This window comes from Acidimicrobiales bacterium, assembly GCA_040219085.1.
In the GTDB taxonomy this organism is placed as follows: Bacteria; Actinomycetota; Acidimicrobiia; order Acidimicrobiales; family JAVJTC01; genus JAVJTC01.
In genome coordinates, this window is sequence record JAVJTC010000034.1 from 1 (window position 1) to 56334 (window position 56334).

General features: G+C 69.2%; 62 protein-coding genes and 2 tRNA genes (1 of these 64 only partly in view). 29 read left to right on the plus strand and 35 right to left on the minus strand.

Going from position 1 to position 56334, the window contains the following annotated elements; all coding sequences use genetic code 11:
* The 3 genes from RIE08_14650 to RIE08_14660 form a co-directional block, all read right to left on the minus strand.
* A partial coding sequence (locus RIE08_14650; protein MEQ8718847.1) for a hypothetical protein occupies window positions 1-313 on the minus strand: 313 nt, incomplete at its 3' end.
* Window positions 306-770 carry a cyclic nucleotide-binding domain-containing protein gene (locus RIE08_14655; GenBank protein MEQ8718848.1) on the minus strand — a complete coding sequence of 155 codons (465 nt, stop codon included), beginning with the start codon at window positions 768-770 and terminating at the stop codon, window positions 306-308. The genes RIE08_14650 and RIE08_14655, both read right to left, overlap by 8 nt.
* 2 nt (window positions 771-772) lie before the next feature.
* Window positions 773-1912, minus strand: a complete 1140-nt coding sequence (locus RIE08_14660) for a 4Fe-4S dicluster domain-containing protein (protein ID MEQ8718849.1) — start codon at window positions 1910-1912, stop codon at window positions 773-775.
* Window positions 1913-2050: 138 nt separating this feature from the next.
* Here RIE08_14660 and RIE08_14665 point away from each other — a divergent pair, with 138 nt between their 5' ends.
* The 4 genes from RIE08_14665 to RIE08_14680 all read left to right on the plus strand — a co-directional run bounded on the left by RIE08_14665 (window position 2051) and on the right by RIE08_14680 (window position 5757).
* Window positions 2051-2545, plus strand: coding sequence for a general stress protein (locus tag RIE08_14665; GenBank protein ID MEQ8718850.1), 495 nt, complete (start codon window positions 2051-2053; stop codon window positions 2543-2545).
* Window positions 2542-3441 (plus strand): alpha/beta hydrolase, encoded by a 900-nt coding sequence (locus RIE08_14670; GenBank protein ID MEQ8718851.1) that lies wholly within the window; start codon window positions 2542-2544, stop codon window positions 3439-3441. Before RIE08_14665 ends, RIE08_14670 begins: the two co-directional genes overlap by 4 nt.
* 124 nt (window positions 3442-3565) lie before the next feature.
* Window positions 3566-4702, plus strand: a complete 1137-nt coding sequence (locus RIE08_14675) for an acyl-CoA dehydrogenase family protein (protein ID MEQ8718852.1) — start codon at window positions 3566-3568, stop codon at window positions 4700-4702.
* A complete protein-coding gene (locus tag RIE08_14680; protein ID MEQ8718853.1) occupies window positions 4699-5757 on the plus strand; it encodes an acyl-CoA dehydrogenase family protein in 1059 nt (352 codons plus the stop codon). Before RIE08_14675 ends, RIE08_14680 begins: the two co-directional genes overlap by 4 nt.
* Window positions 5758-5771: 14 nt before the next feature.
* Here RIE08_14680 and ribA read toward each other — a convergent pair whose 3' ends face one another.
* From ribA to RIE08_14700, 4 genes are read right to left on the minus strand one after another with little or no spacing between them, the layout of a single operon-like run.
* Window positions 5772-6956 (minus strand): GTP cyclohydrolase II, encoded by a 1185-nt coding sequence (gene ribA / locus RIE08_14685; protein ID MEQ8718854.1) that lies wholly within the window; start codon window positions 6954-6956, stop codon window positions 5772-5774.
* 36 nt (window positions 6957-6992) lie between these two features.
* Complete coding sequence (locus tag RIE08_14690; protein MEQ8718855.1) at window positions 6993-8225, minus strand: NAD(P)/FAD-dependent oxidoreductase; 1233 nt, start codon at window positions 8223-8225, stop codon at window positions 6993-6995.
* Window positions 8222-8845 carry an anti-sigma factor gene (locus RIE08_14695; protein MEQ8718856.1) on the minus strand — a complete coding sequence of 208 codons (624 nt, stop codon included), beginning with the start codon at window positions 8843-8845 and terminating at the stop codon, window positions 8222-8224. Before RIE08_14695 ends, RIE08_14690 begins: the two co-directional genes overlap by 4 nt.
* Window positions 8832-9386: a sigma-70 family RNA polymerase sigma factor gene (locus tag RIE08_14700; GenBank protein ID MEQ8718857.1), complete on the minus strand. Its 555-nt coding sequence runs from the start codon at window positions 9384-9386 to the stop codon at window positions 8832-8834. Before RIE08_14700 ends, RIE08_14695 begins: the two co-directional genes overlap by 14 nt.
* A gap of 219 nt (window positions 9387-9605) precedes the next feature.
* On the opposite strand from RIE08_14700, the gene RIE08_14705 reads away from it, so the two are divergent.
* Both RIE08_14705 and RIE08_14710 read left to right on the plus strand, forming a co-directional pair.
* Window positions 9606-10409, plus strand: coding sequence for a DUF4397 domain-containing protein (locus tag RIE08_14705; protein MEQ8718858.1), 804 nt, complete (start codon window positions 9606-9608; stop codon window positions 10407-10409).
* A gap of 211 nt (window positions 10410-10620) precedes the next feature.
* Window positions 10621-11232: a class F sortase gene (locus tag RIE08_14710; protein MEQ8718859.1), complete on the plus strand. Its 612-nt coding sequence runs from the start codon at window positions 10621-10623 to the stop codon at window positions 11230-11232.
* Between the two features lie 30 nt (window positions 11233-11262).
* On the opposite strand, the gene RIE08_14715 is transcribed toward RIE08_14710, so the two are convergent.
* Complete coding sequence (locus tag RIE08_14715; protein ID MEQ8718860.1) at window positions 11263-11589, minus strand: WhiB family transcriptional regulator; 327 nt, start codon at window positions 11587-11589, stop codon at window positions 11263-11265.
* 84 nt (window positions 11590-11673) lie between these two features.
* Between RIE08_14715 and RIE08_14720 the strand changes: the two genes are divergently transcribed.
* The 7 genes from RIE08_14720 (at window position 11674) to RIE08_14750 (ending at window position 17344) form a co-directional block, all read left to right on the plus strand.
* A complete protein-coding gene (locus RIE08_14720) occupies window positions 11674-12657 on the plus strand; it encodes an NAD(P)H-quinone oxidoreductase (protein ID MEQ8718861.1) in 984 nt (327 codons plus the stop codon).
* Window positions 12658-12711: 54 nt separating this feature from the next.
* Entirely contained in the window at window positions 12712-12942 is a 231-nt protein-coding gene (locus RIE08_14725; protein MEQ8718862.1) for a helix-turn-helix domain-containing protein, read from the plus strand.
* A gap of 81 nt (window positions 12943-13023) precedes the next feature.
* Window positions 13024-13986: a PhoH family protein gene (locus tag RIE08_14730; protein ID MEQ8718863.1), complete on the plus strand. Its 963-nt coding sequence runs from the start codon at window positions 13024-13026 to the stop codon at window positions 13984-13986.
* A complete protein-coding gene (ybeY, locus tag RIE08_14735; GenBank protein ID MEQ8718864.1) occupies window positions 13983-14528 on the plus strand; it encodes an rRNA maturation RNase YbeY in 546 nt (181 codons plus the stop codon). Before RIE08_14730 ends, ybeY begins: the two co-directional genes overlap by 4 nt.
* The gene (locus RIE08_14740) at window positions 14525-15817 is read left to right on the plus strand and encodes a hemolysin family protein (GenBank protein ID MEQ8718865.1); all 1293 of its coding nucleotides are present in this window, start codon (window positions 14525-14527) and stop codon (window positions 15815-15817) included. The genes ybeY and RIE08_14740 overlap by 4 nt, the downstream gene beginning before the upstream one ends.
* Window positions 15814-16680, plus strand: coding sequence for a GTPase Era (gene era / locus RIE08_14745; protein ID MEQ8718866.1), 867 nt, complete (start codon window positions 15814-15816; stop codon window positions 16678-16680). Before RIE08_14740 ends, era begins: the two co-directional genes overlap by 4 nt.
* Before the next feature lie 100 nt (window positions 16681-16780).
* Window positions 16781-17344, plus strand: a complete 564-nt coding sequence (locus RIE08_14750) for a hypothetical protein (protein MEQ8718867.1) — start codon at window positions 16781-16783, stop codon at window positions 17342-17344.
* A 21-nt stretch (window positions 17345-17365) separates the two neighbouring features.
* On the opposite strand, the gene RIE08_14755 is transcribed toward RIE08_14750, so the two are convergent.
* From RIE08_14755 to RIE08_14770, 4 genes are all read right to left on the minus strand, one after another.
* On the minus strand, window positions 17366-18007 hold the full coding sequence (locus RIE08_14755) for a hypothetical protein (GenBank protein ID MEQ8718868.1): 642 nt from the start codon (window positions 18005-18007) through the stop codon (window positions 17366-17368).
* The gene (locus RIE08_14760) at window positions 18000-18557 is read right to left on the minus strand and encodes a sigma-70 family RNA polymerase sigma factor (GenBank protein ID MEQ8718869.1); all 558 of its coding nucleotides are present in this window, start codon (window positions 18555-18557) and stop codon (window positions 18000-18002) included. The genes RIE08_14755 and RIE08_14760 overlap by 8 nt, the downstream gene beginning before the upstream one ends.
* Before the next feature lie 131 nt (window positions 18558-18688).
* Window positions 18689-20593, minus strand: a complete 1905-nt coding sequence (locus RIE08_14765; protein MEQ8718870.1) for an ATP-dependent DNA helicase — start codon at window positions 20591-20593, stop codon at window positions 18689-18691.
* A 28-nt stretch (window positions 20594-20621) separates the two neighbouring features.
* Window positions 20622-20795, minus strand: coding sequence for a hypothetical protein (locus RIE08_14770; GenBank protein ID MEQ8718871.1), 174 nt, complete (start codon window positions 20793-20795; stop codon window positions 20622-20624).
* Between the two features lie 109 nt (window positions 20796-20904).
* Here RIE08_14770 and uppS point away from each other — a divergent pair, with 109 nt between their 5' ends.
* A complete protein-coding gene (gene uppS / locus RIE08_14775; GenBank protein ID MEQ8718872.1) occupies window positions 20905-21651 on the plus strand; it encodes a polyprenyl diphosphate synthase in 747 nt (248 codons plus the stop codon).
* Entirely contained in the window at window positions 21648-22373 is a 726-nt protein-coding gene (gene recO, locus RIE08_14780; GenBank protein ID MEQ8718873.1) for a DNA repair protein RecO, read from the plus strand. The genes uppS and recO overlap by 4 nt, the downstream gene beginning before the upstream one ends.
* A gap of 13 nt (window positions 22374-22386) precedes the next feature.
* Here the strand turns inward: recO and RIE08_14785 are convergent, their stop codons facing one another.
* The gene (locus RIE08_14785; GenBank protein ID MEQ8718874.1) at window positions 22387-23202 is read right to left on the minus strand and encodes an RDD family protein; all 816 of its coding nucleotides are present in this window, start codon (window positions 23200-23202) and stop codon (window positions 22387-22389) included.
* A gap of 77 nt (window positions 23203-23279) precedes the next feature.
* On the opposite strand from RIE08_14785, the gene RIE08_14790 reads away from it, so the two are divergent.
* From RIE08_14790 to RIE08_14820, 7 genes are all read left to right on the plus strand, one after another.
* Complete coding sequence (locus tag RIE08_14790; GenBank protein ID MEQ8718875.1) at window positions 23280-24632, plus strand: glycine--tRNA ligase; 1353 nt, start codon at window positions 23280-23282, stop codon at window positions 24630-24632.
* A gap of 145 nt (window positions 24633-24777) precedes the next feature.
* Window positions 24778-26613: a DNA primase gene (dnaG, locus tag RIE08_14795; GenBank protein MEQ8718876.1), complete on the plus strand. Its 1836-nt coding sequence runs from the start codon at window positions 24778-24780 to the stop codon at window positions 26611-26613.
* The gene (rpoD, locus tag RIE08_14800; GenBank protein ID MEQ8718877.1) at window positions 26606-27940 is read left to right on the plus strand and encodes an RNA polymerase sigma factor RpoD; all 1335 of its coding nucleotides are present in this window, start codon (window positions 26606-26608) and stop codon (window positions 27938-27940) included. The genes dnaG and rpoD overlap by 8 nt, the downstream gene beginning before the upstream one ends.
* Before the next feature lie 57 nt (window positions 27941-27997).
* A tRNA-Asn gene (locus RIE08_14805) sits at window positions 27998-28070 on the plus strand.
* Window positions 28071-28163: 93 nt separating this feature from the next.
* Window positions 28164-28236, plus strand: a tRNA-Ile gene (locus tag RIE08_14810).
* Window positions 28237-28297: 61 nt separating this feature from the next.
* Entirely contained in the window at window positions 28298-29089 is a 792-nt protein-coding gene (locus RIE08_14815) for a TIGR01458 family HAD-type hydrolase (protein MEQ8718878.1), read from the plus strand.
* An 82-nt stretch (window positions 29090-29171) separates the two neighbouring features.
* Window positions 29172-29558, plus strand: coding sequence for an Hsp20/alpha crystallin family protein (locus tag RIE08_14820; protein ID MEQ8718879.1), 387 nt, complete (start codon window positions 29172-29174; stop codon window positions 29556-29558).
* On the opposite strand, the gene RIE08_14825 is transcribed toward RIE08_14820, so the two are convergent.
* The gene (locus RIE08_14825; protein MEQ8718880.1) at window positions 29559-30500 is read right to left on the minus strand and encodes a DMT family transporter; all 942 of its coding nucleotides are present in this window, start codon (window positions 30498-30500) and stop codon (window positions 29559-29561) included.
* Between RIE08_14825 and RIE08_14830 the strand changes: the two genes are divergently transcribed.
* Both RIE08_14830 and RIE08_14835 read left to right on the plus strand, forming a co-directional pair.
* Window positions 30480-32366, plus strand: a complete 1887-nt coding sequence (locus tag RIE08_14830) for a molybdopterin-dependent oxidoreductase (protein MEQ8718881.1) — start codon at window positions 30480-30482, stop codon at window positions 32364-32366. The genes RIE08_14825 and RIE08_14830 overlap by 21 nt on opposite strands.
* Window positions 32363-32917 (plus strand): molybdopterin dinucleotide binding domain-containing protein, encoded by a 555-nt coding sequence (locus RIE08_14835; GenBank protein ID MEQ8718882.1) that lies wholly within the window; start codon window positions 32363-32365, stop codon window positions 32915-32917. Before RIE08_14830 ends, RIE08_14835 begins: the two co-directional genes overlap by 4 nt.
* A gap of 43 nt (window positions 32918-32960) precedes the next feature.
* Here RIE08_14835 and RIE08_14840 read toward each other — a convergent pair whose 3' ends face one another.
* Together RIE08_14840 and RIE08_14845 are read right to left on the minus strand one after the other, a co-directional pair.
* Window positions 32961-36398 (minus strand): hypothetical protein, encoded by a 3438-nt coding sequence (locus tag RIE08_14840; protein ID MEQ8718883.1) that lies wholly within the window; start codon window positions 36396-36398, stop codon window positions 32961-32963.
* Window positions 36399-36489: 91 nt separating this feature from the next.
* Window positions 36490-37671, minus strand: coding sequence for an epoxide hydrolase (locus RIE08_14845; GenBank protein MEQ8718884.1), 1182 nt, complete (start codon window positions 37669-37671; stop codon window positions 36490-36492).
* A gap of 107 nt (window positions 37672-37778) precedes the next feature.
* On the opposite strand from RIE08_14845, the gene RIE08_14850 reads away from it, so the two are divergent.
* Complete coding sequence (locus RIE08_14850; GenBank protein MEQ8718885.1) at window positions 37779-39305, plus strand: alkaline phosphatase family protein; 1527 nt, start codon at window positions 37779-37781, stop codon at window positions 39303-39305.
* Between the two features lie 292 nt (window positions 39306-39597).
* On the opposite strand, the gene RIE08_14855 is transcribed toward RIE08_14850, so the two are convergent.
* The 10 genes from RIE08_14855 to RIE08_14900 all read right to left on the minus strand — a co-directional run bounded on the left by RIE08_14855 (window position 39598) and on the right by RIE08_14900 (window position 46139).
* Window positions 39598-40605: a DUF4349 domain-containing protein gene (locus RIE08_14855; GenBank protein ID MEQ8718886.1), complete on the minus strand. Its 1008-nt coding sequence runs from the start codon at window positions 40603-40605 to the stop codon at window positions 39598-39600.
* Between the two features lie 81 nt (window positions 40606-40686).
* Window positions 40687-40971, minus strand: coding sequence for a EutN/CcmL family microcompartment protein (locus RIE08_14860; protein ID MEQ8718887.1), 285 nt, complete (start codon window positions 40969-40971; stop codon window positions 40687-40689).
* On the minus strand, window positions 40968-41282 hold the full coding sequence (locus tag RIE08_14865) for a EutN/CcmL family microcompartment protein (protein MEQ8718888.1): 315 nt from the start codon (window positions 41280-41282) through the stop codon (window positions 40968-40970). The genes RIE08_14860 and RIE08_14865 overlap by 4 nt, the downstream gene beginning before the upstream one ends.
* Window positions 41282-41893 (minus strand): BMC domain-containing protein, encoded by a 612-nt coding sequence (locus tag RIE08_14870; protein MEQ8718889.1) that lies wholly within the window; start codon window positions 41891-41893, stop codon window positions 41282-41284. Before RIE08_14870 ends, RIE08_14865 begins: the two co-directional genes overlap by 1 nt.
* A gap of 2 nt (window positions 41894-41895) precedes the next feature.
* On the minus strand, window positions 41896-43353 hold the full coding sequence (locus RIE08_14875) for an aldehyde dehydrogenase EutE (protein ID MEQ8718890.1): 1458 nt from the start codon (window positions 43351-43353) through the stop codon (window positions 41896-41898).
* Window positions 43354-43369: 16 nt separating this feature from the next.
* The gene (locus tag RIE08_14880) at window positions 43370-43657 is read right to left on the minus strand and encodes a EutN/CcmL family microcompartment protein (protein ID MEQ8718891.1); all 288 of its coding nucleotides are present in this window, start codon (window positions 43655-43657) and stop codon (window positions 43370-43372) included.
* A gap of 1 nt (window position 43658) precedes the next feature.
* Complete coding sequence (locus tag RIE08_14885) at window positions 43659-43961, minus strand: BMC domain-containing protein (protein ID MEQ8718892.1); 303 nt, start codon at window positions 43959-43961, stop codon at window positions 43659-43661.
* Between the two features lie 69 nt (window positions 43962-44030).
* On the minus strand, window positions 44031-44657 hold the full coding sequence (locus tag RIE08_14890; GenBank protein MEQ8718893.1) for a hypothetical protein: 627 nt from the start codon (window positions 44655-44657) through the stop codon (window positions 44031-44033).
* Window positions 44641-45489, minus strand: a complete 849-nt coding sequence (gene deoC, locus RIE08_14895; GenBank protein ID MEQ8718894.1) for a deoxyribose-phosphate aldolase — start codon at window positions 45487-45489, stop codon at window positions 44641-44643. The genes RIE08_14890 and deoC overlap by 17 nt, the downstream gene beginning before the upstream one ends.
* On the minus strand, window positions 45486-46139 hold the full coding sequence (locus RIE08_14900; GenBank protein MEQ8718895.1) for an RpiB/LacA/LacB family sugar-phosphate isomerase: 654 nt from the start codon (window positions 46137-46139) through the stop codon (window positions 45486-45488). The genes deoC and RIE08_14900 overlap by 4 nt, the downstream gene beginning before the upstream one ends.
* Before the next feature lie 76 nt (window positions 46140-46215).
* On the opposite strand from RIE08_14900, the gene RIE08_14905 reads away from it, so the two are divergent.
* Window positions 46216-46713: a hypothetical protein gene (locus RIE08_14905; protein MEQ8718896.1), complete on the plus strand. Its 498-nt coding sequence runs from the start codon at window positions 46216-46218 to the stop codon at window positions 46711-46713.
* Window positions 46714-46734: 21 nt separating this feature from the next.
* Here RIE08_14905 and RIE08_14910 read toward each other — a convergent pair whose 3' ends face one another.
* From RIE08_14910 to RIE08_14930, 5 genes are all read right to left on the minus strand, one after another.
* Window positions 46735-47148: a hypothetical protein gene (locus RIE08_14910; GenBank protein MEQ8718897.1), complete on the minus strand. Its 414-nt coding sequence runs from the start codon at window positions 47146-47148 to the stop codon at window positions 46735-46737.
* An 82-nt stretch (window positions 47149-47230) separates the two neighbouring features.
* Window positions 47231-48568: a L,D-transpeptidase family protein gene (locus RIE08_14915; GenBank protein MEQ8718898.1), complete on the minus strand. Its 1338-nt coding sequence runs from the start codon at window positions 48566-48568 to the stop codon at window positions 47231-47233.
* A gap of 97 nt (window positions 48569-48665) precedes the next feature.
* A complete protein-coding gene (locus RIE08_14920; GenBank protein MEQ8718899.1) occupies window positions 48666-49301 on the minus strand; it encodes a DsbA family oxidoreductase in 636 nt (211 codons plus the stop codon).
* 68 nt (window positions 49302-49369) lie between these two features.
* The gene (locus tag RIE08_14925; GenBank protein ID MEQ8718900.1) at window positions 49370-49840 is read right to left on the minus strand and encodes a hemerythrin domain-containing protein; all 471 of its coding nucleotides are present in this window, start codon (window positions 49838-49840) and stop codon (window positions 49370-49372) included.
* 146 nt (window positions 49841-49986) lie between these two features.
* The gene (locus RIE08_14930; GenBank protein ID MEQ8718901.1) at window positions 49987-51027 is read right to left on the minus strand and encodes a hypothetical protein; all 1041 of its coding nucleotides are present in this window, start codon (window positions 51025-51027) and stop codon (window positions 49987-49989) included.
* Between the two features lie 112 nt (window positions 51028-51139).
* Between RIE08_14930 and RIE08_14935 the strand changes: the two genes are divergently transcribed.
* Window positions 51140-51910, plus strand: a complete 771-nt coding sequence (locus RIE08_14935; GenBank protein ID MEQ8718902.1) for a helix-turn-helix transcriptional regulator — start codon at window positions 51140-51142, stop codon at window positions 51908-51910.
* Between the two features lie 70 nt (window positions 51911-51980).
* Complete coding sequence (locus RIE08_14940) at window positions 51981-53312, plus strand: zinc ribbon domain-containing protein (GenBank protein MEQ8718903.1); 1332 nt, start codon at window positions 51981-51983, stop codon at window positions 53310-53312.
* 39 nt (window positions 53313-53351) lie between these two features.
* On the opposite strand, the gene RIE08_14945 is transcribed toward RIE08_14940, so the two are convergent.
* Complete coding sequence (locus tag RIE08_14945; GenBank protein ID MEQ8718904.1) at window positions 53352-53756, minus strand: DUF4332 domain-containing protein; 405 nt, start codon at window positions 53754-53756, stop codon at window positions 53352-53354.
* Window positions 53757-53851: 95 nt separating this feature from the next.
* Window positions 53852-54415: a hypothetical protein gene (locus tag RIE08_14950; GenBank protein MEQ8718905.1), complete on the minus strand. Its 564-nt coding sequence runs from the start codon at window positions 54413-54415 to the stop codon at window positions 53852-53854.
* A 116-nt stretch (window positions 54416-54531) separates the two neighbouring features.
* On the opposite strand from RIE08_14950, the gene RIE08_14955 reads away from it, so the two are divergent.
* Window positions 54532-55275, plus strand: coding sequence for an inositol monophosphatase family protein (locus RIE08_14955; GenBank protein ID MEQ8718906.1), 744 nt, complete (start codon window positions 54532-54534; stop codon window positions 55273-55275).
* Window positions 55276-55293: 18 nt separating this feature from the next.
* Here the strand turns inward: RIE08_14955 and RIE08_14960 are convergent, their stop codons facing one another.
* Together RIE08_14960 and RIE08_14965 are read right to left on the minus strand one after the other, a co-directional pair.
* The gene (locus tag RIE08_14960; protein MEQ8718907.1) at window positions 55294-55581 is read right to left on the minus strand and encodes a DUF4235 domain-containing protein; all 288 of its coding nucleotides are present in this window, start codon (window positions 55579-55581) and stop codon (window positions 55294-55296) included.
* Between the two features lie 13 nt (window positions 55582-55594).
* Window positions 55595-56334 carry the final stretch of a phosphoenolpyruvate carboxykinase (GTP) gene (locus RIE08_14965; GenBank protein MEQ8718908.1) on the minus strand. 1108 nt of this gene lie beyond the right edge of the window, so the window shows 740 of its 1848 coding nt (coding positions 1109-1848); the start codon falls outside the window, past its right edge; the stop codon is at window positions 55595-55597.

A 56334-nucleotide genomic window follows, 5' to 3' on the forward strand; every position in this document is an offset into this window, starting at 1 on the left:
CGCGGGCGACGTCGAGATCCCACGGCCTCCCGAAGGGGCCCCGGGTGCCGATCGCCTCGCCCGGTTCCGCGCCGCACAGCGCCGTGGTGGTGGCGCCGACGGCACGGATGGTGAAGGTGATCCGACCTGCACCGATCCGACTGACCGAGATCGGAACCTCACCGACACCGGGTGACCACAGCATGTGGAACATGCCGGGCCCGCACCGTTCGGCGGTGTCGTCCGCGACGACGAGCGAGACGGTGTCAGGTGACTCGACCGTTCGCTCGACGATGCTGCGCATGACCGGCGTCATGGTCGTCGTGTCACCCATCGCGGGCATCGCAGAGGTCGAGGAGTTGCATGCGTGCCGCGTGGAGTCGGTTGCGCATCACGGCGGCGACGTTGCGGTACAGCACGAACCCCAGCGTGTGGTCCTCTTCGCACCGGGCGCGCAGACAGGAGGCGTCGAATTCGACGGCGTCGGTCGGTTCCACCGCCGACGCATCGAACACCACCCGGTACGGCGCGGCGACCCACGACGCCCCGAGGAGGTCGCCGGGACCGAGGCGGGTGATCGTGGTCGTCTCCGACGGCATCGCGCTGATGGAGATGTCCACTCGACCGCGCCGCAGGATCCAGAAGTGCTCGGCGGGAGCACCCGCCTGGACGATCGTCTCGGAGGCGTCGAAGTGGACGTTGCGCCCACAGCCGGCGACCGCGTCGAGTGTCGCCGCGTCGAGGCCGGCGAAGACGGCCGTCCCGGCCACGAGATCGGCGATCGAGCGCATTTTCACGGTGTCACCTCCGCGAACATCGGGACCTCGACGGTCAGGTCGATCCCGGTCGGGCACCACGTGATGCAACGCCCACACCCGACACAACCCGAACTGTCGAACTGGTCGTGCCAGGTGACGAGCTTGTGGAGCAGCCACTGGCGGTAGCGGGCCGCGGTCGAGGATCGGACCTGGCCGCCGTGGACCTCGGAGAAGTCCAGCGTGAAGCACGAAGCCCACTCCCTGTGCCGTTCGAACGTGGTCCCGGCCAGGTCGCTCGAGTCGTGGACCGACGTGCAGAAACAGGTGGGGCAGACCAGCGTGCAGTTCCCGCACGTGAGGCAACGCGACGCGATGTCGTCCCAACGGGGGTGCTGGTCGGGAAGACGACGGGCGTCGTCTGGGTCCAGGTGTCGGACCTGAGCAGCGGCCGCCCCCAGCACCAGCTCGGACGCGGCTCGGATCGTCGCCCCCGTCGCCCGGTGTCGCCCGGCGACGGAGTCGAGGAGTCGCTCGCCGGTCTCCGTTAGTGCCTCCGCCAGGAATCCGGCGTCGTCGGAGCCGAGGGGGGTGAGGACCACGTCGGCGCCGGGGCCCGGACGCGGACCCGTGCGGGTGGATGCACAGAAACACGTCGCCGCGGCCGATGTGCACGCCGCTGCGACGACGATCGTGTCGGCACGGGCGGTGGCGTAGCTCCCGTCGGGGTACCGGCCCCCGGCCAGGACCCCGTCGAGTATCGCCAGCCCGGCGAGGTCGCAGGCGCGGATCCCGAACAGTGCGAGCGGTTCCGGCTCCGGGTCGACCGACTCGATCCGCATGCCGTCGTCGTCACGGTGACCGCGGATGAGAACCGTGGACTCGCGATGGAACCAGCGCTTCCACCCCCGGGCCGGGACCGTTGGGCCGAAGACCTCGGCGTCGCCGTCGGCGGTGAACCGGTAACGGCCCGGCGTCTGTTCGTCGTGTCCCCGGGCGACCTCCGCCAGCGACGTGACCACGTCGGTCGTCACGACCGCGCCCGACGCGACCGGGGCGACGACGGTCCGCCCGTCCCTCTCCAGGACGTCGAGAAGGTCGCCGAGGGCGGTGATGTCCAGAACCGCCACCGCGCGGGGTTCGAAGGACGCGTCACGCAGCTCGGAACTCGGGTCCATCTCGGTCACGGAGCACACTCCTCGTATCGATGGTCTTTCGTTTCGCAGTTCTGGTACAGGGGAGAAGGTCACGGCTCCCGATGCCGTCCCCGGCGCCGGCCGCGGGTAGTGTCGGTGGCCCCCGCCGAGGATGAGCAGATGAGTGAGATCCGCCAACCCGACGAGATACCGCCGAGGCTGATCGCCACGTTCCCCCGTTACACGGAGGTCCAGGAGGCGGTCGACCACCTCTCCGACGAGGGGTTCGCGGTGTCGACCGTGTCGATCATCTGGGCCGGGCTGCGCAAGGTCGAGTACGTGACGGGACGCCGCACAGCGCTCACCGCCGCCCGCCAGGGTGGTCTCAGTGGCGCCTACTTCGGACTGTTCGCCGGCTTCTTGTTGAGTCTGTTCGTGGAACTGGACGAGGACGTGTCGGTCTGGTCGGTGGTGATCACGTGGGTCCTGGTGGCCGCCGCAGTCGGTGCCGCATGGTCCGCGTTCGGGCACTTCATGCAGCGGGGCCGGCGGGACTTCTCCGCCGTGGACCGCCTGGAGGCGGAACGCTACGAGTTGTGGATCGACGAGGCCCAGGCAGACCGCGCTGTCTCGATCCTGACCGCAGGTGGTCTCATGCCGCCGTCAGCTGCGTGAACGTCCCTCACGACGAGGGGGCCGACCCCGACGAGTTCGGATTCCTCGCTGACAACGCCCGGGAGGTGGGCGTCGCCCCGGGTGCGGTGGCCCCGGTGCGCAGGGTGGCCGTCGACAGCGAAGCGGGCGCTGTCAGTGCGCTCGTGTGGGGCTTCGGTCCTCCGGAGGTGGTGTTCCTCCACGGCGGCGCGCAGAACGCACACACCTGGGACTCGACCATCATCTCGCTGGGCCACGACGCGGTGGCGTTCGATCTCCCCGGCCACGGCCACTCGCACTGGAGGGCCGACCACGACTACCTCCCCGACGCCAACGCCCGCTCGCTGCTGGGGCCGCTCCGGGCGCTCGCCCCGACGGCCGGCACCCTCGTCGGGATGTCACTCGGCGGGCTCACCGCCCTCAGAATGGTCGCCTCGACGCCGGGCCTGGTCGAGCGACTCGTCCTCGTCGACATCACGCCGGGAGTGACCAGGGAGAAGGCGAAGGCGATCACGGACTTCACCTCCGGCCCCGAATCGTTCGCATCGGTGGACGAGGTCCTCGAGCGTACGATCGCCTTCCACCCCGGGCGATCCGTCGCATCGTTGACCCGCGGTGTCGTCCACAACACCCGCACCCGGCCCGACGGGCGCGTGGTGTGGAGATGGGACTCCATCCGCTCCCACGACGCGGGCCACGACTTCTCGCCCCTCTGGGCCGACGTCGCAGCCCTCACCGTGCCGACACTGCTGGTGCGGGGCCTCGCATCGGCGGTGGTCGATGACGACGACGTCGCCCGGATGCGCGCCAGCTGCGCGGATCTCACCGTCGTGGACGTCCCTGACGCGGGTCACTCCGTGCAGGGCGACGACCCGGTCGCGCTCGCAGGGGCGATCAGCGACTTCGCACGCCTCTGATGCCGGCCGGCTGCGCCGGTGTGTGTCGATCCGTCGATAGGCGCCCGCTGGAATCGCACGATCGGCGTTCAGCTGGAATCATCACGTCACCGCGATCCGACGACCACCGGAGGTCGAGATCACCATGAGGTTCGAAGCGACCGAGCTCACCGATGCCGAGCTCGCGCTCCAAGCCGAGGTTCGGGCGTTCTGCGACGTGGAACTCGTGCCCGGCACCTACGAGCCGGGCCTCGGAATGGCCGGCTCCGTAGACCCGGGATTCTCCAGGAAGCTCGCCGAGCGGGGCTGGCTCGGAATGGCGCTGCCCACCGAATACGGCGGAGGTGACCGCACTGCGGTCGACCGGTTCGTCGTCGTGGAGGAGCTGCTGCGCCGCGGCGCCCCGGTCGGCTACCACTGGATAGCGGACCGCCAGACGGGCCCCGTGATCAGCCGGTTCGGCACCGATGAGCAGAAGGAGCGTTTCCTTCCGGCGATCTGTCGTGGCGAGGTCGGCTTCTCGATCGGGATGAGCGAGCCCGACGCGGGCAGTGACCTTGCGGCGGTCTCGGCCCGGGCGGTACGTGCCGACGGCGGCTGGGTGCTCAACGGCACGAAGATCTGGACCACCAACGCCCACCACAACGACTGGATGGTCACGCTGTGTCGCACGAGCGACACCGACGACCGTCACGGCGGGCTCAGCCAGCTGCTCGTGGACCTGCGGGCCGAGGGCGTCGAGGTCAACCCGATCCCGTTCCTCGACGGCTCCAGCGAGTTCAACGAGGTGGTGCTGAGCGACGTGTTCGTCCCCGACGAGCTGCTACTCGGAGCCGAGGGGGAGGGGTGGGCGCAGAACACGTCCGAGCTCGCCTTTGAACGCGGCGGCCCCGACCGCTGGCTGTCCACCTACATCGTGGTCGAACAGTTCCTGCGGGAGTGCGAGGAGGAGGACCTCGACGGCTCGGTCGTCGAGTTGCTCGGATCCGCGACGGCCCGGTGGTTCGGTCTGCGCAACATGTCACTGGCTGTCGCGCGGATGATCGACGCAGGGGACGCCCCCGCCGTCGAGTCGGCGCTCGTCAAGGAGATGGGCACCCGGTTCGAACAGGACGTGCTGGCCGCACTGGAGCGCCTCGTCGGGCTCGAGGTGGCGCCGGGCTCGGAGTCACTGTTCGAGCGTCTGCTCGCAGCTGCCGTCCTGACCGGGCCGGCGTTCACCATCCGCGGCGGAACCATCGAGATCCTCCGATCCGTGGCGGCGAAGGGACTACGCCCGTGACCGATCAACTACTCATCGACACCGCCGAGCGTCTCTTCGGCGACGTGTGTGACTTCGCGGCGGTCGAGGCAGCCGAAGCCGAAGGATTCGCCACCGATGCATGGAGCGCGGTGGCCGAGATGGGCCTGCCGTGGATCGGTGTGGACGAGGCCGCCGGTGGCGCCGGTGGCGACCTGGTCGACGCCCTGGCGGTCCTGCGGGTGGCCGGCGCGCACGCCGTGCCTCTTCCGTTGGCCGAGACGGGCGTGCTGGCCGGGTGGCTGCTCGCCTCGGCGGAGCTCACCGTCCCCGACGGGGCCGTGACGGTCGCTCCGGGCGATCCCGCCGACGACCTGACGTTGACCGACGGGCTCGTGTCGGGAACCGTGAACCGTGTTCCGTGGGGAAGCGCGGTCAACGATCTCGTCATCCTCGTTGACGACGGGGACTCGGCGACTGTCGTGCTGGTCGACACCGCGTCGGCGACTCTCGAGCCGTATGTGAACCTGGCCGGCGAATCCCGCGACACCCTTGTCTTCGACCGGGTCGAGCCTCTGGCATCGGGACCCGCCGGCGATGGCGTCGACGCGGACGCGCTGCTCTACCGCGGCGCTCTCACCCGGGTCATGTTGATGGCCGGCGCGCTCGATGCGATGAGTCGACTCACGGTCTCCTACACCCACGAGCGTGAGCAGTTCGGGCGGCCGGTCGCCCGGTTCCAGGCCGTTCAGAGTCACCTCGTCACGTGCGCGCAGGAGGCTGCCATCGCCGGTGTCACCGCGGATGCCGTGATGCGTCGCCTTGCGCACGACGAGGCCCGCTTCGAGATCGCCGCCGCCAAGGTCGTGGTGTCCGAGGCCGCGACGAAGGCCACCGCGGCGGCCCACCAGGCCCACGGCGCGATGGGACTGACGAAGGAATACGAGCTGCACCATCTCAGCCGTCGCCTGTGGGCGTGGCGCAACGAGTACGGCGGCGCCCGCTACTGGTCACAGGTCCTCGGCGAGGCCGTCGTGGACGTCGGGGGAGACGGTCTCTACCCGTTGATCACCGGCGGATCCGCAGCTCTCGGCTAGCGCGGCCGGGTTCGTCAGCCGGGCGGGAGGAGGTGGCCCATGCGGGCGCGTGTGGTTTCCAGGTACCGCACGTTCTCGGGGTTGGGGGCGATCGGCAACGGCACCCGTTCGACCTCGGTCAGGCCGTAGCCGGCGAGGCCGGCGAGTTTCTCGGGGTTGTTCGTGAGGAGTCGGATCCTGCGCACGCCGAGGTCTACGAGGATCTGAGCGGCCACGCCGTAGGTGCGTGAGTCCACGGGCAGCCCGAGAGCGAGGTTGGCCTCCACGGTGTCATGGCCGCGGTCCTGGAGGGCGTAGGCCCTGATCTTGTGGACGAGGCCGATACCGCGGCCCTCGTGGCCGCGCAGGTAGACGACGACGCCGGCGCCTTCCTCGGCGACCCGGGCCATCGCCGCGTCGAGTTGGTCGCCGCAGTCACAGCGCAGCGAACCGAACACGTCGCCGGTGAGGCATTCGGAGTGGACGCGCACCAGTGCGGCGTCGGCCGCCGCCGGGTCGCCGAGAACGAACGCGACGTGTTCGCTCTCGTCGAGAAGGCCCCTGTAGGCGTGCGCGACGAAGTCACCGTGGACGGTCGGCACCCGCGCCCGGGCGATGGCGTCGACGGTGCGCTCGCCGCGTCGGCGGAACGCGATCACCGAAGCGAGCGAGACCATCGGGATCTCGTGGTCGTGAGCGAACTGACGCAATTCGGGAAGCCGGGCCGGGCCGCCGTCGGCGCCGGTGACCGTGGTCACCGCAGCGGCCGGTTCGTGACCTGCGAGGACCACCAGGTCCACCGCTGCCTCGGCATGGCCGGAACGGTTGAGAACGCCACCGCGTCGGGCGCGCAGGACCTCGACGTGTCCGGGGCGCGAGAAGTCAGTCGCGGAGGTGTCGGGATCGGCGAGCGAGCGCAGCGTGACCGAGCGATCCGTCGGGGACAGGCCGGACGTCACGCCGTGCCGGGCATCGAGTCCGCCGGCCGGGTTCTCCTGGTCGACGATGCCGAGGTCCTCGAATCGTCGTTCGGTGAGGGCCGCCCGCAGGCGTCCGGATCCGTGGCGGACGAGGAATGCGACGGTGTCGGGGCGGGCTCGCGCCGCCGCGACGACGAGACTGCCGTAGCCGTCGCGGTCGTCGTCGACGACCAGGACGACCTCGCCGCGGACCAGCGCGTCGATGCTCTCGGCGACCGCTGCGATCTCCAGTGTGCTCACCTCCGCCCACCTCGCCGTGGGGGCGAAGCGTAGCGCTCACGCCGGATCGCGCAGGCAGGCCTCGGCGACGCGTCGGCCCGAGAACATGGCGCCCTGGATCGATGCCGTGTCCCGATGATCGCCGCAGACCCACAGGCCGTCGGCGACCCTCACGGTACGGCGTGGCCGGAACGGCGGACTCTGGTCCGGCTGACCGTGGGCGATCCGGTGGGTGACGAGGTGGTCCCAGGTGTCCACGACGGGGCCGAACCAGCCCCTCAGCTGATCACGGACCCGGTCGGCGAGGTCCTCGCCGGTCTCACCCGGACACGCCGCGACGATGGTCGCCCTCTTCGGCGGGGCGTAGTCCGGCGCGACGTCGCTGGGCACGGCGACGTTGAGAGCCGGACCCTGTCCTGTGCCGTCGAGGGCGATCACCGGTCTGTCGAGAGGCGACGCATCGGCTGAGAACCACACCGCACCGACGGACTTCGACCGGACCGGACCCAGCCCGAGGAGATCGGCGGCCACGGGTCCCTCGGTGGCGACGATGACGTGGCGGGCGGTGAACTCCGCTCCTGCCGTGCGGACCATTCCGGGAGAGACCTCGAGGACCGGTGTGGCGAGTCTGATGGCGCCCGCCGGCAGCCGGGCGGCGAGCTGGTCGGGGATCCGCTGCATGCCCCTCGCCGGGACGCCGGCCCCGCCTTCGCCGAGGCATTTGAAGATGGTGTCGAACATGCGGCTCGATGTGGCGAGGCCCGGGTCCAACTGGATCCCGCCGAACAACGGCCGGAAGAAGGAGCGGATCATCCGATCCGAGAAGCCGAGAGCTTCGAGGTGCGACAGCGTGGTCTCGTCGCGACCTCGCAGCAGGTCCGGGGTCGAGGTCCGTGCGAGGCGGAGGCGGAGTCGGAGGATGCGCGCCTTGTCGGCCGGCGTCCCTACCCGGCTACGGACCGTCGCGGGAAGCGACGAGGGTCGCCGGAGGGGGTCGCCGAGGTCGTCGAAGCGGTCGCCGAGCCACACACGCGCTCCCGGGGCGAAGGTCCGGATGTCGAGGGCCCGCATGTCGAGGCGGCTGCGGAGCTCGGGGTAGGCCTCGAGAGCGACCTGGAAGCCGCGGTCGACCAGGTGACCGGCGACGTTGTCGGTGCGCACTCGTCCCCCCACGCCGTCACCGGCTTCCAGGACCGTGACGCTACGGCCGGCCTCGTGCAGGAGGGTCGCAGCCGACAAGCCGGCGAGTCCGGCGCCGACGACGAGGACGTCGGGGTCGGACCCGTTCACACGTCGAGGACTCCGCGCAGGACGCTCGCGCCCGAGTGTGTCGGGTCACCGTCGGCGGGCTCGACGGAGATGTCGACGACGGGGAAGTCGGCCGGGTCGAGGCCGTTGGGCAGGGGGAAGGTGCCGCTGCCGTTGACGATCCCCAGTGACTGCATCCCGGCGACATCGGTGTCGATCAGCCACAGCTCGTAGAAACCGTCGGATTCGGGAAGGTCGGGAACATCGATTTCGAGTGCCAGTCGGCCATCCTCGGAGATGAGTTCGACTCCGCCGGAGCCGGCGAACGAAACCGGGAGGCCGTCGTTGGTGATGGATCCGGCGGCGATGACCTCGGTGTCGTCGCCACCCCCGCCGAGACTGACGGCGATGCCGGCGACCAGCGCGATCGCGACCGCCACGGCGGCGGCAGCTCCGAGGACCCAGCGCGCCGGACGGGAGCGCAGCGCGCGCCGCTCGGCGATGTCGGCAACCGGAGCGCGGGTGGTGTCGGCTGTCTCGACCTGCGCGGCGATACCCGCCCAGACCTCGGGCGGCGGTGCGGTCTTGTGCACATCGGCGATCGTCACGGACCGGGCGATATCCCGGAGCCGCTCGAAGTCGCCTCGCTCATGAGTTGTCATCGTCATACTCCATATGACGCCGGAGTCTCGCCAGGCTGCGACGGATGTCGCTCTTGACGGTTCCGAGTGGGATTTCGGTTCGTTCGGCTATCTGCTGGTTGGTGAGGTCCTCGAAGAAGGCGAGTTCCATCACGTGGCGGGCTCGATCCGAGAGTGTCTCCATGGCCTCTGCGAGCAACATGGCGTCGGCGAGGCGGTCGACGGGTGTGCGCCCGCTGACGTCCGGGGAGTCCATGACCGACGGGTCCTCCATCGGGACGGCGTCGGGTCGGCGGCCCTTCTTGCGCAGGTCGTCGATGATCTTGTTCTTCGTGATCGCGACCAGCCACGCGATGAGGCTTCCCTTGTCCGGATCGAAGCGTTCATGAGAGCGCCACGCGGAGAGGAAGACCTCCTGGGACACCTCGATGGCGGTCTCGCGATCGAGCTTGCGCAGGCAGAGGTTGTAGACCGTGGAACCGTGCTCGTCATAGGCGCGACGAAGTGCGTTCTCGTCGCCGCGTCGGAATGCGGACTCGAGGTCGTCGACCACCGTCAGCATCGGAGCATCGCCACGACGATATCGGCCGACGGGGTCGTCGGCCGTCTCGTGCAGTCGTGGTGCGAGAGATAGAGCCACGTGAATGTCTTCGCCCGGTGGCAGGATGTGGATGCACCTGTGGCAGATTCTTACGACGCGGAAGTTTTCGGTTCGTGGCGCATCCGGGCGCGGCACCCTGTGCGAAGAGGGACCCAAATCCCACGAACAAGGAGCACACATATGAAGCGGTTGATGATCCTGGCCGTAGCGGCCCTGCTGGCGATGATGTTCGCCGTGGCGCCCGCGTCCGCCCAGTCCGATGCCGAGATCACCCTGATCCACGGAATCCCTGACACCGACGTCGACGTCGTCGTCGACGGTGCCCCCGTGATCGAGGCCTTCGCATTCGGTGACACCGCCGACCTCACCCCCTTCGCCGGCGCCACGCTGGCAGGTCTGACCGTCAACCTCGCCGGCACCGACACGGTGGCCATCGACATCGGCGACTTCGACGTGCCCGCGACCGGTAACTACACCGTCATCGCGCACCTCAGCGCCGACGGCACCCCGACCGTCGCCGTGTTCGAGAACGACACCTCGACCATCGCCGCAGGCGAGGGTCGTCTCGTCGTTCGTCACACCGCTGCCGCACCCGCGGTCGACGTTCTCGCCAACGGCGACGTCGCCTTCTCGAACCTCGAGAACCCCAACGAGGTCATGGCGGACCTTCCCGCCGGCACGATCTCCGCTGAGGTCGTCCCGACCGGTGCCACCGAACCCGTCGTCATCGGCCCGGCCGACCTGCCGATCGGCGAGGGCGCCTCGCTCATCGTCTACGCAGTCGGCTCGCTCGATGCCGGCAACCTCTCGGTCCTCACGCAGTCCATCGAGGGCCTCGGCTCGGCTCCCAGCGCCGTCAACACCGGTAACAGCCCGGTTTCCGACGGTGCCTCGAGCACCGGCCTGATCCTCGCGATCGTCGCCGGCGCCGCTGCGCTGGTCATCGCCGCTCCCGTCGCCCGTCGTCTTGTCACGACCCGCTGACGAACTCTCCTTCCGTCTGAACGGGCCGGCGCACACGCGCCGGCCCGTTCGGCGCGTTCTGGCGGCGATCGTGGCGTGTCTCACGCTCGTGGCCGTCGCCTGCGGTGGCGGGTCGTCGGCCACGGGAGATCCGGTTGACGATGGCGGAGCATCAGCTGACGGAAGTGGTGCAGACGGGACCGCGGGGACCGACCCGGAAGGATCGGACTCATTGCCGCGTGCCGAAGGTGGTGACGACACCACCGGCACCGAAACCGCCACAGGCGGCGCTGAGCTCGGAGACGGCGACGGAGAAGGTGCCGACGACGCGGCCACCGCCGTCCCGGTCGACCGTGGCCGGGCGCTACCCGCGTCACCCGGTGAAACGGGTCCTGTCCCCGTCTCGATCTCGATCGGGTCGATCGACGTGTCCGGCGCGCCGGTCCGTGACGTCGGGGTCGAGGCCGACGGTCAGATGGAGATCCCCGGGGCACGTGAGGTGGGCTGGTACCGCTTCGGTGCGAAGCCGGGGGAGCAGGGCTCGTCGGTGCTCGCCGCACACATCGCCTTCAACGGCGTAGACGGGATCTTCCGTCATCTCGACCGGGCCGAGGAGGGTGACCTCGTCACCGTGGGATTCGACGACGGGTCCGAAGAAGTCTTCGTCGTCAGAGCGATCGAGGAGTACTTCAAGGAGGAACTACCCGGCGACATCTGGGATCGCGACGGCGATTCGCGCCTGGTGTTGATCACCTGCGGTGGGGACTTCAACGAGCAACTGCGCAGCTACGACTCCAACGTGGTGCTCTACGCGGAACCGCTCAGTGAAGTTTCCGCCGGCTGATCGCAACCCGCTCGGGGCGGGCAGGCGGCCTCAGCCCGCAGCGCGCTCGGCTTCGCCTTCCCGGGCCGCAGCAGCCACCGAGCGTCGTTCGATGGAGCGGGGTGGGTACCCGGCGCGGGCGCGTTCCTCTTCGGACTCGCCGCCCCAGAATCCGCACTCGTTGTTGAGACGGGCTTCCACGCGGCACTCGTCGACCACGGGACATACGGCGCAGTAGGACGCAGCCATCTGTTCGCGGCGTCGTCGCCGTGAGGGGCGTTCGCCCGGCGGGCCGAAGAAGAGGTGCGTCTTGCCCTGACAGAGGGCGTTGTCCCTCCAGTCTTCGGCAGGAACGGTCAGCAGCGGTGTGTCGGACATCTGGTGGCCTCCACTGATGTCTTTCGCCCCGCTTGGTCCGATCGGATGCAGCGGCCGCGGGAATCGATCTGCGATGATCGCCGGATGCGAGCAGTGGTCATTTCGACGCCCGGCGGCCCTGAGGTCCTGACCGTCGTCGAGGTCCCCGATCCGGTCCCGGGACCCGATGAGATCCTCGTCGAGGTCGTCGCGACGGCGGTCAACCGTGCCGACATTCTTCAGCGACTCGGCCGCTACCCCGCGCCTGCCGGCGCTGCGGCCGACGTTCCCGGTCTCGAGTTCTCGGGCCGGGTTCGAGCTGTCGGGGGCCGGGTCACCCGCTGGTCGCCCGGTGACGCGGTGATGGGCCTGGTGGGCGGCGGCGCCTACGCGGAGCTCCTCACGCTGCACGAACGGGAGGCCATCGCCGTGCCGGAGGGAATGGCTGTCGCCGACGCGGGCGCCGTGCCGGAGGTCTTCACCACCGCCTACGACGCCCTGTTCCTCCAGGGCGGTCTGCGCGGGGGCGGTCGCGCCCTCGTGCACGCCGGCGCCTCCGGCGTCGGCACCGCTGCCATCCAGATCGTCAAGGCTCTCGGGGCGCGGGTGGCGGTGACCTGCTCTGCCGGGAAGGTCGCGGCCTGTGAGGCCCTCGGCGCAGACCTCGTCGTCGACTACACGTCCGCTGACTTCGGCGTCGAGGTCGCTGCCTGGACTGGTCCTGACGGGGTGGATGTGGTCCTCGACGTTGTCGGGGGCGAGTATCTCGACCGGAATCTCGACGTGTTGACGACGGGCGGAACGATCGTGCAGGTCGGGATCCTGGGTTCGCCCGACGCGATGCTCCCGCTGCCGAAGCTGTTGGCCCGGCGAGCGCGCCTGATCGGCACCGTCCTCCGTTCCCGGCCGTTGGAGGAGAAGATCGCCGTCGCCCGTCGCGTGGAGGCGGACCTGCTTCCGCTCTTCGACGCAGGATTGCTGCACCCGGTGATCGACCGGCGGGTGCCGTTCGCCGAGGTGGCCGACGCGCACCGTGCCGTGGAGTCCAACGAGGTCATAGGCAAAGTCGCGATCGACGTCGCGTCGTGAAACGTCGCGGTGGTGCCGGGTCGCAGACGGGCCTGACCCTCTAAGCTCTGCGTCGTGGCCGACGACCAGATCGAGTGGCTGAACACCGACGATGCCGCGCATCGCCTCGGGATCACCACACGGACTCTCTACAGGTTCATCGACCAGGGCAAGTTGCCCGCGTACCGGTTCGGTCGGGTCTTCCGTCTGAAACTCGTCGATGTCGACGAGTTCATCGAGTCCTGCCGGGTCGAACCCGGGACCCTTCGTCACCTCTATCCCGACTCCGGCGGCGGCGAAGACTGAGTGCCGCCGACGTGAGGTCCGCGGTCCGGCGCGATACGCCTCGTCGCCACGGGCGCCGGGTGCAATAACCTGGCCTCACCGATGCAGACCACGCCCATTCAGATCACCGTTCCCGGCAACCATCTCCTTCCCGCACTCATGGGTGCCGCGGACGAGAACCTCCGCCTCGTCGAAGAGGCTTTTCCCGATACCGGCGTGCACGTACGCGGCGACCGGATCTCCATCGACGGGCCGGCCGCGGCCACCGTCGCCACGCTCTTCTCGGAGATGATCGTGCTCCTCGAGAACGGCGAGGGCCTCACCCGGCGCGACGTCGCGCGTGCCATCGACATGGTCGCCGCCGACGAGCGTCCGAGCGAAGTGCTGACCGACGAGATCCTCGTCGCCGGTCACGGCCGCACGATCCGGCCCCGGTCGGCGGGCCAGAAGCGCTACGTCGATGCCATGCGCACGAACGTCATCACGTTCGGTCTCGGCCCGGCCGGCACCGGGAAGAGTTGGCTGGCGGTCGCCATGGCGGTCCACGCCCTGCGCGCCGGCAAGGTGGAGCGGATCATCCTGACCCGGCCCGCCGTCGAGGCGGGCGAACGACTCGGTTTCCTCCCCGGAGACCTCATGGCGAAGGTGGACCCCTATCTGCGGCCGTTGTACGACGCCCTCTATGACATGACCGATGCCGACGCCACGCAGCGCCTCCTCGAACGGGGCGAGGTGGAGGTCGCCCCTCTCGCGTTCATGCGTGGGCGGACACTCAACAACTCGTTCATCATCCTCGACGAGGCGCAGAACACGACCCCCGAACAGATGAAGATGTTCCTCACCCGCATCGGTTTCGGATCCCGCGTCGTGGTGACCGGCGACACGACGCAGATCGACGTTCCGGGTGGTCGGTCCGGCCTCGAAGGGCTCGAGCCGATCCTCTCGGGTATCGACGGACTCGGCTTCGTGCACCTGTCGAGCCGCGACGTGGTCCGCCACAAGATCGTCCAGGACATCGTCGACGCCTACGGTCGCATCGGCGCCGCCGGGGAGGCGGCGCTGTGACCGGAGAACCTCCCAGTACCACCGCAGCGGCGCGGTCGTGCCCGGTCGTCGACGCTGCGGACACACAGAACGAGGTCGCCGTCGACCCTTCACGGTGGGGTTCCCTCCTGGCGGAGGTCCTCGGCGCCGAAGGCGTCGGAGTTCGTGCGTCGGCCTCGCTGACCTTCGTCTCCGAGGCCGAGATGGCGGCTCTCAACGCCGAACATCTGGGCGGGGACGGTCCGACCGACGTGCTCTCGTTCCCGATCGACGGCCTCGAGGCGCGCGCAGCGGGTTCCGGGTCTGCAGACACCCCGCCGGCAATCGTCGGCGACGTTGTCGTGTGTCCGAAGGTCGCTGAACGCAACGCGGCTGCGCGCGGTCGTGAACTCGACGACGAGATCGCCCTTCTCGTCGTCCACGGCGGTCTGCACCTGGTCGGTTGGGACCATGGCGACGACGCCGCACGGTCGGCGATGTGGGAGCGTCAACGTGAGTTGCTCCTCGCATTCCACGGCGTCGCGGCCGACCCCGACGACGTACGCCCGGGGGAGTGCCGGTGAGCGGCCTCGAGGTCCTGGCCATCCTGGGTCTCGTCATGCTCACGTTCGCAGCGGCGGTCTTCGCCGCCGCCGAGACGAGCCTGACACGCGTGTCGCTCGCCAGGGCCGAGGCGCTGGCCGAGGACGGCCGCCGGGGCGCGGGCGTCCTGTTGCGACTCGTGCGGGATCGCGAGCGGGCGCTGAGTCCCATCCTGTTCGTCGTGCTCGCATGTCACCTGGGCGCCGCGTCCATCGTGGCGGCGCTCGTCCTGGATCGCTGGGGCGCCGGGGCGCTCGCCATCGCCTTCGCGGTGGAACTCGCCGTCGTGTACGTCGTGGCCGAGGCGATCCCGAAGACCCTCGCCCTGAAGTCCCCTGATCGCACGGCCCTGTTGGTGTCGCCGTTCGTGAGGCTGTTGACACTCGCGGCGCCGTTGCGGTGGATCGCGGACAGTCTCGCCAAGCTGGGCGGGGGGATGGAGGGCGCGGCGACTCACGAGGGCGCTGTCACCGAGGAGGAGTTGCTCGCCCTCGCCGGACACGCCGAGGCGAGCGCCGCCATCGACCCGGCCGAGCGCGAGCTGATCGCGTCGATCCTCACGTTCGGCGACACGATCGCCGAGGACGTCATGGTGCCCCGTCCGGACATGGTGACGGTCGACTCGACGTTCCGGATCGTCGACGTCCTGGAGGTCTTCTCGATGAACGGTCTCAGCCGGATGCCGGTGACGGGCGACGGGATCGACGACGTCGTCGGGGTCGTCCACGCCAAGGACTGCATGCGTGCGAATCTCTCCGGGGCCGGCGCCGAGGCCGTCTCCACGATCCAGCGGCCGCCCCGGTTCGTACCCGACTCGAAGAAGGTCGCAGAGCTGATGCGCGAGATGCAGGCCGAGTCGTTCCACCTCGCGGTGGTCGTCGACGAGCACGGCGGTGTCGCCGGGCTCGTGACCCTGGAGGACCTCATCGAGGAGCTCGTCGGCGAGATCGTCGACGAGTTCGACGTCGAGGAGCCGGCGCTCAGCGTGGTGGAGGGCGACGACCACGAGTTCGTCGTCAGCGGCCGGTTGACCCTCGCGGAGCTCGAGTCTGTGACGGGGATCTCCCTGCCGGAGGGGGAGTGGCACACCGTCGGCGGTCTGGTGTTCACCTTCTTCGGGCACGTACCCGAGGTCGGTGCGGCGATCGAGGCCGAGGGGCACCGTCTGGTCGTCGAGCGAGTCGTCGGACGGCGGATATCGCGTGTGCGTGTGACGGCGGCGGAACCGGTGCTCGATGCCGACGTCGACGAGGAGGTCAGCGCCCCGTGAGCATCGGAGCGGACGTACCCGAGGGTTTCCGGTCCGGCTTCGTCGCGCTGCTGGGCCGACCCAACGCCGGGAAGTCCACCCTCGTCAACCAGATCTGCGGCGAGAAGGTCGCGATCGTCTCGGACAAGCCCCAGACCACGCGCACCCAGATCCGCGGGGTACTCAACCGCCCCGACGCCCAGGTCGTGTTCGTGGACACTCCCGGCATCCACAAGCCCGTCACCGCCCTCGGTGAGCGGTTGAACTCGACGGCGTCCGCCACGATCGGTGACGTCGACGTCGTGTGCCTGCTGGTCGACGCGACTGCGCCGTTCGGACGTGGGGACCAGTTCGTGGCCGACAAGTTGCCACCGGGTGCGATCGGCATCGTGACGAAGATCGACATCGCCAAGCCGGAGAAGGTGCTGGCCCAGCTGGCGGCGCTCGGCGAGCTCGATCTCGAGGCGTATTTCCCGGTGTCGGGGCGCACGGGTGACGGCGTCGACGCCCTCCTCGAGCACCTCATCGCGCGGCTGCCCGAGGGGCCCCGTTACTACCCCGATGACGCAGTGAGCGACGTCGAGGACGCCGTCTGGGTGGCCGAGTTGGTGCGCGAGCAGCTTCTCGCCGTGACCCGCCAGGAGTTGCCGTACTCGATCGCCACCCGGGTGACCGAGATGGAATGGCCCCGGATCCGCGTAGAGATCGTCGTCGAGCGTGACTCCCAGAAGGGGATGGTCATCGGAAAGGGCGGCGAAGTCCTCAAGAAGGTCGGCATCGCCGCCCGGGCACAGATGCGCGAGGGCACGCACCTCGAACTGCACGTGGTGGTGGACCCCGACTGGCAGCGCAAGCCGCCCTCCATCGAGCGTCTCGGCTACTGAGCCGGCCCGGCGAGAACTTCGTCGTCATGGTGACCCGGCAATCCCTCACGGCTTCGGCTCCGTACTACAGGTCACACAGCCGATCCGAAGGAGACCTCGAATGTCCCGACGCACGCCCCGACGCCGAATCCCCGTCGCTCTGTCCCTCCTCGTCGTTCTGGCCTTGATCGTGGCGTCGTGCGGTGACGACTCCACGACGGAAACCGAGGCTCAGGGTGATGCCGACGAGACGGCGCTCGACGACGGCGGCGCGGCTTCCGAGGGAGCGGCTTCCGACGACACGACCGGTGAGCCACTGGTCGAGGTCACGCGGTCATCGCTCGGGGACATCCTCTCCAGCGGCGGTTTCGCGCTGTACCTGTTCACCCCGGACCCCCCAGGTGAGACGACGTGCTTCGACTCGTGTGCCGGTCTCTGGCCGCCGCTCGAAGGCGATGGCACGGTGGAAGTCGGCGCCGGCCTCGACGCGGAGCGGTTCGGGCTGATCGACCGGGGTGACGGGACGATGCAGGTCACCTACGACGGCACTCCCCTCTACTTCTACGCGCCGGACTCGCCGGGGACGACCGACGGGCAGGGCCTCAACGAGGTCTGGTTCGTCGTCGACGCGGACGGAGCAGCGGTCACCAGCACAGCTGGTGGTGGCAGCGGACCGGGCTACTAGATCCTGCACCGTTCCAGCGTTTCAGAACTGACCGCGACACCATTCGCGGCCTGATTCGTCGATGACCGCGAGGGAGCGGATCCGGCCGAGGTCGGCGCCGACCGTCATGGCGAACGTGCCGTCGTCGGCCGCGAACTCGACCGGTCCCAGGTCAACGGTCGCATCGTCGGCGAGAACTGCCTCCAGTCGGTACCGGTGCGGGCCGGATTCCTCCCACAGCGTCCACCGTGGGATGGAGAGGAGTATCCACGGTTGATCCTCTTCGAGGTTGTGCCAGACGGATCCGACGTCGTGGCCGGACGGCGTGACCATGGTCGCTTCGGCGATGGTGTCGTCGCCCGAGTCGAGCAGGGCGAGAAGGGCGAACGCTCCGAGCAGCGCGACGACGGCCGCGGCCGCGGCGACCAGCGCACGGCGTCGGTGTGGCTTCGAAGGAGCCGTGTGCGCCAGGACCGACGTCTCGAAGCCGGGCGGCGGATCGACGGGGGGTCCCGCCTGTAGAAGGGTCTCCGTCACCTCGACGAGTGCGTGGAGTTCGTGGCGACAGTTCGCGCAGTCCGCGGCGTGAGCCAGGGAGTCGGCGCGCTCGCGGCCGTTGAGGTTCCCGAGCGCGAGGTCGACGAGCGTGTCGTCACCGAGGCATGTGTCGCGCGGCTCAGTCACGGCGGGCCTCCTCTGTTGCGCTCAGGTTCTGCCGGACTTTTCTCAGACCGTCGCGGATGCGCGTTTTCGCTGTGCCGAGCGGGATCCCCTCGATCTCGGAGATCTCCCGGGCGGTGCGGCCGCCGATCGTCGCGAGGACGACGCAGCGCCTCTGGGGTTCCGGAAGAGCGCCCAGGGCGTCGACCACATGGCTCGTCTCGCCGGCCGCCATGGCTGCGTCCTCGGGTCCGCGATGCAGCACGGGGTGGGCCAGCAGTAGCGGGTCGACCGGATCCGCCGGCCGGACGTCCTCCATTCGGCGGCGGTCGATGGCGAGGTTGCGTGTGATGGTCAACAACCACGTGATCACCGAACCGCGCCGTGGATCGAACGACGCAGCGTGACGCCACGCACGAACGAACGCGTCCTGGGCGACCTCGGCGGCGCGCCCCTCATCGCCGACGACGGCGAGCGCGAGCCCGAAGACCCGCCGCTGGAAACGGCGGACGAACACGGCGGCTGCTCGGCGGTCTTCGCGACCGAACGCAGCGAGGAGCGCTTCATCGGACACGTCCCGCATACCTCACCTTACGCACGGGAGCTCGGAAGGGATTGGCCCCGTCGGGGCCACCGCGAGGATCGCCCGCCAGGGTCCCGCCGAGCACCGAGAGAACGACAGTGAAGAGGCCGACGGCGCCGCCGTCAGCCGTCACGAAGGAGGCGCAGGAACGCGAGGACCTCGTCACGCTCGGCCGTGCGCCGGAACGGCGGGAGTGCCTCGATGAGGGTCCACCGGTAGGACTTCGCCGTCGCGAGACGCTTGTCGAGGACGGCGACCACGCCCCTGTCGTCGCGTCGGCGGATGAGGCGTCCCGCGGCCTGAGCCAGCAGGATCGACGCGCGCTGCAGGTCGATCGTGGCGAAGGCGGCCGATCCTGCGGCCTCGCGCCGCGCTGAGAGGAGGGGGTCGTCGGGGCGGGGGAAGGGGATCCGGTCGATCGTGACGAGGGTGAGCGTGTCGCCGGGCACGTCGATGCCCTGCCAGAAACCCATCGTCGCCAGCAGACTCGTGTGCGGGTCGGACCGGAACGCCTCCACCAGCGCCATCTTCGGTAGGTCCCGCTGGGTGAGGACCGGCCACGGCAGGCGACCGTCGAGATGCTCGGCCGCCTCGTCCATCCGGCGCCAGCTCGTGAACAGGGCGAGGGTGCGCCCACCGGCGGCGAGGATCAACTCCTCCAACTCGGCGTTCAGCGCCTCGGAGTGGTCGGGGGAGCGGGGATCGGGTAGGTGCGCCGCGCAGTACAACATGCCCTGCTCGGCGTAGTCGAAGGGGCTGGTCACCCGGAGGTGGTCGTGGTCGTCGGGTCCCAGGCCGAGAGTGGCCGGGAGGCTCGCCGGAAGGGTCGCCGAGGTGAGGATCGTGGTCGCCGTCGAGAACAACATGTCGCCGAGAAGGTCGCCGACGTCGAGGGGGGCGAGGCGCAGCCGTGGTGAACGTCCGGGACCCGATTCGACGAAGCTCACGTGGTCGTCGGGACGGGCCAATGCGAGGGCGAGCTCTGTGGCGAGTGCGGTGGCGGCCGACATCGCCCGTCGCTTCTTCGCCTCCACGTCGGCGGACACGCCGTCGGGGACCCTGCGCAGGGCCTCGATGGCACCCTCCACGCGGGTGCGGGCGACGCCCAGCGCCTCGAGCAGGTCACGCGGACCGTCGCCCGGGGTGCGCTTCCCGACGAGAGGCTCGAGCTCGTCGCGCAGACGCCCTCCGGCCGCATTGAGGTCCTCGATGCGACCGGGGTCGTCGATGACCGAGGAGACGAGTCGGCCCAGACCCGCCAGTCGGCCCGCGGAGAGGTCGACACCCGTCGTCGCGGACACGATGTCGGCGAGCTGGTGGGCCTCGTCCACGATCACCACGTCGGCCTCGGGCAGGACGACGCCGCCCGAGGCGATGTGGACACCGAGGAGATGGGTGTTGACCACCACGATGTCGGCGGCGTCGGCCGCGTCGCGTGCCTTCTCGGCGAAACACACGCCTCCTGACGGGCACCGGTGGCGCCCCGGGCACTCCTGGGCCGACACGCTGAGCGCGCTCCATGCACCCGGGTCGGGCTCGACGTCGAGGGTCGCCCGGTCGCCGCTCTCGGACGTGTCGCCCCAGGCGATGAGGCGGGCGATCTCGTCGCCGTCGGCGTCGCCGGCCAGATCGTCGAGGACGAGCTGGGTCCCGTCTCCCGCGATCTCGCTGACGCGTTGGCGGCACAGGTAGTTCGAGCGACCCTTCAGCACCGCGAACCGCAGGGGATCCTCTCGGATTTCGGCGAGTTGCGTCGCGAGGAACGGGAGGTCCTTGCCGGCGAGTTGGTCCTGGAGGGCCTTCGTGGCGGTCGCGACGAGCACTCTCTGCCCGCTGAGGATGGCGGGGACGAGATAGGCGAGCGACTTGCCCGTGCCGGTACCCGCCTCGACGGCGAGGTGTCGGCCGGTGCGGATAGCGGAGTGCACGGCCTCGGCCATCTCGCGCTGGCCGGGGCGTGTCTCGCCACCTGTCGCCAGGGCGTCGACGACGACGTCGAGGGTGGCGAGGACGTCAGGTGGGTTCACCGCGCCGGAGGCTATCCGGCCGCGGCGATCAGCCGATGACGCCTGCGATGGCCAGGAGCGTGACGAGGGCGATGACGGTGATCGTCAGGCCGTACAGGACGACCGTCGGTCGCACCACCGACCGCGGCTGGTGACCGTGGTAGTAGCGCAGCGCCGTCACCCAGTCCGCCTGGCGGGAACCGGTGTGACCCTGAACACCCATGTGGTGAATCTATGACGAAACTCGCGCGTGGTGGTGGATGGTGGCCCTGTAGCTCATGTTGTTCATGTGGCGGAGCGCAGGGAGTTCATGTCCCATCGGGACGACGTCCGTGTGGGACACTCCGGTCATCACGACGACGCTCGATCAACTCGACCGGGAGGCACTCCCGGCCCATGTCGCAATCGTCATGGACGGGAACGGACGCTGGGCCAACCAGCGGGATCTGCCGCGCACGGCCGGCCACGAGGCGGGGGAGGAGGCACTCTTCGACGTGGTCGACGGTGCCATCGACCTGGGACTGCGGTGGTTGACCATCTACGCCTTCTCGACCGAGAACTGGCGGCGACCCGCCGGCGAGGTCAGGTTCCTGCTCAACTTCAACCGCAAGATCCTGCGCGGTCGCGTCGACGAACTCCATGAACGGGGTGTCCGGGTGCGCTTCGTCGGTCGCCGCGACCGCAAGCTCCCACCCGGCGTCCTCAAGGACATGGTCGCGGCGGAGAAGAAGACGGCTTCCAACGCCGGTCTCACGATCAACGTCGCGTTCAACTACGGGGGACGCGCCGAGATCGTCGACGCGGTGCGGGCCATCGTCGCGTCGGGCGTCGCGCCCGATGACGTCGACGAGTCGCTGGTCGCCGCCCATCTGTATGCGCCCGACGTGCCCGATCCCGACCTGGTGATCCGTACTTCGGGGGAGTACCGCCTGTCGAACTTCCTCATCTGGGAGGTGGCGTACTCCGAGATGGTGTTCTCCGACGTGTTGTGGCCCGACTTCCGTCGGGAGCACCTGTTCGGCGCCATCGCGGACTTCCAACGCCGTTCACGACGTTTCGGCGGCGTCGCCGCATCGTGAACGATCGCAGCCGCGTCGTCCGCGACAACGCAGTCGTCATCCGTACGTACAAGCTCGGCGAAGCGGACCGCATCGTGGTGGTGCTCACCCGCCAGAGGGGAAAGATCCGCGCCGTGGCGAAGGGCGTTCGTCGTACCCGCTCCAAGTTCGGTGCGCGCCTCGAACCGGGCTCACACGTCGACGCGCAGTTCTACGTCGGACGCGGGCAACTCGAGACCGTCACCCAGGTCGAGGCTGTCGAGCATCACGACGCCCTGCGTACCGATCTCGATCGTCTCCATGCGGCCACGACCGTTCTCGAGGTCGCGGACCTGCTCTCACTCGAGCACCATCGAGACACCGAGTTGTTCGAGATGGTGACCGGTGCACTGCGCACGTTGGCGAGACACGACTCACCGCTCGTGCTGGCGGGATTCCTGTGGAAGGCGCTCGCCCACGCGGGCTTCGCCCCGATCGTGGACGCCTGCGTCGCGTGCGGGTCGTCCGGCCCACTCGTGTCCTTCGACGTCGAGGGAGGCGGGACCCGTTGCGAGGCGCACCGGGTCGGCGTCGCGATCGACGCGCAGACCCTCGATGTCCTGGCTGCGATCCTCTCCGGACGTCTCGCGACGGTCATGGACACGACGCCGGCGGCTGTGAGCTCGACGGTGGAGCGACTCGGCGTCACCGCGGTGGAGCACCACGTCGAGCGGCGGCTTCGCTCGGTGGCACCGTCGGGTTGAGCCTCGGCTGAGCTCAGTTCGCGGGACGCCAGGACTGCGTGGCGTCGTCGAACTCGAGGAGGCGGCCAGACCCAGCCTGGATCTGGACGTAGCGTCCCCGGGCCGCGTCCCACACGGGGCCGTCCTCGGCGCCGGCCGGCACGTCGCCGGACTGCGTAGGGGCCGGGGGTGACGACGGGGCGGGCATCTGGGTCGGCGGCGGCGTCTGACCCATGCCCTGGCCGGGTGGCGGCGGCGTCTGACCCATGCCCTGGCCGGGCGGAGGCGGCGTCCACGTCGTGGGCTGTGACACCGCCACGTTCGGCGGAGATCCCACGTCGTAGGAGCGGACGACGTTGGTCCGCGCGGCCATGTCGCCCAGACGGCGCCGGTCCGAACGGTTCACGGCGACAAGGAACCCGACGCCCATGGCGGTCGGCAGGGAGTCGACGATCCCGACGATGGTGCGCCCCAACGCCTTGGGTATCCCACAGATGGCGCCCTGTTCGTCGACAACCCGCAGCCCGAGTATCGCCTTGCCGATCGTGGCACCGGTCAGACCCTGCACGATGCCGTTGAGGAGGAACCAGTAGCCGACGGGGATGAGGAAGATGAGCGCCGCCTGGGAGTCGGTGGCGTAGTACAGGGTGTCGCCGCCGGCGAAACACAGAGATGCGGATTCCGAACTCTCGATGAGGTCGCAGGCCAGGTCGCCGTCGAGCAGAGGTGGCTTGTCGATCCGCTCCGCGAGAGCGAAGAACAGGATCAGCGAGATCCCGAAGCCGATCAGGGCGTCGATGGCGTAGGCACCGACGCGCCGTCCGAGGACCCGACGCGGGTCACGTGTCATCGTCGTGTCCACCACGGCGCTTGTTGTACCACGAGAGGTACAGGCCGACGACCATCGCGCCGGTAGCCTTCGTGCCCATGACGACCGCCGAATCCGATGCCGAAGCGCGCGCCATCAGCCCCGAGGAGTTGATGGACAAGGTCGTGAACCTTTCCAAGCGCCGCGGCATCATCTTCCAGTCCGCCGAGATCTACGGCGGGTTCCGCTCCGCCTACGACTACGGACCCGTCGGGGTGCTGTTGTTGCGCAACGTCAAGGACGCGTGGTGGCGCACGATGGTGCAGTTGCGCCACGACGTCGTCGGTCTCGATGCGTCGATTCTGTCGCCGCCGGCGGTGTGGGAGGCGTCGGGCCACCTGGCCGGCTTCAGCGATCCGCTCGTGGACTGCCGCAACTGTCACGAGCGGTTCCGCGAGGACCAACTCGCCGACACGGCCACGTGCCCGAACTGCGGCGCGGCCGACCCCTTCACCGAGGCACGCGACTTCAACCTCATGTTCAAGACGCACGCCGGTCCCGTCGAGGGTTCGGGCCACGAGGTCTACCTCCGGCCCGAGACGGCCCAGGGCATGTTCCTCAACTTCAAGAACGTCCTCGAGACCTCCCGCAAGAAGCCGCCGTTCGGCATCGCCCAGATCGGCAAGTCGTTCCGCAACGAGATCACCCCCGGGAACTTCGTGTTCCGGACTCGCGAGTTCGAGCAGATGGAGCTCGAGTTCTTCGTGCCGCCCGACGAGGCCGCGGACTGGTACCGCTACTGGTGCGACGAGCGGATGCGGTGGTACCACGACCTCGGGATCCCCGGAGACAAGTTGCGTCTCCGCCCCCATGACGACGACGAGCTGAGCCACTACAGCTCCGGGACCTCCGACGTCGAGTTCCTGTTCCCCTGGGGGTGGGGTGAGCTCGAGGGCATCGCGAACCGCGGCTGCTACGACCTCACCCAGCACGCGGAGCACTCCGGTGAGCGCCTCGAGTACTTCGACCAGGCGGCCGGTGAGCACTACGTGCCCCACGTGATCGAGCCGGCAGCCGGCGCCACCCGGTCCATGATGGCGTTCCTGCTGGCGGCCTACGACGAGGACGTCGTCAACGACGACACGCGCACCGTCCTGCGCCTCGATCCCCGCCTCGCCCCCTACAAGGTCGCCGTGCTGCCGCTCTCCAAGAAGGACGAACTGCGCCCGACGGCCATCGAGTTGTTCGACTCCCTGAAGACGACGTGGATGTGTGATTACGACGAGACCCAGAACATCGGTCGGCGCTACCGCCGTCAGGACGAACTGGGCACGCCGTACTGCGTGACGGTCGACTTCGACACCCTCGAGGACCGGGCAGTCACCGTGCGTGACCGGGACTCGATGGACCAGGACCGGGTGGGAATCGACCGACTCGACGCGTATCTGCGCGAGCGACTTCCCGTCACCTGACGGATATCTGGTCGAGCGAATTCCCATCACCTGGCACAGACCGTGCGGCCAGGGCCGGTGAGCTCTTCGCGGGTCGGGTGCGCGGGCTCGGTAGTAGCGTGCACCCATGACCCCAGCCGGCGACACGACGAGGGCCCCCTAGGCCATGGGGATCGTCGACGAGGACATCGCCCGGGTCCGTGACGCCACCGACATCGTCGCCCTCGTCACCGAGCACACCCAACTCAAACGTGTCGGTCGGCGGTGGAGCGGCCTGTGCCCGTTCCACAACGAGAAGACCCCTTCGTTCTCGGTGAACGGCGAGGAGGGCTTCTACCACTGCTTCGGATGCCAGAAGTCCGGTGACGTGATCACGTTCGTGCGCGAGATGGACGGCCTGGACTTCGTCGGTGCCGTCGAGCGCCTGGCCGCTCGCGCCGGCGTCGCGTTGCGCTACGACGACGTGGACCAGGGCAGGGATCGCCGACGACGCACGAAGCTGATCGAAGCCGTCGACAAGGCCGTCGAGTGGTACCACCAGCGGCTGTTGTCGGCTCCCGATGCCGCAGCGGCGCGTGGATACCTGCGCTCGCGGGGCTTCGACGGTGACCTCGTCCGCCGCTACAGGATCGGCTGGGCGCCCGACGACTGGGACGCACTCGCGAGCGGGATCGACGTGGACTCGCGCACGCTGCGCGACGCAGGTCTCGCGTTCGAGAACCGTGCGGGGCGCCTCCAGGATGTGTTCCGGGCGCGTGTGCTGTTCCCGATCTTCACCCACGACGGTTCCGCTGTGGGTTTCGGCGGCCGGATCATGCCCGGGGCCGACGGACCGAAGTACAAGAACTCCGCCGAGTCCGCGGTGTACGCGAAGTCCAAGCTTCTCTACGGCCTCAACTGGGCGCGCGACGAGATCGTGCGGATCGACGAGGCCGTGCTGTGCGAGGGCTACACGGACGTGATCGGCATGGCCACGGCCGGTATCGGTCGGGCCGTGGCCACGTGCGGCACCGCGCTGACAGACGATCACATCAAGCTGCTGGCCAAGTACACGCGGCGCCTCGTTCTCGCGTTCGACGCCGACGCGGCCGGCCAGGCGGCGGCCGAGCGCATATACGCATGGGAGAAGACGCACGAGTTGACCGTGGCCGTCGCGGAGCTCCCGGGCGGCGCGGACCCCGGCGATCTCGCCCGTTCGGACCCCGAGGCCCTCGTCGCCGCCGTCGAGGGGGCCCGTCCGTTCCTCGAGTTCAGGGTGGAGCGCATCCTCGGGGCCGCTGACCTGTCCTCGGCGGAGGGTCGGGCCCGGGCGGCCGCCCGCGCCAAGGGCCTGGTGGACCAGCACCCCGACGAGTTGGTGCGGGACCAGTACCTCATGACGATCGCCGACCGTTGCCGGGTCGACATCGACCGCCTCCGTCACCTGGTCGTGCCTCCCGAACCCGAGCCGGTCGAACCGCGTCGCCGCAGGCGCCGGGACGAGGAGCCCGAGCACGTCGACGACGGCCGGAGAGTGCCGAACCAGCCCGACGACGGCGGGTCCGTCGACGTCGACGTCGCCGTGGCACGCCCGGCGCCCCGGGAGATGCCCGTCCTGCTCCTGGCGCTGCACCGGTCCGGGTCGATACCGGATTACCTCGACGCCGCCTGGTTCGACCGCGAGATCAGCGCCCGCGCGTTCAGGGCGATCTCGGCGGCCGGCTCGGTGGCCGAGGCCCTCGCCGTCGAGGACGCGGCGCTGAGGCCTCTGCTCGCCGAGATGGCGGTGCTCGACGCTCCCGAGGATGCAGACGGTGCCCTGTCTCTGTTCCTCTTCGACGTGGGCGAGCGTGAGAAGGCGAATCTGGCGGCGGCTGCGCGGCGCAGCGGTGATCTGGAGATCGCCCGTCGCATGGCCGAGGTCCAGGCGGTGCTCGAGAAGGTTCAGGACTCCGACTTCGAGATCGGCGTGGCCGAGCAGTTGGTAGGTTTGCTACCGACCGCAGGGGAGCCGCATGACTGAGGGGACCGGAACGGTCGAGCGGGTCGTGGCCGACAACGCCGAACTCGCGACGCTGATCGAACAGAACCGCGAGCGGGGGACGTTGACCCTCGACGAGGTCATGCGCGCCCTCACCAAAGTCGAACTGTCCGAGGACGTCATCGTCGCGGTCCGCCAGCACTGCGCGTCCGAGGGGATCCAACTCGACGAGTCGGTACCCGACGCCGACGAGGAGGACACCGAAGGCGAAGAGGACGAGGATGGCGAGCCCGCCACCTCCGAGTACTCGCCGGCGGAGACAGCCCACCGGTCGGTGGCCCAGTTGCTCATCCAGTTGGAGGAACTCGACGTCGACACCCGTTCGGCGCGCCGCAAGCGGATGGCAGCCGTCGGGTGGGCCCGAACCCTCGAATCCGGCGGGACATCGGACCCGGTGCGGCTCTACCTCAAGGAGATAGGCCGCGTACCGCTGCTGACCGGCGCGGACGAGGTCTCGCTCGCCAAGCGGATGGAAGCGGGTCTGGCCGCCACCGCTCAACTCGAGCGGCTCGGCGAGGAGGGCACGCTTCGGGACCTGCCCGTTGCCGATCGTCGTCGCCTCTACCGCGCCTCCCGTGACGGCGAAGAGGCCAAGCGGCAGCTGACCCGGGCCAACCTGCGGCTCGTGGTGTCCATCGCTAAGCGGTATGTCGGGCGGGGGATGCAGCTTCTGGATCTCATCCAAGAGGGGAACCTCGGGCTGATGCGTGCCGTCGAGAAGTTCGACTACACGAAGGGCTTCAAGTTCTCCACGTACGCCACGTGGTGGATCCGCCAGGCGATCACGCGGTCCATCGCCGATCAGGCACGCACAATCCGGATTCCGGTGCACATGGTCGAGTCCATGAACAAGGTGATCCGCATCCAGCGTCAGATGATGCAGGAGCTGGAGCGTGAGCCGACCATCGACGAACTCGCGGACCGCGTCGACATGACACCGGCCCGCGTCCAGGAGATCCTGCGGATCTCCCAGGACCCCCTCTCCCTGGACTCACCGGTGGGGGAGGACGACTCCAACCTCGGTGACTTCATCGAGGACCAGACGATCGAAGCGCCTGCCGATGCCGCGGCCCGGATGATGCTCGGCGAGGCGGTCATCCGCGCCCTCGACGACCTGAACGACCGCGAGAAGCAGGTCCTCCGGCTGCGTTTCGGTCTGGAGGACGGCCGGATCCGCACGCTCGAGGAGGTCGGCCGGGAGTTCGGCGTGACCCGCGAGCGGATCCGCCAGATCGAGGCCAAGACGCTCGCGAAGCTGCGCCATCCCCAGCGCAGCGAGAAGCTGCGCGACTACCTCGAGGGTGACTGAAGCCGTCGAAACGCGGGGTCGTCGTCGCGCGGTGCGCTGGTATCCTGCGGCGGTCCTTCCGGGGTAGCTCAGCTGGCAGAGCAACTGACTGTTAATCAGTGGGTCGTGGGTTCGAGCCCCACCCCCGGAGCAAGTTCGTCCCTCCCTGTAGGCCCGGCGCGTCGTGCACCGGCAGCCGACGGGCGTCCGGGTCGCTTCACGGGGTCGCCGTTAGGATCCGTGCGGGCCCGTAGCTCAGTGGTCAGAGCAGACGACTCATAATCGTTAGGTCGCGGGTTCGATCCCCGCCGGGCCCACTCTGACGAGGACCGCCATCGTGCCGGGCGTCCACGGCCCGGGGCGCGCGACCATTGGCGCATGAACGAGACGATGACACCGCGGGGACTCCTGGTCGACATCGACGGTGTGCTGGTGGTGTCATGGGAGGCGATCGAAGGCAGCGCTGACGCGTTGTCGGCGTGTCGCAGGGCGGGGATCGGGCTGCGGTTCCTGACCAACACCACTTCGGCGTCGCGCAACGTCATCGCCGGTCGTCTCGACGCCGCAGGGATCGCCGTCGACGTCGAGGAGATCATGACCGCGCCCGCTGCCACGGCAGCCTGGCTCGACGTCGAGTACCCCGAGGCGCGCTGCTACGTGATCAACAGTGGCGATCTCGGTGACGATTTCGCCGGTGTCCACCGGGTGGGAGCCGATGAGCATGCCGACGTGGTCGTGTTGGGCGGGGCAGGTGAGGAGTTCTCCTACACCCAGATGAATCACGCGCTGGGTCTGCTGCTCGATGGAGCCGCGCTGGTAGCCATGCACCGGAACCTGTACTGGCGAACCGCCGAGGGCCTGAACCTCGACACGGGCGCGTATCTCGCAGCGCTCGAAGAGGCCTCCGGGGTGTCCGCGACCGTGGTCGGCAAGCCCTCTGGCGAGTTCTTCGGGGCGGCCTTGGAAGCCCTGGGTCTCGACGCCGGTGGGGTCGCGATGGTCGGCGACGACATCGACAACGACGTACTCGCGGCCCAGGCCGTCGGACTCACCGGGATCCTCGTCAAGACGGGCAAGTACCGGCCCGAGGCCATGACCGATGCCGATGGCCGCCCCGACATCATTCTCGACTCCATCGCCGACCTGCCTTCAGCCCTCGGATTGAACTGAGTGAGGGTCGCCGCTCGTCGGCTGGCTCGACGAGAACGAGCAGGGGCCTTGACGAGAATGAGCAGGGGCGTAGTGTTGGGGCGTGAGCGCGAAGCGGCGCAGCCACGCGCGGGTCCTCGAGACCACTGAGGAAACTGCTCGGTCGATGACGGCGCAGCGCGTGCCCGTCAATGCCTATGAAGCGCCCGGCGCGTTCGTCATTCTCGCTCCGGTTCCCGGCGTCACCGCAGACGACGTGACTGTCGAGCTGTTGGAGGACCACGTCCGGTTCTGGGCCGAGCTGCGCAGCTCGGGCCCCCGGGACTTCGTGCTGCACGAGTGGGAATACGGTGGTTATGAGCGCCGCGTCGATGTTCCCGATGGCTACGGCTCCGAAATCGTCGCATCGTTGGCAAACGGCCAACTCGCGATCCGCGTGCTGGCAGGTGAGTTCAGCCAGGAACGCCGCGTGCAACCCACATCCCGCTAGTTACCGACGGTTACCGACGCGAGCGTCATTCGCGGCCGACCTCTCGGGCGGGTTCGAGTTGTCCGCAGCGAGTTGGGCGACGACGACGCCGCCGATGATGAGACCGCCCCCGACGAGGGCGATCGCGTCCGGCACGATGTCGAGGACGAGCCACGACGCGCCGAGCGCGGCGAAAGGGACGCCGAACATGTAGGCGGCGGTCTGGCTGGCGTCGAGGCGCCGCAGAGCGCGGAACCAGATGAGGTAGGGCCCCACGGTCCCGCCGAACACGAGGAAGAGCATCCAGCCCCATGCCGACGCGGGTAGGTCGTCGAGGGCCTTCGCGGCGTGCGGCATGAGCGGGATCATGGTCAGTGCCCCGGCGACGAGCACGAGCCCGACGCCGTCCACCGGCGAGTAGCGGTCCATGTCGGTCATCGTCTTCGACAACACGGTGTAGAGCGCCCAGCCGATCGGGGTGACGAGGGTGAGCGCGGCGCCCCAGGGGTTGTCGACGGTGAGTTCAGTCTCGCCGCTTCCCGCGAGGATCACGATCGTGGCCCCGCACAGCGCGATGGCGAAGCCGGCGACCTGTCGCGGGCGGATCCTCTCGGAGAGCAGCGCTACGGCCAACAGGGTGGCCCACACCGGCGACGTGGAGACGATCACCGACGTGAGCGGTGGTGACAGGAAGCGTTGGCCGTACACGACGGGGATCTGGGTCATCGGGACGGCGACGACACCCATCAGGAGGAGTCGCGGGAGGTCCGACCGGGTCACCCGGGGCCGCTTCGCTGGCCGGCTGTACATCAGCGCGGCGAACACCGCGGCGTTGGCCGTGACCCAGATCGTGGTGAGTTGGATCGCGTCCACGTGCTCGAGGATCCTGGCGATCGCCGGGAAGGTGAACCCCCAGAGGATCACGTTTGCCACGAGTGACCCGTGGAGGGCGACCTTGTGCATCCGCGCGAACGCTACTCGGAGCGGGCGCAGCGCAGGCCTGGTGTCACGGTTCGGAGTCCGAGTGCCTCGGCCGGCCGCGACGTCGTCCTGGTCGACGACGACTTCGACTGTGAGATAACGGGAAGTGTCGTCCTGGGCGACGACGACGTCCCGCAAAACCTGGCGGTCGCGCCGGCGCGCCGTGGGAGACTGGCACTGCCGCACGGGATCGTGCGAGAGGAAGGGTTTCGGCCTATGAGGAGAGTGGCGCTCGCCCACTGGGGCGCGTACGAGATCGGGTCCGACGGGTCTTTGCGCGGCACCCCTACCGATCCCGACCCCTCGACGATCGGACTACCGGCAGACGCCCTTCGATCACAGCGGGTCCTCGCTCCGATGGTTCGCAGGTCATGGCTCGACCACGGCGTCCTCAGCCACCCGGAACGTCGCGGCGTGGACGATCTCCTCCCCGTCGAATGGGACCGCGCCCTCGACATCGTCGCCGAGGCGTTCGAGACGATCCGCGACGCTCACGGAAACGAATCGATCTTCGCCGGTTCCTACGGGTGGGCCAGCGCGGGGCGCTTCCACCACGCCCAGAGTCAACTCAAGCGCTTCCTCAACTGCCTCGGGGGCTACGTCGACAGCGTCGGGACCTACAGCACCGGTGCCGCGGAGGTCGTCGCTCCCCGGGTGACGGGCCTCTCAGAAGCAGAGCTCGAACGGATCGCACCCCCACTCGACGAGGTCGTCGCCAACACCGATCTGGTGGTGAGCTTCGGGGGGTTCCCCGCCGGCAACACCCAGGTCGCGGGCGGCGGGCCGACCGAACACCTCTACAGGCCATCGCTGCGCGCACTGCGCGACCGGGGTTGTCGGTTCGTCACGATCGGCCCACTCCGGGGCGGATTCGACCGCGAGCTCGGCGCCGAGTGGATTCCCATGCGCCCCGGGACCGACGCCGCGATGATGATCGGTCTCGCCTCGGAGCTGGTCGGCCGCGCTACCACGTCGGCGGCTTCGGCTCCGCTCCTCGCGAACGACCTCGGACCGTTCCTCGCCTACCTCCGCGGCGACGACAGGGGTGCTCCACGGGACGCGACGTGGGCCGCATCGATCTGCGACGTCGACGCCGATGTGATCCGTGGGCTCGCAACGGCCCTGGGGCGGCGCCGGTCGCTCGTGAACGCGACCTGGTCGACCCAGCGCACCGAGAACGGGGAACAGGCGGTGTGGTCGCTGCTCGCGCTCGGCGTCGTCATCGGCCAGATGGGTCGACCCGGGTGTGGCGTCGCGTTCGGGTACGGCTCGATGGGATCGATCGGCGACCCCGTCGTGCGTCCGAGCCTTCCGGCGCTTCCCCGGGGTGCCAACCCCGTGGGAGTCACCATCCCCGTGTCGCGCATAGCGGATGCCCTCGAGTCGCCGGGTGGGCGGTACATGTTCGACGGCGCCAGCGCCACCTATCCCGACATCCGCCTCGTCTGGTGGTGCGGGGGCAACCCGTTCCACCACGCCCAGGATCTCAACCGGCTGTCGCGTGCCTTCACGCGGCCCGAGGCCGTGATCGTCAACGAGCCCTACCTGACCGCGACCGCCGCCCGTGCCGACGTGGTCCTCGCCTCGACTCTGGGCGCCGAGCGCCGCGACATCGGCGGCGCGTCGACCGGGCGTCACATCGTGTTGACCACACCGGTCGGTCCACCGCCCGGTGACGCCCGCGACGACCACGAGATCTTCGTGGCGATGGCGCGCCGCCTCGGTGTCGAACACGAGTTCACCGGCGGCCGGGACCCCGAGGCGTGGATGGAGTCGTTCTACGAGAAGGCCATAGCGAACGAACCCTCTCGTCACCCACGTGGGAGGTCGCCGTCGCTGATGGGTTGATCGAACGTAGCGCCACCGGGCCGACCGGTCGGCTCGCGGCGTTCCTGGCGGACCCCGACGGCTGCCCACTCCCGACCGTGTCGGGACGACTCGAGATCACCGTCGGCGAAGCCGAGCACCTTCTCGGACCCGGGGCCCGCGTGCACCCGGCGTGGTACGAGCCGACCGAGTGGTTGGGTTCGGCTGCGCCGGGACAGTTGCACCTCGTCACGCCGATGCCCTCGACGCGGCTCCACTCCCAGTTCGCAGCGCTCGAAGCCGAAGTACCCCCGGCTCGGCTCAATGCCGTGACGGCACGGGACGTGGGCGTCAGCGACGGTCAGGAGGTCAGGGTCGTCAACGATCGCGGTTCGTGCGCGGCACGGATCGTCGTGACGCCGGACGTGGCCGACGGGGTGTTGGTCATCGAGAACGGCCGCTGGCTCGACGTCGACGTAGACGGCCACTGCCGCCGCGGCAACGTCAACGTCGTGACGTCGGACAGGCCGACGTCGTCGTGGGGGCAGGCGACCGCCGCCCACAGCTGTCTGGTGCGCCTCGAACCCGCCTAGACAGCGCGCCGGGAGCCGTCGGGGTCCGCCGCCGAAACGATCGCTAGATACAGGAACCGAGTAGCTGGTAGAGGCGCCCGCCCGGTCCCGGCGCGAGGAAAGGCGTCCACGGGGTCGTGCCCGTCGGGTAGTCGATCTGGGCTTCGGCCGTGTACAGCGGGAAGCCGTTGGTGAGATCGGGCCCCGCCGGGACGGAGTTCAGAGCGACCGAGTCCGCCTGCAGAAGCGACGCCTCGAGCTCGGCGATGCACTGGGCGCCCCTCGGCCCGGCCAGGAGTTGAGGCATCACCGTCGCGATCACGCCGTCACGGTCGCCGCTCGCCAGCGCGGCGTCGACGCGGGTGAAGAACTCCTCGAGCAGGACCCGCGTGAGGTGCTCGTCGGGGTCGCCGTCGAAGGCTTCGCGGGGCTGGCTTCCGTCGATGTCGGGCGGGATCGTGTCGTCGGCGTCGAAGTCGACGACGTCTCCCGGTACAGGGAGAAGTGGGTCGTCGATACCGGCGCCGCTGATGTCGCCGCCCGATGTGGCGGGATCGGGGATCGCGCCGGGTTCGCCGTCGTTGTGGAAGGCGGTGGCGCGGTAGCTGAGCTCACCGTCGGGGAGTTCCTCGCGGGGGATCAGCCACACGAGCGTGTCGTCGAACTCGATGACCGCAGCAGCGGAGTAGCGGGGAAGCCCCGGGATCCCGTCGCTGAAGCCGTCGGCGTGCATCTGGCGGTCGCCGTCCTCGTCGATCTCGAGGCGGTACCAGAACTCGGTTCCATCGAAGAAGTCGGCGTCGAACTCGGGCGGGGCGGAGTAGTCGGTGTCGTCCTCGGCGTCGTCGAAGGCGAGCCCGTAGGTGAAGCTGCGCGCGCCCTCGCCGATCGGTCCGGCCAGTTCCACGCCGACCATGACGAACTCACCCTCAGGGGCGGGCCCTGCTCCGATCGGGCACGTGACGCGGTACTCGTCGGTGACGCCGCCGCAGGGGAACGCCGAGGCGTTCATCAGCCGGCGCACGCGCTCGTCGACGAGGCGGATGATCGCGGACCACACCTGGTCTATCTGGGAACCGGGGAGAGGTTGCCCGTCGACGCCGACGATGGAGAACGTGATCTCGTCCTCGTCGGGGTCGTCTTCGATCACCAGGAACTGCGCGGCGCCGTCCGGGCCGGCGAATCGGGCGACGACCTCCTGGTAGCGGCTCAGATCCGGGCCCGCGGGGGTGGGTTCAGGCGTCGGCTCCGGGGTCGGTTCGGGAGTGGCGTCGGGTTCCTCCGTCGGCTCCGGGGTGGGGTCGGGCTCCTGCGTGGGTTCGGGGGTCGGTTCGGCGGAGGCGGTAGCCGTAGGTGTCGGGTCCGATGCTGTCTCGTCGTCGTCACCGCCGCCGGACAGGGCGATCACGCCGACGACGACGGCGATGACGGCCACGACGACGCCACCGATGATGATCGGGAACTTGAACTTCGATCCGCCGCCATCGTCTCCTTCACCGGCGGGGGTGTCGTCGGTGCCGGTGGGCGGCGGGGGCGGTCCCGCGTCTCGGCGGACCGTGCGGTCCTCGACGAAACCGGTGCTGTCGTCCCACAGCGGGTCGGGGTCGCCGACCCTCGCCAGGCGTTCGCGCCTTCTGATCTCCCGCTGGCTGTCGGTGATCGACACCAACGCCTCATAGACCGCGTTGAGCACGCTGGTTCGGAAGGTCGACCGATCGTCGGTGTCGTGGTCGCTTCCGACGATCATCCTCGGAAGGTTCCGCCGGACGTCCCAGACCCGCAGGTAGCAGCTCCAACCGCTGTAGGACCGCACCTCGCTCTCGGGATCGAGCTCGTCGTCTCGCTGCTCCCACTCGTGATACGCGAGATCGATGACGAACCAGCCGGCGAGGACCTGATCACGCCGCATCCACAGCGGTACGCGGATATCGATCGGCCGCCCGTGCTGATCGAGCGGGAAGCGCATGACCGTCCGGTGCTTCTCGAGGCTGTCGGGATCCGGATCCCTCTGGCAGTTCCCGGGAGAGAAGGTCAACATCCCCTCGACGTCGAACCCGTAGGCCCGGAGTGCGTCCTCGGCGGCGAATCGGGCCCGCAGGTGGTCCGGGTGCATGGCCTGGTCCGACCGGGGCTCCAGAGCGAAGCCGAACGAGGGCCCCGCCCATCCGATCGCCCTCGCCGCGTCCCAGCGCTCCTTGGGGACGGGTTCCCCCGACCGCCAGGCCTGGACCTCTTCGGGCGTCGCCGGCGCGACCTCGGGCTCCTCGGCGACGTCATCCGCGCCTTCCCGCGCGTCCAGTTCGGCCTCCACGGCGGCGACGGCGGCCTCCACTTCGGATCCGATCCCGATGGTCGCGTCCTCGGTCGCTGAGCGGGTTTCGTCGTCCTCATCGTCGGCCATCCCGGCGATGTCGGGACACATCTCGCGCTCGCACCGCTCGAGTAGCTCCCTCAGAATGGCGAGCCTGGACTCCGCGCGGCGGGCCACCCGCTCGTCGTTGTCCGCGCCGCGCAGCAGCTCCCGGCGTTCGAATCCGTCGGCATCGAGGGCACGCCGTCGGTCTCTCGCCGCTCGTCTGGCGCAGGCGACGATGAAGTGTCGTTTGTAGGCGATCTCGTCGCAGAGGGCCTGGCAGTGCGGGCAGTCGCTGGTGGGACGTACCGAGGCGATCTCCTCGGCGATCTCGGGTGAGTTGACGGCGCTCTCCATGTTCGTGAATCGCTCGGCGTCGCTCGGGGGGTCGCAGAGGAGGTCGCGGCAGTAGCGGAGTCGGATTCGGGCACGCCACTCGGCCTCCTCGGCGTCGACCAGCGCTTCGGGTGAGCGCAGCTCGCCGAGGAGATTCGCATCGTCGAGAGCCGAGCGGTGCCGCTGGGCGTCCCGAAGAGCGTCGTAGTCCTCACGACACGGCTCGCAGATCTCGTCGCGGGGATCCCGGTCCGGGACACCGATCGGCTCGACCTCGGTCTCGACGCCGGTCTCGGATAGCGGAAGGTCGTCGGGGGCGTCCTCCAGATCGCCCTCCCAGGAGACCTCGGGCGGGACGGGTACCTCGTCGATGAGCTCACCGAGATCGGCCATGGCGTCGTCGAGGGACATCCCGCACGAGTGAATCCGGCACTCGACGAGGCTCTGGGCCATCGTCGCCGCGCTGATGCGCTCGGTTGTGAGTCGGCGGGCGATCTCAGCTCGTGCCGCCCGGATGTCGGCGCCACGGGTGTCGCCGTACTCGCGCTCGAGGAACTCGAGGCGTCGATCGTCCGCGGCGAGCACGTCGGCGAAGCTGCGGTGCAGTGTCACCGCGTGCGCAAGAGTGTCGCACTCCTGGCAGTGCGACTCGACTGCGTTGGCGAGCCAGATGTCGTGGTGTCGTCCGCCTGGCTCGTAGGAGTCGGGGTTCGACCAGGATCGTGGAGCGTCGTCGCTCAGCCACTCCTCGTCGTCGAGTGGCGAACCCCCGTCCGAGTTGCTGCGACCCGATCCTTCGTCCCCGTCGTTCACCGTGACCCCCCGATCCGTCGAGAACAGGTTTCCCCACAGGAGAGAGGTGTACAACCGATCTTGCATTCACGAGCCGGTCTTCGGTGTTGGGTCAGCCCCTGAACTGGCGGAAGAAGTCCCGGACCTCGGTTGCGACGAGGTCGGGCTCCTCGGCGGCGGCGAAGTGGCCTCCGGCGGGCTGCAGGGTCCAGCGGGCGATGTTGGCGACCCGCTCACATGTTCTGCGCGGTGTGAAGACGAGATCACCGGGGAACACGGCCATGGCCGTCGGCGCCTCGACGATGGGGGAGCGGTCATGTGCCGGCTTCCACGGCACCGAGAAGCGGCCGTAGTAGATGCGCAGGCAGCTCCAGAAGCTGTCGGTGTGCCAGTACAGCGAGGCGAGCGTGATCAGCTCGTCTTTGCTGAAGCGGCGCTCGACGTCACGGTGACCGGTGTCGTCCTCGCAGTCGCTCCAGTTCCGGCGCCTCTCGACGAGCCAGGCGAGCAGACCAGATGGGGAATCGTGCATGGCGTACGCGAGCGACTGCGGGTCGGTGCCCTGGACCGCGGAGTGGGCCTTGGCGAACGCCAGGCGGGCCCGCGTGCGCTCCTGGTAGTCCTCTTCGCCGGGGTCGCAGTCAGCCGGGTCGATGTTCTCGCGGTCGATGCCGTTGAACGCGGGCATCGTGATCTGGAGGCCGTGAATCCGGTCGGCGTAGGCGTGGCCGAGTTCCGTGCAGACATGGGCGCCCCAGTCGCCGCCCTGGGCGCAGAACGTGTCGTACCCGAGCACGTCGACCATGAGCTTCACCCACAGGCCGGCCACGTCACGGGTGCTGTAGTGGCCCACGGACAGCGGCGTCGAGAACGTGAATCCGGGAAGCGACGGGATGACCACGTCGAAGGAGTCGGAGGCGTCGAGTCCGTGGGCGACCGGATCGGTGAGTGGCCCGATGAGGCCCCGGAGGTCCCAGAAGCTCCACGGCCAACCATGGGTGCACACGATGGGCAGCGGGTCCGGACCCTTGCCCCGTACATGGATGAAATGGATCGGGAAGCCGTCGATCTCGGTGCGGAAGTGCGGCAACTCGTTCATGGCCGCCTCGTGGGCCCGCCAGTCGTAGCGGTGCCGCCAGTGATCGACGAGTTCTTCGAGATAGGGGCGGGGGGTCCCGTAGCGCCAGTTGTCGTTGTCGGCGTCTCCGGGCCAGCGGATCGAGGCGAGCCGGCGGTCGAGGTCGTCGAGCGACGACTGTGGGATGTCGATTCTGAACTCGTCGACCGTGGTCATCGCCGTCCCGATTCCTCGCGTGTCGATGGGGGCCGCCAAGACCGTAGTGGCACCCGCGTGGGCTGGTACTTTCGACTGCCCAGGCCACGACATCCGAGACGTCACAAATGCACGGATCCGCCACTGACATCGAGACCCCCGCTGTGGTCATGGTCGGCTTCGACGCCATGGATCCCGGCTTGGCCCGTGAGCTCGCCGAACGTGGCGAGATGCCGAATCTCAAGCGGCTGTTCGATGAGGCTGCCAACGCCGTGGTGCGCAACCCGGTCGGCTTCGTCGTCGGCGGCGTCTGGCCGTCGTTCATCACGGCCACCCCACCTTCGGTCCACGGCCGTCACTGCTACGCGCAGCTCCGACCGGGCAGCTACGACGTCGTCGACGTGAGCCCGCTGGGAATCGAAGGAAAGCCCTGGTGGCAGCCGCTGATGGAGGCCGGAGGACGTGTGTGCAACGTGGACATCCCGTTCACGATCCCGCGCCCGGATCTCGGTGGCGTGCAGATCGTCGACTGGGGCACCCACGACCGGTGTCTGGACTTCGTGACGGTTCCGGAGGCGGAGGCCCACCGGATCCTGGACCGGTTCGGAGCCCATGTGACGCCGGGGATGTGCGATGCGGTGATCGCCCGGGGCCGATGGGCGGAGTTGCGCGACCAACTATTGACGGGCCCGGCGACGCGCACCGACATCGTCCTCGACCAGCTCGCGCGGGCGGACTTCGACCTCGTCCAGGTCGTCCACGCCGAGAGCCACTGTGTCGGTCATCAGTTCTGGAAGGTCCATGACCCGGACTACGTGGACCACGACCCACAGTTGCGGGCGCACCTCGGCGACCCACTCGTCGACGTCTACAGGGCCCTCGACACCGAGCTGGGTCGTCTTCTGGAGGCCACTGCGGGCGCACTCGTGTTCGTCCTACTCAGCCACGGGATGGGTCCACACCACGACGGAGATCACCTCGTCCCCGAGATCCTGCGCCGGCTCGATCAGGGTGCTTCGGAGCAGTCCGGCACCGAGCATCTGTCCCGGGTCGTCCAGCGGGCGAAGGCGGCCGTGCGTCCCCTGGTCCCGGGGCGCCTACTGGACCGCTACTACGTGCGTCGTCGCAATTCGGAGACCGTGAAGGCCCAGGCTGCGCAGAACCGGGCCCGCTCGCGGTTCTTCCACCACGTGAACAACACGATGTACAGCGGCATCCGCCTCAACCTCGCCGGCCGCGAACCACAGGGGCGCGTAATGACGCACGAGGTGGACGACACCATTGCGATGTTGACGGAGCAATTCGAAGCTCTCGTCGAACACGGGACGGGTCGCCATGTCGTCAATCGCGTGATCCGCGTCTCCGACATCTACGAAGGGCCTCACCTGGTCGACCTTCCCGACCTTCTCGTCGACTGGAATCGCGATGAGCCGATCGGCGACGTGTCATCGCCGTCCGTCGGCCGCGTCCTGAGCCACTACGTGGGCCAGCGGAGCGGGGACCACCGTCTCGACGGCCGGATCTTCGTCACCGGGCCCGGTGCCGACTCTGTCGGACTGGGCGACGAGATCGACTGCCTCGAGGTCGGCCCGATGATCGCCTCCCGGGTGTTGGAGCGCCTCGGGGTCGACGATGGTGATCGCGAACCGGCGTAGCTCACCCGCGGCCCCGGGTGGCGCGAGCTCGGATCGAGCGGAACATCGTTGATCACGGCCTGAACGTGGCGTCTGGGGTGCGGTGAGGGGACGGCCCGTCATCTGCCGTGAGGGATTGGACTCACTGCGTTCACAAGATGGAAGCACCCGGTTCGCGTTGCGTCGCTAGCGTGCTCTTCGAACCGCACGGGCCCCCACCGACACCCGTGCGGCTCGATCCGCGAAGGATCGCGGTGGTGTCTTCCGATAACCCCCCCTCGGAAGGCACCACCGCGCCCGCGCGGTGGTCATCTCACGGTCGGGTGACGGCGGCTCGCGCAGCGGGAACCGGCCCCGGAGGGTCCGTCGGAGGGCGTCGCCGTCGCAGCGCGGTCACCACCGCACCGCTGACGACCACGGCGACGCCGAGGAAGGGCAGCGCAGCGAGAACGCCGACCACGAGGCCGGAACCGATCCGGCGGAACGCGTCCCAGCCGCCGCCGAGCGCCTCGGCGAATCCCGGAAGCGGCGCGTCGTCGTCGCCGGGCGCCGCCGGCGGATCGTCGGGCAGGGGAACCAGGGTCGCCACGATCGTCGACAGGGAAACCCGCGACTCGACGGAGCGCAGTTCTCCCCGGAGCTGTTCGAGTTCGGTCTCGCGTGACACGAGCTCCGCCTCGAGCTCGCGTACGTCCGATGTGGTCGTCGCTCCCGCAAGGAACTCGCGGAGCCTTGCCACGCTCACATCCGCCGTGCTGATACGGGACTCGAGGTCCACCACACGTTCGGTGACGTCGCTCGAGTCGACGCTCTGCGACCTGACCTCACCGAGGTCGCCCAGGCGGCCGAGGAGCGACCGGAACCCCTCCGGCGGGACTCTGAGGGTGAGCACCGTCGACGGATGATCGTCGAAGCCCGACTGCTCCGCCGCCACGAAGCCACCCAGTGCCTCAGTCGCCACGGCGGTCCGCTCGCCGGCCGACACGAGGTTCTCGACCTCGACGGTGATGGACCCGGTGAACACGATGCTGCGGCCGACGGTGCCCGGGCCCGACTGCGATGTGAGGGTCGCGTTCTCCGACAGCACGCCCGACGTCGAAGTGCCCGTTGCGACGGCGCCGGACCCGGAGCTGCCGTCGTCGGAGGCGGCCCCGTCATCGGATCCCGCGTCGCCCCCGTCGTCGTAGGGACCCTCGTCGAAGGCGCCCGCGCCGTCTCCCGAAGACGACGTGTCGTCGTCACCGTCGGCGCCGCACGCGGCGAGCACCAGTAAGAGGGCAGCCGCGGCTGCCAGGAATCGCGAACCGTGTCGAATGGCCATCTCTGAACCCCCCGTTGTCGCTGGACGGGGAAGGTACGTCCGGCGAGGGTGTGGAGTTCCGCGGGTCGGTGAACTGTCGCGCTACCGCAACCCGTCCGACATGGCTGTCGCGGATTCGTCATGGACGTCGTCGATGATGCCCACGACGACCGTTCGGATCGGTCCCGACGTCACGCCCAGGATCTGACGGGCGCCCGTCCCCTCGTCGAGCAGGAGGACACGGTCGCCGATTCCCGCGTCGACGACGTCGACGGCGATCAGGTACTCCGCCGAACCCTCGAGCTCACACATGAGCAGGCGCTGCGCGTCGAAGATCTCGTGGTTGATCGTGGAGACCACCGTGCCGATGACGTTCGCGAGCTTCACGGTTCGACGTGTCGACCGGTTCGACGTCCCGCCCGGCCCGTCGGGTCGAGGTCGACGTCGTCGACGATGCCCACGATGGCGTGGTCGACGGGGACGAAGGACGGTTCGAGAGCCTCGGCGGCTTCCCGCGACGCCACGTAATAGACGAGTTCGCCGGGGCCGGACATCCGCACGGCGTCGGCAGCGACCACGCACCGGCCGGCCGGCTCGCGGTTCTTGTCGAGCGGCTGGACGACGAGGAGCTTCACTCCTCGGAGGCCGGGACTCTTCACGGTTGCGACCACGGTGCCGCGTACCCGCCCGAGCAGCATCAGGCGCTGCCCGTCCGCACGACGCGGCGGAACCGCAGGTCTGCGGCGAGGTCGGCCCGCATCTCCGGAGCGAGTTGGGCGATCACGACCGAGTGCAGCACTCTTCCCGGGTCCAGGCGGGAGAGCCCTGCCTCCACCGCCGCCTCCGTCTCCGCGAGCACGCCGCCGAGCATGACATAACCCTTTCCGCCGAGGCCGTCGGCGAGTCGCAGGGTGGCGATCTGGACGTCCGCCGCTTTGACGGCGGCGTCCGCAGCGTCGATGGCGGCCGCCACGCCGGTGCACTCGATGATGCCGACCGCCTCGCCGTCCGCGGTTGCGGCCTGGGAGTCCGTCACAATCGCGGCTGCTACTGCAGCGGCGACGGCGGGAAGGAACACTTCGTCGATCACCACGTTCCCAGCGGTCGCACGGCCGGTCTCGAGAGCGATCTCGACGCTCGCCGTGTCACCGGTGACGGCCAGGAGGTAATGGCCCGGATGAACGGTGCCGCTGTAGATCGCCGAGACGGGAGATGCCTTCACCATCGCGTCGCCGGTGAGCACTCCGATGGCGACGGAATCGAGTTCGAGCAGACCCAGGGCCGGGTCGGCGGTCGTGGCGAGGGCCACGTTCAGACGATCCGCAGTGAACCGACGACCGTCACGCGCCGTATGCGCGAGAAAGTGCGGGGACGCGTCAGCCCTTCACCGGTGGGGCTGGCGATGGAGAACGAGGTGAATCCTTCGCCTCCCTGGCCGAGCCCGGCGAAGTTGGGGCCGTTCGCCACGAGAATCGAACAGTTCATGGCCCTCGCCATCCGGGTGATGGTGTCGACGTTGGTGGAGTGGATCGAGGCGGTGTGGCGGAAGCCGTGCTCGGTCTTCACGGCGAGTTCGATGGCGGCCTCGACATCGTTGACCCGTACGACCGGCATGACCGGCATCATCTGCTCGGTCCAGACGAGGTTGTGTTCCTTCGGCACCTCGGCGACGAGGAGGCGCACATCCGCGTCCACCTGAACGCCGATCTCTGCGAGGATCCGCCCTGCGTCCTTGCCGATCCAGGCCGGGTTGATGGAACCGGGCTTGTTCGGTGGGCCCATCTCCCGGAAGATGACCCGCTCGAGCCGCTTGAGTTCGTGCTCCTTGAGCCTGTAGGCGCCTGCGGCGGTCATCGCCGTCACGAGGCGATCGGCGACGGAGTCGACGACGATCGTCGTCTTCTCGTCGGTGCAGATGATGCCGTTGTCGAAGGAGGCGCCCCGCACGATGTCGTGGCCGGCCTGGTCGACGTCGGCGGTCGTGTCGACGACGGCCGGTGGATTGCCCGGACCGGCGGTGATGGCCTTCTTCGGGGTCCGCAGGGCCTCGCCGACGACGGCCGGACCGCCGGTGACGAGTAGCACCGACACATCGGGGTGGCTCATGAGCTCCCTGGCCGAGTCCAGCGTCGGATTCGGCACGGCGGTCACCAGATCTGGCGGGCCGCCGGCGGCGACGATCGCGCGGTTGAGGATCTGGATGTTCTCGACGGAGACGTTCTTCGCGCTCGGGTGGACGTTGAAGGTGACGGCGTTGCCGGCCGACACCATCGCGATCGTGTTGTTGATGATGGTCGAGGTCGGGTTGGTCGTCGGGGTGATGGACCCGATGACGCCGTAGGGCGCGTACTCGGTGACCATCATCCCGCCGTCGCCGGTGACCGCCTGCGGCTCGAGATCCTCGGGCCCCGGTGTCTTCGTCGTCACGAGGTGGTTCTTGATGACCTTGTCCTCGGCGCGCCCGAGGCCGGTCTCCTCTCGGGCGAGGTACGCGAGTCGCTCACCCTCGCGCAGCATCGCCTCGCGGATCGCCTCGACGATGGTCTTGCGGCTGCCGAGCCCGGACTCGCGGTAGGTCACCGAGGCGCGTTTGGCAGCCGAGACCGCCGCGTCGATCGTGGGATGGATTCCGTCGCCGAGACGTGCGGTGACATCGGCCATCTCCGCGGCGGCGTCGAGGGCCGGCCCGGTGTGTGTGCGCCCTTCGACGGCGGCGACGCGTCCCTTGACCCGCGAGATGATCGCCTGGATCTCGGTGTCGCTCAGCACGGTTCGACCTGAGCCGTCACTTCGACCACACCGTGTCGCCGTCGACCTCCCACGTGTCGACGATCGCCATGATGACGGCGTCGACGGGACGGTCGCGGGTGGCGGCCGTCTGGCGGGCGGAACTTCCCGACGCGTAGAGGACGACCTCGCCGACGCCCGCGCCGACGGAGTCGACGGCTACGACGTAGCCGCCGGTCTCTGTGTCGTCCACGTCGAGTTGGCGCACGAGCAGCAGCGTCGACCCCTCGAGCAACGGCTCCTTACGACTGGCCACCACGGTTCCGGCGACCCTTCCGAGGAGCACGTCAGCCGAGCTCGTTCTGCGCGTCCTGCGCGCGGCCCAGCGGCAGGACCAGGTCGATGTTGAGGTGCGGGCGGGCGATGACGTGGCTGGCGATGACCTCGCCGACCTTCTCCGCGCCGCGTACCCCGGCGTCGATGGCCGCCTTCACGGCCGCGACATCACCCCGGACCACCGCGGTCACGTAGCCCCCGCCGGTCTCGGCGTAGGAGACGAGCTCCACCTTGGCCGCCTTCACCATGGCATCGGCCCCCTCGACCATCGCCGCGAAGCTCCTGCATTCGATCATGCCGAGCGCATCAGCCATTCCTGACTCCCTTCTCGTTTCCGAGTCTCATGGACGCCCGACTCAGCCGGGCGTCGTGGATCACTGCGTTCACGGTGTCCGTCCCTCGAGTCCCTCGAGGGCCGCGACGGCGGCCTGCCAGCCGACGTCGATGTCGCGCTCCTCGCCGCCCAGGTACACCCGTCCGACCGCACCGTACGCCCGGACTTCCAGGACGTTGATGTCCGCAGCCTTCTCGGCTTCGTTGGTGGCGAGCGCGATGTAGGCGGCGGGCTCACATTCGAGCGTGTAGAGGGTCTGACCGGGAATGATCATCTGCCCGTGGCGGACGCGGTTGATGAGCTGCGCGTGGTGGTCGTCGATGCGCCGGATGATCTGGCTCGACAGGATCTTCGGCTTGATGCGCTGGGACTCCGACAGGCCGACCGCTTCGAGGATCGCCTCGCCCGCGGCGCGGGTCTCGGCCTGGTCGGGGGAGTGCACCTCCAACATCCCGTACACGCGCTCGATGATCTGCATGCCGGGGCGTACCGAGGTGGACTTCATGGCGACGTCGGTCAGGCGGTTGATCTCGATGCCGGGTGCGATCTCCACGTAGAGCGACGCGTCGCCGGCCAGCGGGAGGAAACCCTGCGACACGGTCCCGATGAAGGCGGCGTGTTGGGGTTGGAGGTTGTCGAGGAAGACGAACGATCGAAGGTCAATACCCGTCGTCACCGGTGGCTCCTTGTGTCTCGTTGACGATCTGCACACCGGCGGAGGCCCCGATCCGGGTGGCGCCGGCGGCGATCATGTCCTTCGCGTCGGCGGCGGTTCGCACACCGCCGGAGGCTTTCACGCCCATCTCGGGTCCCACGGTCTCGCGCATCAGAGCGACGTCGTAGACGGTGGCGCCGCCACCGCCGAATCCGGTGGATGTCTTGACGAAGTCGGCCTTTGCAGCCTTGGCGATGGCCGAGGCGACGACCTTCTCCTCATCGGTGAGCAGCGCCGTCTCCAAGATGACCTTGACGATCGCGCCGGCCTCGTGCGCCGAGTCGACCACCTTCTCGATGTCCTCGCGGACGAGATCGAGATGGCCGGATCTGAGTGCTCCGATGTTGAGGACCATGTCGACCTCGCGTGCACCGTCGCGTAGTGCCTGCCGTGCCTCCATCGCCTTGATGCGCGGGGTGGTGGCACCGAGGGGAAAGCCGATGACGGTGCAGACCTTGACGTCGGACCCGCGGAGGTTGCCGGCGCACCGTGCGACCCAGGTCGGGTTCACGCACACGGAGGCGAAGTGGTACTCGGCCGCCTCGGAACACAACGTGTCGATCTCGTCGGCCGTGGCATCGGGCTTGAGGAGCGTGTGGTCGATGTAGCGCGCCATCTCGAGGGGGACCGAGGCCGCGTCACCGTGGTACGCCACCCGGTCGGCGCCGTTGGCGACCGCGTTGGCCACCTTCTCGGGCGTCTCGCAGATGTCGGTGCGGGCGGCCAGTACCGACAGCACCTCCTGGGTGATCAACTCGACGAGCATCTCGCGATCGAGCGGGGTGGTGGTCACGCCCCACCTCGCGACGGTTCGAGGAGGCGGGAGTACCGATGTTCGAAGTCGTCGATCATGGCGACCCGTCGGGCGTGACGGTCGGGGCCCCAGGAAACCGACAGCCACTCCTCGACGATCTGCCAGGCGAGGGCGGGACCGGTGAGCCCGGCGCCGAGCGTCATGACGTTGGCGTGGTTGTGCTCGCGGCTGTTTCGCGCCGTGGAGAGGTCGTAACACAGCGCGGCCCGCACGCCGGGCACCTTGTTGGCCACCATGGCCGAGCCGATGCCGGCCCCGTCGATGATGATTCCCGCGCCGACGGCGCCCTCGGCGACCAGGCGGGCGACGGCGTGCGCGACGTCGGGATAGTCGACCGGATGGGGGCTGTCGGTGCCACAGTCGACGACGCGGTGTCCGGCGACGGCGAGCTTGCCCGCCAGGTCCTGTTTCAGCGCGAAGCCACCGTGGTCGGCGCCGATCGCGATTCCCGCCGACGCGGACCCGTCACCGGGCCGGCCTCCCGTTTCCACGGCGGTGGAGTCCGACAGGTGCATGCGGGTGCCGGGGTCGGCCGCGTCGGTGGAGAGGTCCGCTTCCAGTACGCCCTGGGTGACGCGGCGCACGATGGCACGGATCTCGTCGGCGGGGAGCGGTGAGTGATCGGCCATGGAAGTGTCGCGGACCGTGGTCCGAGCCGCATCCTAGGTCAGCCACCGCGGTCGTGTGGCGGGCTACGTTCGATCTATGGAACCCACGACGCGTTGGGAGACGGCGGCGCTACGTGAGAGCGGCGGGCGTCCACGTCCGAGAACGACTCAGACCGGTGGTCATGGCGGCGGCGGCGAACGCGTCCCCACCGGGTCTGATCCGGTCGCCGACGCCGATCTTGCACCGCGGACACCGGAGATGGGCGCGGTCGAGGGGGAGGCCCTTCTCGTACCGCTGAGTGCGTGGAATCGGATGCTCGACCAGTTGGGCAACCTCCACGAGGCCGGTCGGGAACTGGCGGAGGCTCGCGAGCGCGCCGCGCGGGCCGAGACCGAGGCGGCATTCCTGCGGGAACGTCTCGCCGACCTACGTGAGGCCGGGACGGCACAACAGCCCCGGGCCGAGGCCGGCGCGGATGAACGCGGCGGAGCCGACACGGTGGGTGTCGGCTCCGAATCGGGTCATGGGTTGTTGGGGGTCGGTCGTCGGGCCGCCGCAGCGGCCGGCGGGTGGATCCGCCGACGCGGCGGCTGACTTCGACGTCGCAGGCGCTCGTCAGGGTACGCGGCCCTCGCCGGTGTTCTCGGCGCCGAGCCGGGCCATCTCGTCGTACGTGTCGCCGACGTCGGGGGCCGTCTCGGCAGCCTTCTCGGCGTCGAGCTCCTCGGCGGCGGTCGGCGGCCGGTCCGCAGATCCGAAGCCGTCCGGTGTGGTGGATCCGTTCGTCGCATCGACGGCGCCGGTGACGGCGTCACCGGCTGTGGCCGCTGCGCTCGTGACCCGGTCGGTCACCGCGTCGGCCACCTGACCCGCGTTGCGGCGGACCGAGTCGGTGACCCTGCTGATGCGGGGGTTGTCGCGGGCCTCCGCCAGGCGTTGTTCGAGCTTTCGGCGCTGGTCGGCGGTGAGGAACTGCGACAGCGAGTAGCCCGCGGCCGCGCCTGCGATGAATCCGAGTTTGAAGTTCATGCACAGGGGATACCCGCCGGCGCCGGGCCTGAATCATCGAGCGCCGGCCGAGGCGGGGATCTGTGGCGCCGTCGCCGGCCCGTCAGTAGACCCAGACGTCGGTGCCGATCGGCATGATGTTCTCGGCCCACACCCAGTCCATGGCATCGAGCGTGAGCCGGACGCATCCGTGTGAAGCCGCAGCGGTCGGGACGCTACCGAACCCGTGGAAGGCGATCCCGCCGACGAAGTAGCGGGGCCGGTACAACGAACCGTACGGACCGGGATCCCACGCGTTGACGCTGCGGAAGACCTCGAAACGCCCGGGAGGCGTAGGGGTGGACGCCTTGCCGGTCGAGGCGTCGAGGATCGCGTCGATGTGTCCCGTGTCGACCACGTAGACGACCTGCAGGTCCAGATCCACCTCCATCACCCGCCCTGAACTCGAGCGGGCCGCCGGGCGCACCCCGTCGTCCAGAGCGGCGCGGGTCGCCGAATCCACGACACCCGTGAGAGGGAGCCCGGCGACCTTCTGGAGGGCGGTCACCGCGTGTTTCGTGCCGTCGCCGAAGACACCCGCCGGATCGTCGTGCCAGTAGCCGAGTTGGAGAAGGCGCGTCTGTACGTCCGCGGCCGCCTCACCGCCGACTGCGACGCGCCGGCAACCCAGCAGTGAGTCCGGGCCGGACCGCGTTGCCCCGGCCCCGAGCCCCATCGCGTAGATGCACACCTCGTGGATCCCCGGCCCGACGGGGACCGTCCAGCCGAATCCGTGGGCGCCGTCCACGCCGAGAGCGGCGTTCACGTCGGGCCGGGCCGAGTCGGCGAGGCGGCTGCCGAGGAACCGTCCGCTGGACCACACCTGGATGGTGACGGGGCTCGACGAGGCGTTGCCGTCCAGCGCCCACCCCGCGATCGTGATGCCCCGATCCGACGAACGGACGCGGTCGAGGTTGCCGCGCGGGGCCAGGGCCGCACCGCTCCCTCCGGTCGAGCCGGAAGTCCCCGTCGAGCCGATGGTGACGTTGCGACACCCGATTCGGGGATTGTCGCCGTCGGGTGTGCCGCCTGCGGAGACCCCGAGCGCGTAGACGCAGAGTTCCCAGGAGCCGGGGCCGAGTGGCACGGTCCAGCCGAATCCGTGGCCGCCGGTGACGCCGAGAGCGGCGTTCACATCGGGTCGCAGCGCCGATGCCCTGCGACCGTCGACGTAGCTGCCGTTCGCGTAGACGTGCACGGTCACAGCGTCTGCGGGCCGGTCGGCGTCGACGGCCCAGCCGGCCACATCGACGCCTCCGGGGACCACGCTGACCGAGTCGACCCACCCTCGTGGGGATCCCGGGCTCGCCCCGGCGGGGTCGACTCCGGCGACGGCCAGGGTTGCCATCAGCGCGGCCGTCGCTGCGACGGCGATCGCGCGCAATCCGTGTCGTCGACTCATGTACTTTCCCTCCGGAACCAGCCCGTGTCGGCACTGGAATCGTAGAACTGACGGGCCGGGTTCGGGGCGACCCCGAGGCGAATTTCTCCGGGGCGCCTCAGGTGCGCGCGAGGGCCCGGCTCAACAGGGCCTTCATCGTGACGATCTCCTGGGCGCCGGGAATCGCCCATGCGCCGTCCACCACGAACGTCGGGACCGCGCTGACGCCGAGTTCCGCGGCGGCGTGCAGGTCCTCCTGCACGCGCTGCGCACCGGCATCCGACGCGAGGGCCTCGGCCGCGAGTCCCGCGTCCAGGCCGGTCTCGTCCGCCCAGCGGGCCAGCGCGCCGTGGTCGGCGATGTTGCCGCCCTCGGTGAAATAGGCCTCGAAGAGACGCGCGAGGAGCACCTCCGCCGCCTCGGGACCCTCGGTCTGGTCCGTCCACGCGAGCAGCCTCATCGCATCCCAGCTCCGGACGCGTTGGACCAGGTCGAAGCGGTACTCGATGCCCACTTCGGGAGCGGCTGCGCCCAGACGCGCCGTCATCGCCTCGTAGGACCCGGGTCCGTACTTGCGCTCGAGGGCAGGCCTGAGCGGACGGGGTTCCGCTGGTGCTGTGGGGTCGAGTTGGAAGGCCCGCCAGCGCACCTCGACATCGCCGCCCCCGTCGATGTCGGCCAGGGCAGCGGCGAGGCGTCGCTCGCCGAGGTAGCACCACGGACACACGACGTCGGAGAACACATCGATTCGCATGGTCGGTCCAACCGGGTCCGGGGCGGGATCCTTCCACGCCCGCGGGTGGTCTTCCGGTGCCGGCGCCCTCAGCCGCTTCCGCCCTCGTCGTCCCAGAACGCGGCGTAAGTCAGATCGGCGCCCTGTTGGCGGTGGTAGGTGAGCTGGCCCATCAGTGCGCCGGCGGATGCGCGGACTCGATCCACCCACGCCGCGTGGTCCCCGCTCACCCCGGCGGCCAGCGTGACGAGGTTCTCGCGCAGGCAGTCGTCGATCCGTTGATGGTCGATCCGCAGCGTCTCGACGGCGGCGGCGAGGCCGGGGGAGCGCCTCATCACGTCGGCGAACAGGCCGTCGGCGTCCTCCGTGAAGTGGACGTGCTCGGCGAACGCGTCGGCCACGCGCGTCATCGCCGCCGCGACGTCGGCGGACCAGTCGTCGATCCTGCCCGGCCCCGCGCCTGCCAGCGCCCTCTCCAACTCGATCAGACGTGTGTGTAGTGACTCACGTTGTTCGAGGAGCCCCTCGGGGTTCGAAGTCCCGGTCTCGTCGTTCGCCACGGCATGCCTCCCGTAGGTGTCGGTCCGTGTCCGGTTCGCACGGCCATCGGATCCGAGGTTACGGGACCCGTTCTGAGCGGCCCAGTGTCCTTGGACCATCCGCCGGGTCTCCCTCGGCCCTTTCCTCGACTGTCCGGACGCAGGAGTCAGGTCACCACGGTCAGGCCGGTCGCGAGGCGCAGATCGTCGATGGCGGCTCCGTCGGGCATCCGGATAATCATCTCGGTCACCTCGGCTGCAGGCTCGAGGAACCACGTCACCGATGCTCCGGGCGGCGGGGAGTCCATCTCCTCGAGTCCGAGAACGGATCCGTCACCGTCGCGATAGACGATCGTCACCGTCCCTGCATCCTCTGCGGCCCCGAGCACGCGGATCGACCATGGGGTCGCGGCGCCGTCACCGAGGGAGCTGAAGTCGAAGGTCACCGTTCCGCCTGCGCTGACCAGGGCGTGGTGTGCATCATCGAAGGTCGCGTCGACGCCGGGGCACCCCAGACCGCAGCGAAGGTCGACGATTCCTATGGCGACACCTGGAGGTGAGACCGCGGCGACTCCGACCAGACCGTCGCGTTCGTCCAGGTCGGTGCCGGTTCCCGCCCCGAGTGTCGCCGGCACGGGTCCGTCTGCGATCCCCTCGAAATGGATTGTCGTCAGCGCGACCGACGCAACCTCGGTCGCGGTCAGGTCGGTCGTCTCCATGCCGAGGACGGGGGCGACGACGCCGCCGACGTTCGTCTCGACCTCCTCGCGGTGCGCGGTCACGCGCACAGCCGAGACCGGGACGTCACCGCCGGTGCCGGTCGGCATGAACATCTCCGCGTCGGGATCCCACCATCCGAACTCGATGTCGTCGGTGTCGTCGAGAGTGCCGAGACCCGCCACGTCGTTGGCCGCCGCGTAGGTGAACGCAGAGGTGCGGGCGGCGTCGGCATCGGGGAGCTCAGCCAGGGCGGCCAGGGCGGCGCCCCCGGCGTTCTCGTGGAGATGGTGGCGCGCCGTGCGGATGCTGCCGACGTCGACGGCTACCACCGCCGCTCCGATGAGGCCGAGTCCCGCGCTCAACAACAGGGCGACTGCACCCCGTTCACAACGGCTCACGCGCCCGCGGCGACTGACGGGCTCGCTGCGACGGACAGCGTGGCGACGCAGCGCCATGGCCGTCATCACGGCGCGACGGGTCGTGCCCATGATCGTCTCCCCTGTGGATTCCCTGCCGGCCACGTTCGTCTGCCCCTGCCAGGACGTTCACTGAGCGTGGCCTACTCGCCTCCAATTATCACCTAGAGTGGGTATTGACGCCATGAGCCGATCGACCCATTGGGCGTTTTCGCGGTCGCGGTTCAAGACCACCGGCCCTGCGGCCGATATGAACGCCATGACGATGGAACTGTCACCGGAGTACGCGCAGGTGCTCGAAGTGCCCGCTGCCAGGCTGGGCCGGTTCCTGGCCGCCGCCCGGACCCGCGAGGGCATCGCGCTCGCCGACATCGCCCGCCGGCTGGAGTGGAAGTTCACTCCGGTCGTGCTGTCCATGATCGAACGGGGCGTGTACCCCATTCTGCCCGAAGACGTCCCGGGCCTGGTCGACGCGTACCGGGTGGACCTCGACAAACTCCTGCCCGAACGCGACAACCTCGAGGTGAACCTCGACTCGGGGACCATCGGCTCCGGTGAGAGCATCCAGCAGCTCGCCGACCGTCTGACGATCACCGAACTGCTCCGCAACTACCTGTCGTTCGTGCGCGAGATCCGCGGGCTCCGCCCCGATTCCGAACTTCCCCGCCGGTCGCTGCGTCACGACGACATGGAGATCCTCGCCCGCACCCTGCGCCTCGAATCCGACGATGTCGAGCAGCGCCTGGCTGTGATCCTCGACCCGGCCGCCGCCAACGCCCGGCGCGCCATCGAGAAGCCGAAGGCCGATGATGTCGAACAGTTCCCCCAGCCGATGACCGATGTCGACACGACACCGCCCGACCGGGATCATCGACGTCTCTTCTCCGAGCGTGCCGGCTCCAAGCGGGGCCTGCGCGAGCGTCTCCTGGAAGCGACCGAGAACAAGCGCGACTGACCCCCTGGCCCCCTCGGGGGGCTGCTTCGACGACCCTTCGCCGACGACGGGGCCCCACTAGGGTCGCGGCGTGCCGGCCCCCGACCTGTGTCCGTCCTGCGGCGGCCTGATCGACGACCGTGATGCCTTCTGTCGCCTGTGCGGACTCCCCGTAGCTGACGCGGTCGCGATCATCGAGCTCGAGGACAACCCTGAGGTCGCGGGCGGTCGCGATCACACCGTGGGAGCGGAGCCCGGCGACCCGGTTCCGGCACCGGCGGCAAGTCATCCGGGCCGCTTCGGCGGCGGGTTCCGGCGTTGGTTGGTGCTCGGAGCGGGAATAGCCATGGCGGCCTGGGCGACGGTGGTCGTCGTCCTCGGTGGTGGTGACGACGTCGCCCCGACGCCCGAGCCGGGGGGACAGCCGGCCACCGAATCCTCCGGCCCGTCGGACCCGTCCGAACTGGTGACGGAACGCGACGGCGGACGCTCGACGGAACCCCCCGGGGGCGCAGGTGCGGTTGCGACAGGACTTCAGGTCGTCGTGGCGACCAGGGGTGGGGCCGAGTTGGTGGACGTCGCGGGCGGAGAGCGGGCCACCGTCGTTCCGATCGGATCCATGGGCACGGCGACCCCGGTCGGCATGGCGGGCCGTTGGCTCGTCGCCCGCGACGGCGACGAGACGCTGGCGCTGGCACTCGACACCGGAACCCGCGTGGAGTTGGCGCCGTCGCAGGACCTGATCGTGTGGTCGTCGCGGGCCACCACCGTGTGGCGCGTGAGTGAGCCCGACGACCGCTACGACCACGTGCGGGCCCAGCTCATGGATCTGAACGGCGACGATCCACAACTGACGCTGCGCCTACCGGCGGTCGCCGAGGTGGTCGGAGCCACCGGGTCGGGTGTGGTCGCGGAGACGCCGGGCGGCATCTTCTTCGTCGACCGCGCCGGGGCGCGCGAGTTGGTCGCCGGCACCGTGAGGGGTGTGGCCGATGGCGCGGTCTACTACTGGGGGTGCGACGGCGACTTCGACTGTGGGACCGGCATCGTCGAGATCGCCACAGGGGAGGTCCGGCCCGCCGATTTCGATCTGGGACCCGCGCCGCGGTTCGCTGTGATCACGTTCGCTCCGACGGGGCAGGCGATCAGCTACTACGCGTTCTCCAACTCGGGGCCGCTGACCTTCGAAGTGGTCGAGGTGGAACGGGCGGACCGCACGGTCATCTACGAGCCGCTCGTCTCGGCGTTCCCGACGGCATGGTCTGACGACGGTCGCTTCTTCGTGTACACCGTCGACGGCATGCTCGCGATGCACGATCGGATGTCGGGGACGACGACGCACACCGGGATCGAGATCCCGGTCGGCAACAACGTCGGGTTCTATGTCGTGGCCGGTTCGGTCAGCCCGCTCCCGGTGAGCTGACGAGACGGCCGCCGCGGTCAGCGTCGCGATGCGGCGGCGTCAGTACGTGACTGCGGGCTCGAGTTCCTTGGCGGCGGCGACCCAGCGCTCGACCATGGACAGACTCGGCGGGCGCCGGACCCGGCCACGTCCACCCGATCCCTCGAGAAGCTTCGCGTGCAGTGACTTGGGGCTCCGGCGACGGAGTTCCTTGACCGTGTCGACTCCGCACGCCTCGAGAAGGTCGCTGTACTCCTCGCCGACACCCTTCACGCGGAACAGGTCGGCCTTGTTCACCCAGGTGAGGATGGCCTTCTCGTCGAGGCCGGTCTCGGCGGCGAGAGCCTTGCGGTCCTTCTTGGCGCCGGCGGCCTTCAACAGGGCCGCCGGCGTGCGGATCCCAGCCTTCACGAGCTTCGCGCCGTTGCGCTTGCCGATTCCCTCGATCTTCTCGATGCCTGCCATGTGTCAACCCCGGTGCTCGTCGAACGACACGGCGAGGCTAGAAGGTCCGGGCTCTGCACGCCCAAATCGCAGGAGCGGTCCCGTCGAGGTGGTCCTCAGAAGTCGCCGAGCCACGCCGGCGCGCGGTCCAGCAGGTACTCCGAGACGTTGCGGACCCGGTCCAGGACATCGTCGAGTTGCTGATGGTTCATGTGGATCTGACCGAGGGGCACCGCCACGCGGGTCGTGATGGCGAGGGTGCGTTCGGGCGCATCGGTGACGGCCATGTAGGCATCCACCGCGGAGACCTCCAGGGGCAGGTCGGCGCCGCCGACGCCGGCGAGTTCGGTGGCGAGCACGAGCAGATCCGGACCCTGGGGGAGCGGCGGGAGCGCCCAGGTGAACGACATCTGGAGTTCGTGGCCCTCCGGAGGGTCCTCGCCCTCGGGGAGATCCACCAGGGCGTCTTCGAACGCCAGCATCACGCGGGGGTCGACCTCGAGCGCCAGATGGATGTCCAACGGGCCACCGCAGGCGTGGGCCGGGTGCAGGTCCACCTCCCACGCCTGGCGCATCGAGTACGTCTCGACGAAGTGCCGCTCGTCGTGGACATGGAAGCCGTAGTCGCCGGCGAGGTCCTTCACGTCGGTGATGAACGTTGCGATGTCGACAACCGCCACGTGTGCAGTCTCCTCTGAATGGTGTTTCGAAGGGCTGATGAGCCCCTTCGTCGCCACAACGCTACTCAACCACGGTGACGTCACCGACTGCCGGCCGCGGCGACTAGCTTCGCCGGGTGGACCCCGACTCGCTCCTGACCCTCTTCGACGACGTTGTGGCCGGCATCACCGAGGCCCTGGCCGGCCACGACGGCTGGCAGCTCGCCGACACGGTTCCCGGCCAGTACACCCACGACATCGTTGCCGACGACGTGGCGGTCGCCATGTTGCTGGACGCCGGTGTCGGCGTGTTCTCCGAGGAGACGGGCCTGCACCAGTCCCAGCGGGAGGTGGTGGTCGTCGTCGATCCCGTCGACGGGTCGACGAACGCGAGCCGCGGCATCCCGTGGTACGCGACGAGCCTCTGTGCGGTGGACGCGCAGGGCCCGTTGGCCTCGGTCGTGACGAACCTCGCGTCGGGCGAGCGGTATTCCGCTGTCCGGGGTGGTGGCGCGACCCGCGATGGTGAGGCCATCGCGCCCAGCGGTTGTGAGCGCTTCTCGGACGCCCTCGTCGTCCTCTCGGACCTGCCGCCCGCGCGTCTCGGTTGGGGCCAGTACCGCACCAACGGAGCGTCGGCGCTGGACCTGTGTCTCGTCGCGGCGGGTGTCATCGACGGATTCATCGACTGCGGACAGCACGGGCACGCCCCCTGGGACTACCTGGGCGCGCAGCTCGTGTGCACCGAGGCCGGTGCCGCGATCACCGAGGCGAGGGGGCGCGACCTCGTCGTGCTCGAGCCAGGCGAGCGGCGCTTGCCGGTCGCCGCCGCCACACCTGCGCTGCTGGCCGAGATGGTGGAGGCGCGGGCGACCTTCTGAGCGGCCTGCATCGGGGCCCTAGACGGAACCGCCCGTGAGCCGCCGACGCGCTTCGAGACGGCGTTCCGTCTCACGTCGGACGAGGAGCTTCGCCGCTCCCGCGGCTGCGCCGACCATCGCCGACCACGCGACGGCACTGATCCGGCTCGCGTTCTCCCGGGCGGGGTGGGTCGGCGGAGGTAGGCCGCGGCGGCGCGCGAACGCACGGTCGAGCACCGCCTTGACCGCTGCCGCCGTGATGACCGCCGCAACCGTCTGCGCGACGGTCTCGATCATGGCTTCGCTGAAGTCCCCGTTGTCTGCCACGGATCCCGGTCTATCAGGTCGGGTCGGGGTTCATCTCCCAGCGGTCGGGGGAACGCCACAGCGCACCGGCCACGAGTTCGCGAATCGATCGCATTTCCGCGGGCAGCCGCGTGTGGAGCTTCATGAACAGTTCCTCCAGCTGCAACAACTCGGCGTCCCACTCGGCGCGGTCGATCGAGAGGCATTCGAGGAAATCCGATTCGCTGAAGTCCTCCAGGCCCTTCCAGTCGAGATCCTGGTGTCGGGGCATCCAGCCGAGCGGGCTCTCTACACCGACGGCGCGTCCGTGTGAGCGCTCGACGATCCACCGCAGGATCCGCATGTTCTCGCCGAACCCCGGCCACACGAAGTCCCCGTTGTCGTCGCGGCGGAACCAGTTGACCTCGAAGATCCGCGGCGGATTGTGGATGTTGCGCCCGAACGACAGCCAGTGGTTGATGTAGTCGCCCATGTGGTATCCGGCGAAGGGGAGCATCGCGAAGGGGTCGCGTCGCACGACGCCCTGCTGGCCGAAGGCGGCTGCGGTGGTCTCGGATCCCATGGTGGCGGCCATGAACACGCCGTAGGCCCAGTTGAAGCTCTGGACGACGAGGGGGATGGTGCCCGAGCGGCGGCCACCGAAGATGAACGCGTTGATGGGCACGCCCTTGGGGTCGTCCCAGTCGGGGTCGAGCGCCGGGTTCTGTGACGCCGGAGCTGTGAAACGGGCATTGGGGTGCGAGGCCTTGCGGTCGGAATCGGGCGTCCAGTCCC

What these genes read in the sequence shown, in the direction of transcription:
- RIE08_14815 (MEQ8718878.1), top strand. Translation starts at nt 28,298, where the DNA reads ATGAACGAGACGATGACACCGCGGGGACTCCTGGTCGACATCGACGGT.
- RIE08_14700 (MEQ8718857.1), bottom strand. Translation starts at nt 9,386, where the DNA reads ATGCTGACGGTGGTCGACGACCTCGAGTCCGCATTCCGACGCGGCGAC.
- RIE08_14865 (MEQ8718888.1), bottom strand. Translation starts at nt 41,282, where the DNA reads ATGCTGCTCGGGCGGGTACGCGGCACCGTGGTCGCAACCGTGAAGAGT.
- RIE08_14845 (MEQ8718884.1), bottom strand. Translation starts at nt 37,671, where the DNA reads ATGACCACGGTCGACGAGTTCAGAATCGACATCCCACAGTCGTCGCTC.
- RIE08_14750 (MEQ8718867.1), top strand. Translation starts at nt 16,781, where the DNA reads ATGTCCCGACGCACGCCCCGACGCCGAATCCCCGTCGCTCTGTCCCTC.
- RIE08_14825 (MEQ8718880.1), bottom strand. Translation starts at nt 30,500, where the DNA reads ATGCACAAGGTCGCCCTCCACGGGTCACTCGTGGCAAACGTGATCCTC.
- rpoD (MEQ8718877.1), top strand. Translation starts at nt 26,606, where the DNA reads ATGACTGAGGGGACCGGAACGGTCGAGCGGGTCGTGGCCGACAACGCC.
- dnaG (MEQ8718876.1), top strand. Translation starts at nt 24,778, where the DNA reads ATGGGGATCGTCGACGAGGACATCGCCCGGGTCCGTGACGCCACCGAC.
- RIE08_14920 (MEQ8718899.1), bottom strand. Translation starts at nt 49,301, where the DNA reads ATGCGAATCGATGTGTTCTCCGACGTCGTGTGTCCGTGGTGCTACCTC.
- RIE08_14850 (MEQ8718885.1), top strand. Translation starts at nt 37,779, where the DNA reads ATGCACGGATCCGCCACTGACATCGAGACCCCCGCTGTGGTCATGGTC.
- RIE08_14655 (MEQ8718848.1), bottom strand. Translation starts at nt 770, where the DNA reads ATGCGCTCGATCGCCGATCTCGTGGCCGGGACGGCCGTCTTCGCCGGC.
- RIE08_14705 (MEQ8718858.1), top strand. Translation starts at nt 9,606, where the DNA reads ATGAAGCGGTTGATGATCCTGGCCGTAGCGGCCCTGCTGGCGATGATG.
- RIE08_14660 (MEQ8718849.1), bottom strand. Translation starts at nt 1,912, where the DNA reads ATGGACCCGAGTTCCGAGCTGCGTGACGCGTCCTTCGAACCCCGCGCG.
- RIE08_14945 (MEQ8718904.1), bottom strand. Translation starts at nt 53,756, where the DNA reads ATGGCAGGCATCGAGAAGATCGAGGGAATCGGCAAGCGCAACGGCGCG.
- RIE08_14785 (MEQ8718874.1), bottom strand. Translation starts at nt 23,202, where the DNA reads ATGACACGTGACCCGCGTCGGGTCCTCGGACGGCGCGTCGGTGCCTAC.
- RIE08_14675 (MEQ8718852.1), top strand. Translation starts at nt 3,566, where the DNA reads ATGAGGTTCGAAGCGACCGAGCTCACCGATGCCGAGCTCGCGCTCCAA.
- RIE08_14855 (MEQ8718886.1), bottom strand. Translation starts at nt 40,605, where the DNA reads ATGGCCATTCGACACGGTTCGCGATTCCTGGCAGCCGCGGCTGCCCTC.
- RIE08_14910 (MEQ8718897.1), bottom strand. Translation starts at nt 47,148, where the DNA reads ATGAACTTCAAACTCGGATTCATCGCAGGCGCGGCCGCGGGCTACTCG.
- RIE08_14770 (MEQ8718871.1), bottom strand. Translation starts at nt 20,795, where the DNA reads ATGGGTGTTCAGGGTCACACCGGTTCCCGCCAGGCGGACTGGGTGACG.
- RIE08_14730 (MEQ8718863.1), top strand. Translation starts at nt 13,024, where the DNA reads ATGCAGACCACGCCCATTCAGATCACCGTTCCCGGCAACCATCTCCTT.
- RIE08_14935 (MEQ8718902.1), top strand. Translation starts at nt 51,140, where the DNA reads ATGAGCCGATCGACCCATTGGGCGTTTTCGCGGTCGCGGTTCAAGACC.
- RIE08_14790 (MEQ8718875.1), top strand. Translation starts at nt 23,280, where the DNA reads ATGACGACCGCCGAATCCGATGCCGAAGCGCGCGCCATCAGCCCCGAG.
- RIE08_14885 (MEQ8718892.1), bottom strand. Translation starts at nt 43,961, where the DNA reads ATGGCTGATGCGCTCGGCATGATCGAATGCAGGAGCTTCGCGGCGATG.
- RIE08_14900 (MEQ8718895.1), bottom strand. Translation starts at nt 46,139, where the DNA reads ATGGCCGATCACTCACCGCTCCCCGCCGACGAGATCCGTGCCATCGTG.
- RIE08_14720 (MEQ8718861.1), top strand. Translation starts at nt 11,674, where the DNA reads ATGCGAGCAGTGGTCATTTCGACGCCCGGCGGCCCTGAGGTCCTGACC.
- RIE08_14915 (MEQ8718898.1), bottom strand. Translation starts at nt 48,568, where the DNA reads ATGAGTCGACGACACGGATTGCGCGCGATCGCCGTCGCAGCGACGGCC.
- RIE08_14905 (MEQ8718896.1), top strand. Translation starts at nt 46,216, where the DNA reads ATGGAACCCACGACGCGTTGGGAGACGGCGGCGCTACGTGAGAGCGGC.
- RIE08_14930 (MEQ8718901.1), bottom strand. Translation starts at nt 51,027, where the DNA reads ATGGGCACGACCCGTCGCGCCGTGATGACGGCCATGGCGCTGCGTCGC.
- RIE08_14695 (MEQ8718856.1), bottom strand. Translation starts at nt 8,845, where the DNA reads ATGACAACTCATGAGCGAGGCGACTTCGAGCGGCTCCGGGATATCGCC.
- RIE08_14715 (MEQ8718860.1), bottom strand. Translation starts at nt 11,589, where the DNA reads ATGTCCGACACACCGCTGCTGACCGTTCCTGCCGAAGACTGGAGGGAC.
- RIE08_14665 (MEQ8718850.1), top strand. Translation starts at nt 2,051, where the DNA reads ATGAGTGAGATCCGCCAACCCGACGAGATACCGCCGAGGCTGATCGCC.